The sequence below is a fragment of the Stackebrandtia albiflava genome, from assembly GCF_007994225.1.
GTDB lineage: Bacteria > Actinomycetota > Actinomycetes > Mycobacteriales > Micromonosporaceae > Stackebrandtia > Stackebrandtia albiflava.
This window is the reverse complement of the sequence record NZ_VLLL01000007.1, coordinates 115,344-170,624: the sequence shown is the minus strand read 5'-3', so window position 1 is coordinate 170,624 and position 55,281 is coordinate 115,344. Positions and strand designations below refer to the sequence as shown.

Here is a 55,281-nt window from a genome sequence, read left to right as displayed (position 1 = left end):
GAGGATCACCCGGGCGAGCGGTTCCCGGGACAGCTCCACGATGACCGGTGCCAGCCGCACCCCGATCAACGCCGCGCCGAAGAAACCCGCGAACGACAACGCGCCCACGATGAACCCCTGCCGGTGGCCGTTGATCGCGAACAGCAACGCCAGCAGGACGATCAGGACGTCGACGACGATGCCACCGTTCACCATGCCTCCCAAGCTGCCACCGCGCGCCGTCCGACCGGAGCCGATTACCCGGCGCGCCGCGAGGGGTAAACGCGCGAACCGGAACGAACGGACCGCCCTCCTCGAAGCCTACGGGGCCGCCGCCGCCCGGTCACGCGGCCGTCATTCGAGTTCCACGATCCGGCCCGGTTCCCACGGCCGTTCCCAACCGCCCAGCCGCAACACCGTCGCGAGGACCCCGGCGGTGAAACCCCACACCAACAGGCCGTCCATGTCGAAGGCCGGTCCGATGTATCCGGTGGGATGCCGTGCCCGGACCCGGTTGGCGGGGTCGGCGAGATCCCGCAACGGGACCCGGACCGCCATCGCGACCTCCGCCGGGTCGATGGCCAGGATCGGATGGGCGGTGTGCCACCACGCCAACACCGGCGTCACCCGGTAGTTCGTCACGTTGATCCACAACTCCGGCAACGTCGTCACCACCGTGACACTCGCCGGGTCCAGGCCGACCTCCTCATTGGCCTCCCGCAGCGCCGTCGCCACCGCGTCGGCGTCCTCCGGTTCCGTGACACCACCGGGGAAACTCGGCTGGCCCGCGTGGTGCCGCAGCGTCGCGGCCCGCTGCATCAGCAGCACGTCCGGGCCCTCACCGCCTTCGCCCAACAGGATCAACACCGCCGAAGCCCTCGCCCGCGACCCCGGGGGCGGCAGGAACCGGGTGATCTCGCGTCCCTCCACGGCCGCCGCCCGCTGCGCGAGCGGGTGCCACCACGCGGGAAGCACGACGTCGGTGACCGGTCGCGTCATGGAGTGATACCGAAGTGTTCGTCCGCGGCGGCCAACAGGTCGTCGGTGGTCAGGTCGGAGTCCATCAGGGTGCCCTGGGTGGCGCCCTCGGCGTCGATGAAGAAGATCACCGGGAGGGTCACCAGCCCCTGGCTGCGCAACACCTCACCGCGTTCGTCGTACACCGACGGGAACGTCCAACCGAACTCCTCCGCGAAGTACAGCGCCTTGTCGTGGTCGTCCTGGTTGTTGACGCCCACCACCGACACCCGGTCACCGAGCAGTTCGTGGAACTCCTGCACGGCGGGCGCCTCGGCGGCACACGGTGCGCACCACGACGCCCACAGGGTCAACACCAGCGGTTTGCCGCCGGTCAGGCCCACGGTGTAGTCGTTGCCGGTGCCCAGGCAGGGCAGGTTGATGTCGGTGAAGTCCTCCGCCTCCACCGACTCGGAGTTGACCGGGCAGGGGACCGCCCATTCCGGTACGGGATCGGTCTGGGTGGCGGCGTCGGCGTCGCCACCGCAGGCGGTCAGGGTGAGGGCGGCCACCATCGCGGTGACCAGGAACTTGAATCTCATGGTGCGGGGACTCCTGCGGCTGCCGCCAGTTCGGCGACTCGGGGACCTTTCAGCAGTCGGGCCGCCTGTACCGGGTCGGCGGGACCGGTGCCGAAAGAGGGACATAGCCGGGCCAGGGTGCAGGCACCGCAGGCCGGTTTTCGCGCGTGGCAGACCCGTCGGCCGTGGAAGATGACCCGGTGGGAGAACATCGTCCAGTCCTTGCGCGGTATGAGGTCGTCGACGACCCGTTCGATCTTCACGGGATCGGTATGGGTGGTCCAGCCGAACCGCCCGACCAGCCGGGCCAGGTGGGTGTCGACGGTGACGCCCGGGACGCCGAACGCGTTGCCGAGGATCACGTTGGCCGTCTTGCGGCCGATTCCCGGCAACTCCACGAGCTCGGCCATGGTGCGGGGCAGTTCACCGTCGTACCGGGTGACGACGGCGGTCGCGAGGCCGAGCAGGGATTTCGCCTTGTTGCGGAAGAAACCGGTGGAGCGGATCATCTCCTCCAGGTCCGCGATCTCCGCCCCGGCCATGGCCCGGGCGTCGGGGTAGCGGTCGAACAAGGCGGGTGTCGTCAGGTTGACGCGGACATCGGTCGACTGCGCCGACAGGATCGTGGCGACGGCCAACTCGAATGGGTTCCGGAAGTCCAGTTCGCAGTGCGCGTCGGGGTGGGTCTCGGCGAGGATCCGTGCCATCTTGCGTGCCCGCCTGGTCAACGCCAGCGGAGTCTCGCCCGACCGCCGGCCCGGTCTGGTCGCCTCGGTTGTCACGGGCCTAGGTTACGTCGGGGTCGCATCCCGGCTCAACACCACTCCGGGCAGCGTCGCGGTCGCTCGCGGTGACGACCGGGTCGGCGGTGTCGGTTCGCCGCCGGGTGGGCGCGCGCCTACTTCCCGCAGCCGGGTGCCTGCGCCGCCCCACGCCCTGCCCCATGTCTTCAGGGCCACCGGCCTCCGCCCCACTTGGCTTGGAGCCTATCGGACGCCACGCGTGACGGGTCCAGCGTGAAACGGGTGGCCTGTGGATAACCCGCCGGTTGTGGATACCGTTCCGCCGGGGGCGACCGCCCCGGCCGGTGCGAAGCCGGGTGCCAGTCTTGCGAGCCGACGGCCGGGTGGATACCGTAGGCGGACCGTGCCGTTTGTCCGTCGAGTGAGAGAGGCACTGCGCTTCCTCACCGTGATGTCCGCTGGTGGATCACCAGGTTCGCCGACCCCCGTCGCCGTTTCCAAGCTGTTATCCAACCCGATCCGCCGATGCGGTGACGCACCGTTCGGGTTACGGTTCGGTCTACGAATTCGTCATGGGGTCCTTGAGAAAGGTCGTGTACGCCGATGTGGGAGCCCGCCACCGACATCGAGCAGCGAATGCGCGAAGCGTTGCGCGCCGGACGCAGGGAGGACTACTTCCGACTGCTGGCCCGGCTCGAACTGCTGCTGCCCGTTTCCGGTGATGGCGTCAACGCCCCGGGAGGTCCCGGGAGTTGGGCCACGTGGTCCACCCAGGACCGCACCCACGTGCTCGCGTTCACATCGGAGGCGGCGTTGCGCGCCTGCCTGCGCATCCACGCCGGACCGTTCCGTACGGTGCGGTTCACCGCGTTGGCCGACAGCTGGCCTGACGAGGACTGGTGGCTCGCGGTGAACCCGGGGCTGCCGATCGAGGGTTACCTGCCGTCGTGGTTCGTCGCCCAGGTCGCCACGGGTGACACGACCCTGCCGGAGCAGGACATGCCTCCGGCCGAGACCGACCCGGCCGCCGCCGTACCCATGGACAGCCCGTCGTGGCCGCAGGCCGCGCCGGAACCCGCCCGCCGGGAATCCGCCGAGTCGGGATGGCCGTCGTACCCGCCGGAGGACCGTCCGGCGTCGGATGGGTTCGCCCGTTTCGATCCGCCCGCGGAGCCGCCGCGTTACGGCGAACGGGAGACGGTCTATCCGCCCGAGCCGTCCGCGTTCCCGGCCGAGCCGCCCGCCTACCCGGCGGGTCCCTCTGGGTTCTCCGCCGAGCCGCCGGGCTACGCGCCGGAGCCGCCGCCCCCGGCCGCCGCGCCGCAGGGATGGCCGGAGCCGCCGCGCGCGCCCGCCGAGCCGCCGCCGTTGACGACCGTGGTCGCGTTGAGCGAGACCGAGGTGGAGGACCGGTTGGCGCAGGCCGCCAGTTCCGGTGACACCGAGACCTTCCTCGGTGTGCTCATGCAGGGCTGGGCGTACCTGCCGGTCCCGGAGGGGGTTCCCGAGAGCGCCCGGCCGGGCGATCCGGGTTTCCACTGGTACACCGATCTCATCGACGGCGCGTACAGCGCGACGGCGTTCACGACGCAGGTGCGGCTGGCCGCGCGTTACGGCGACCGCCCGTACGTGCGGACGACCTTCGCGCGGGTGGCCGAGCACTGGCCCGGCCTGGAGTATTCGCTGTACGTCAACCCGGGCACAGAGGTGGGCGCGAACATGCCCGGCCCGCAGGTGGCGACCCTCGTCACCTGGGCGCGCAGTAAGGGCCTCATCGAGGCGGCGTACGAGATGGAGGAACGCGCGGCCGGTGCCGAGCGGGCTCCGGAGCGCGCCGTGGTGCCGAAGATGATGCAGAAGGTGGTGCCGCACCACCAGGTGCCGTTGATCCTGGAACGCGGCTACGACCGGGTGGCGGGGTTCGTGCACCACCACGAGGACGTCGAGAACCTGATCACGCCGCACCAGTTGTACTGGGCGCTGGGGTTGCTGCGGGAGGGCGGCGGTTTCTCCTCGGCGGACGAGTCGGTGCACGTGTTGCGCTGGGTCGGGCATCGCGGTGACCTGTACCGGCAGGCGGTCGGCGGCAACGACCCGGAGGCCGCCGCGTCGCGTCCGGGTGGTTGGGTCGTCGAGCCGGAGCCGTTCCGGGGGGACGGGTTCGCGCCCGATCCCGACGGCCGGCGCATTCCGGAGTACAAGGTGGACAGTGTGCGGCTTCCGCACGGTGCGACGATGACCCGGATCCACGCCGACGGTTCCAGTGACGAGGTGGCGTACTTCGACGCCGACCGGCGGGAATGGGTGCAGGTGGGCCGTGGTGAGTCGACCGCTCACGCGTACCGACAGGAGCAGCAGCATGCGTGACGGTTATGTGGCGCGGTGGCGGGGCGTCGAGTACGACGCCAGTCCCGACGGCGGGCACGTCCGGCTCTATTCGCCCGAACCCGGGGAGGGGTTCGTGGAGGTCGCCGACGGCCGGTACCGGCGCGGCGTGCTGTTCGGTGAGCTGGAGGACTTCCACTACGTGCGCACCGTGTGCGAGTGGCGGGGCGAGCAGTTCATGGTGTTGGGCGAGTTCGGGAGTTGGCTGCGCCTGGAGTACGTCGGTGGGGATTCGCACACCGCGCACCGTCTCGGCCTGGAGCCGTACGACATCGGCGTCTACCAGATCTGGGTTCCGCGCGGTGAGGCCGAGGCGGTCAGGGAGATCCGGGTCTGACCCGGCGCGACGCCTCCGGTTGCGCGGAGGAAGAGGTGCGCATCGCCGCCTGTCTCTACCACTACTCGCCGTAGAGCGGTATCCGAATCGTTCGGGCGGCACGCGATCCCTCGCGTGCCGCCTTCTGTCGTCGGGTGACCGGGTGGTCGCGGGTTCCCCATGAGGCGAGTGGATGCGGTAACATGGGAGCTCGTTTGGCAAGCGCTTGCCATATCCGTTCCCCGAAAGAGACCGATATGACCACCCGAATCCCCGTCGGCATCGCCGTCAACGGCGTGACCGGCCGCATGGGCTACCGCCAGCACCTGGTGCGTTCCCTGCTCGCGATCCGTGACCAGGGCGGCCTGCCGAGGCCGGACGGGACGGTCATCTGGCCGGAACCCGTCCTGGTGGGCCGCAACGCCGCCAAACTCGCCGACATCGCGGCCCGCCACGGCATCGACCGGTACACCACCGACCTGGCCGAGGTGCTGTCCGACGACACCGTCCAGATCTACTTCGACGCACTCACCACCCGGCAGCGGGTTCCCGCCGTCACGCAGGCGATCAAGGCCGGCAAGCACGTGTACTGCGAGAAACCCATCGCCACCTCGGTCTCCGAGGCACTCGACCTCGCCCGACTCGCCCGCGACGCGGGAGTCAAGAACGGTGCGGTCGCCGACAAGCTCTACCTGCCGGGCCTCATCAAACTCAAACGGCTCGTCGACAGTGGATTCTTCGGCCGCATCCTGTCGGTACGCGGCGACTTCGGTTACTGGGTCTTCGAAGGAGACTGGCAGCCCGCGCAGCGTCCCTCCTGGAACTACCGCGCCGAGGACGGCGGCGGCATGGTCCTCGACATGTTCCCGCACTGGAGTTACCTGCTCGAAGGCGTCGTCGCACCCGTCGAATCGGTCGTCGCGCAGGTGCGCACCCACGTCCCGCAGCGGTACGACGAGGCGGGCGAACCCTATCGCGCCACCGCCGACGACGCCGCCTACGCGATCTTCGAACTCGCCGGCGGGATCGTGGCCACCATGAACTCGTCGTGGGTGACCCGGGTCTTCCGCGACGAACTCGTCGAGTTCCACGTCGACGGCACCGAGGGCAGCGCGGTCGCCGGACTGCGCCGTTGCCGTGCCCAGCACCGGAGCGTCACACCGAAGCCGGTGTGGAACCCCGACATCCCGCAACCCATCGACTTCCGCTCACAGTGGACCGAAGTGCCGGACAACGCCGAGTTCGACAACGGGTTCATGGCGCAGTGGGCCGACTTCCTGCGCCACGTGGTTGACGACGCCCCCTGGCACCACGACTTCCTCGCCGCCGCGAGGGGAGTGCAACTCGCCGAGGCCGGCTACGAGTCGGCCCGTACCGGTCGGCGAGTCGCGCTGACGGAGCTGGCGCTGTGACCGCCACGGTACGGCTGCCCGACGGCACCCGACACACGATGGGTGAGCCCGCGCCCGCCTCTCCGCAGGGTCCCGCCGGGTCACGGGTCGTCTACGCGGCCGCCCACGTGGTGGCCGACCCCTCGGCAGACACCGGCCCGGGCCGACCCGCGGCCCTGGACTGGGACGCCACGATGGAGTTCCGGAGACACCTGTGGTCACACGGACTCGGTGTCGCCGAGGCCATGGACACCGCCCAGCGCGGCATGGGGCTCGACTGGCCCACGGCCCGGGAACTCATCCGCCGGTCGGCGTCCGAGGCCGGCAGGGGACTGCTCGCCTGCGGCGCGGGCACCGACCAGCTCACCACCCCGGCGTCCCTCGCCGAGATCACCGGCGCCTACGAGGAGCAGTTGGCGCACGTCGAGGACGTCGGCGCGGTACCGATCCTGATGTGCTCACGGGCGTTGGCCGCCACCGCCTCGGGGCCACAGGACTACCGCGACGTCTACGGGCGACTGCTGACGCAGGTGAGGACCCCGGTCATCCTGCACTGGCTGGGACCGATGTTCGACCCGGCGTTGACCGGCTACTGGGGATCCACCGACCTGCGTGCGGCCGCGGACGTGCTGCTGGACCTCATCGCGGCACACCCCGACGCGGTGGACGGCGTCAAGATCTCCCTGTTGGACGCCGCCGCCGAGGTGGCATTCCGGCGGCGACTGCCCGACGGCGTCAAGTGCTACACCGGCGACGACTTCCACTATCCGGAGTTGATCGCCGGAGACGACCGGGGTTACAGCCACGCACTGCTGGGCGTGTTCGATCCGTTGGCGGCCAAGGCGTCTCAGGCGGTGCACCGGCTCGACGCCGGAGACGTCGCCGGATTCCACGACGTCCTGGACCCGACGGTGCCGCTGGCGCGGCGGTTGTTCGAGGCGCCGACCTTCCACTACAAGACCGGTGTGGTGTTCCTGGCGTGGCTGTCGGGGCGGCAACGGCACTTCAGGATGGTCGGTGGCAGCGAGTCGGCGCGGTCGGTGCCGCACCTGGTGTCGGTGTTCACCCTCGCCGACCGGGTGGGCCTGTTCCCGGATCCGGAGTCGGCGGCGGCCAGGATGCGCGCGTGGCTGACCGTGATGGGGGTGGACCAGTGAACCGGTTCGCGCTCAACCACGCGACGACGAAGTTCTGGGACCAGCGTGAGGCCGTGGAGGCGTGCGCCCGGATCGGCGCCGGAATCGGCCTGTGGCGGGAACCGGTGGCGGCGGCCGGCCTGGCGGCGACCGCCGCGCTGGTGCGGGACGCCGGGGTCGCGGTCACCTCGCTGTGCCGGGGAGGGTTCTTCACCGGTGGTGACCGGGCGGCCATCGAGGACAACCGCCGGGCGATCGAGGAGGCGGCGGTGCTCGGCGCACCGGAACTGGTCCTGGTGTGCGGTGGCCTTCCCGACCGCGACACCGGGATCGACACCGCGCGTGCCAGGGTCGCCGAGGCGTTGGCGGAACTGGCGCCGTACGCCGGTGAGGCCGGTGTGCGGCTCGCGATCGAACCGCTGCACCCGATGTTCGCCTCGGACCGCTGCGTGGTGTCCACTCTGGAGCAGGCGGTGGAGTTGGCGGCGCCGTTCCCGGCCGAGACGGTGGGCGTGGTCGTCGACACCTATCACGTGTGGTGGGATCCCCGCGTCTTCGACGCGATAGCCTCCGCCGCCGGCAGGATCAGCAGCTTCCAGGTGGCCGACTGGGTGACGCCGTTGCCGGCCGGGGTCTTGACCGGCAGAGGCCAGTTGGGTGACGGCTGTGTCGACTTCCGCCGCTTCAAGACGGCCGTGGACGCGGCGGGCTACACCGGCCCCATCGAGGTGGAACTCTTCAACGACGTCCTGTGGAGCCGGCCGGGACCGGAGGTCTTCGCCGAGACCGTGGAACGCTTCGCCCGGCACGTCGCCTGATCCGGATCACGTCAGACCCAGGACGAGGCGGAGTCCGTCATCGAGTTGAGGCAGGAGGTATTCCGGTACGGCACCGATCGGTCCGTCCAGATCGGTCTTGTTCAACGTGACCAGTTGGCTGACGTTGATCGTGGAGTCCCGTGACAGTCCGCTCACGGCGGCGGGTAGGAACACATTGCCGGGCGCGGACGACAAAGCGGTGTTCGACGTTATCGCGGCGACGATGACGGTCGCGATGCGACTGTTGTTGAAGGGAGCGGCCTGTATCACCACGACCGGCCGGTGTTTGGCGGGTCGGCTGCCGGTGGTGGGCCCGAGGTCGGCCCAGTAGACGGATCCGCGGTGGATCACCAGTCTTCGTCCTCGTCCGCCAACCGGCGTTTGCCGGCCGAGACGACTTCCTCGGTGATCTCATCGGGGACGCTGAATGCCAGTGCCGCATTCAACCGGTGGGTCAGCGTATGGTTTCGCACGTACGCGACATACCTCTCGGCTGCGGACGTGATGAACTCGGAGCGGCTGACTCCCAGCTCGTCGGCGCATTCCTGCACCTTTCGGAATACCTCGTCGGGCATCGAGATGGCGGTTTTCATGCGGCAAGTATAACCCGGTTATACCGACGCCGCCGAGTACCGGTGGAAACGTGGAACGCTTCGCCCGGCACGTCGCCTGACCCGGGGGCGCTGCCGGAGCGCGACGGCCCGGTGTCGCCTCGCCGCGTCCACGCGGATCGCCTCCGGAGCGCGGAAGATCACAGGACGACGGCCCCTGCGGCTGGGCATCATGGGGCGATGACTGACGACCGGTTCGCGATCCGCCGTGGCCGTACCGGTGACGCCCGGGTGATCCTCGCGCTCCTCGACGGTGCGATGGAATGGCTGGTGTCGCTGGGACGCACCGACCAGTGGGGTAGCAACCCCGCGTCCGCCGAACCCGCGAGGGTGGCGAGGGCGCAGGAGTGGGAACGGGACGAGGGCCTGTACATCGCCACCCTCGACGGTGAACCGGTCGGTGCGCTGGTGGTCGGCGAGGCGATGCCCTACGTGCCACCGGCGACCGTGCCGGAACTGTACGTGCGTTTCCTCGCCAGCGACCGCACCCGGAAGGGATCCCGGATCGGCGCGCGCCTGCTGGAACACGCCGAGACGCTGGCGAGGCGCGCGGGGGTGGAGCGGCTGCGCGTCGACTGTTTCCGGGGACCGGACCTGGCACTGGTGAACTACTACCGGGCGCAGGGGTTCACGCCGACGGAGACGTTCACGGTGCCGCGGCCGGAGGCCGACGACTGGCCCGGCCAGATCCTGGTCCGCGAACTGGCCCCTACCGTTTGATCCACGGCTGAATGAGTGCCGCCGAAGTGTTGCCCGGCACGCTCCACTCCCGGTTGCTCTTGTTGTACATGGCTCCGGGTATGCGGCTGATTATGTTGCGTTCATAGAAGTCTCGGGGCCTCCGGAGAGTGATCCTTGGTGGCGTGACGATCTCCGAGGGGCGGTGTTGCTCGGTACGCCGGCCGTTGGTTCCTCGACGAGGCGGTTGCCTGTCGGCCGACTGGGGGAGCTGCGTCTTCTGCGCGTGGGTCGCAGGAGGCGAAGCGGCGTCTCTCGTCCGAGTCGCCTTCCGGCGGGCACTCTTAGGTTCCAGTGGTCGTGGCTTGGTGGTGCGGGCGGGCTTCTGCGGTGGGATTCGACGTCGATCCGTCGGTGTTCGATATGCCCGGATGTCCTGGCCTAGTTGAACGGTGTCGGTGATCCATACGTCGTTTCGGGCCTCAAGCAGGCTCGCGGCCATATGACGGTACTTCCGAGCCCGGTCGCGCGTCGCCGACTTACCACCGCTTTGAAGGTATGTTGCGATGGCAACCAGTTCACTTGCGAAGCGCTTGGTGGGAAACCGTCCGAAACCCACCACGTGTACATACGGACCCATCTGGCGCTGCCTGGGAACGCTTGGTATGGATGAGCGTTCCGAACCGACCTTGTCCGTGTCCGGTGGTGCCGTCTTGGCTTCACCATGCGGTCGGCTGTCCGTAGCGGACGTGGTGATGTGTGTTCCGGCGGGTTCTGGAATGGAACCGAGCGGGGTGCGGACTCCCTCATTCCGGTACTGACACTCCCCGAGCCCGAAACGCCTGGTGGGTAGACCGGGCCGTTCCATTCCGATCGTGTAGCTGTCGTAGTCGTCGACCTCGTCGAATCTCAGTTGAAGAATCTGATCACGCCGGTACCGGGCGATGTTCGGAGGCAACCGTACTCCGCCGATCGATATGAGGGTCGTTTTGTCACTCCACCGCTGCTGCACGCGGTTGAGCCAGTTGTTCACATCGGTCCCCGACAGGATCACCTCGATGACGCCATGGTCACCGACACGGATGCGCATATCCGTACAGTGGCCGTCCTTCTCCCTCATTCCGAAATCCACCGCTGCCACGGAGTGCCCGAGCTTCTGCAGCCAGGTGTCGAGCGCGGTGGCGATGTGCAGATGGTTCGCGCTCTGTCGGCCCCGATGCCGCGAGGACGACATCCGCCGGCAGGCGAGTGGCGCGGTGGCGTCATGCGGCCGGTGCGAGAAGTGCGGTGCCCGGATCTCGCCTGCTTTCAGCAGGAGCCGTTCTCCGCAGCCGCCCAGGAGCAGGCCACAGTAGAACTGACCGGCGTGTTCCCTCCGTAGTCGCAGCGCGTGGTGGCGTTCCGCTGGTGCGATGACCGGCCGTCGGGACCGTGGGAAATCCAGTACGGCGGTATAGATGCCGAGGTCGTTGGGAGAGGTCATAAGCCCACTATGGAGAAGGTAGCGCCTTGATCACAAGACGTGAGTCGGTGATTCGACATCCGACGGAGACGTTCACGGTGCCGCGGCCGGAGGCCGACGACTGGCCCGGCCAGATCCTGGTCCGCGAACTGGCCTGATCCGCGCCCTCCCGTCCGGCCCCGTGCGGCCGGACGGGAGGTGAGTCGCGTCACTGACATTCGACGCGCACCCGGCGCGCGGCTATAATGGTCGACGTCCTTGTCCCCGACGTCAGGATTCCGATGGAGCGCTAGATCGCCGACACCGCCTCAGGGCACGCCACGACGGCAGACCGTCGTACCGTGTCCGGCGCACGCGATCTGGCTTACCGGACCTCGTCGGGTTTTCTCATGCCCCGGGTATCCCCGCCTCCTTCGCATACCGCGTGACGCGGTGTCGCTTCTCTCATGCCGACATCCGCGATCGCGAGTATTGAGGAGGACACCCGTATGTCTACTTCCATCGTCGTCAACAATCTGAGCTTCCGCTGGCCCGACGGCGCCGAGGTGTTCGACGGACTGGAGTTCGTCGCCAGCGACGGCCGGACCGGTTTCATCGGCGACAACGGCACCGGCAAGTCGACGCTGCTGCGTCTGGTCGCCGGTGTCCTGCGGCCGTCCGGTGGCACCGTCGACGTGGTGGGCGAACTCGAATGGCTGCCGCAGGAGCTGCCGTTGACGCTGCACACCACCGTGGACGAACTGCTCGGCATCGCGGACGTCCGCCGGGCGTTGCGGGCCATCGAGGCCGGTGACGCCGACGAACGCCACTTCACGGTCGTCGGGGACGCCTGGGACGTCGAGGAGATCGCCCGCGCCGAACTCGACCGGCTCGGCCTGGACCACGTGGACCTCGACCGTCCGGTGGCGGGACTGTCCGGTGGGGAGTCCATGCTGGTCGGACTGGCGGGGAAGCTGTTGCGCAAACCCGACATCCTCGTGCTGGACGAGCCCACCAACAACCTGGACATCGTCGCCCGGGAACGGCTCTACCAGGCGGTGGAGGCGTTCGGAGGGACGCTGCTGGTGGTCAGCCACGATCGCGCCCTGCTGGAGAGGATGGACGCCATCGCCGAACTGCGCGACGGGGACATCCGGACCTTCGAGGGGCCGTACTCCGCCTACGAGGCCGCCGTGGAGATCGAGCAGGAGGCGGCTCGCCGGATGGTGCGGGTCGCCAAGGCCGACATGAAACGGCAGAAACAGGAGCTCATCGACACGCAGGTCAAATTGGCCCGCCGGGAACGCTACGGCCGCAAGATGTTCGAGAACACCCGCGAGCCGAAGATCGTCATGAACGCGCGTAAGCGCCAGGCGCAGGTCAGTGCCGCCAAGCTCAAGGGCGACAAGCAGACCGACCTGTCCGACGCCAGGCAGCGGCTGGACGAGGCCGAGGAGGCGGTCAGGGACGACGCGGCGATCCGCGTCGACTTGCCCGAGACGGAGGTACCGGCTGGCCGTGACGTGTGCGTCGTACGGGGCGCGAACCTGGCGCCCGGCGGCGGTGACGGTCCCGACCTGTTCGGGCCGGCGGGTGTCGATCTGCACCTGCGCGGCCCCGAACGGATCGGATTGTTGGGCGCCAACGGGTCCGGCAAGACGACACTGCTGCGGCTGCTGGCCGGGGACCTCGGTCCCCGCTCCGGCACCGTGAAGGTCTCGGTCGCGGCGCACTACCTGCCGCAACGGCTGGAACTGCTCGACGACGACCTGAGCGTCATCGACAACATGCGCCGGTTCGCGCCCTCGGCGTCGAACACGCTGCTCCGTACCAGGCTGGCGAGGTTCCTGTTCCGGACCTCGCGCGCCGACCAGCGGGTCGCCACCCTGTCGGGCGGCGAACGGCTCCGGGCGGCACTCGCGTGCGTGCTGTCGGCCGAGCCGGCCCCGGGACTGCTGATGCTCGACGAACCGACCAACAACCTCGACATGTCGAGTGTCCGGCAGCTCCAGCAGGCGTTGAACGCCTACCGGGGTGCGCTGATACTGGTCAGCCACGACGTGGACTTCCTGCGGGCGGTCGGCGTCAACCGGTGGTACCGGCTCTCGCGCGGTGAGGCGCCGGCCGAGGTCACCGACCCGGCCGACCCGTTCCCCGCCGAGACGACCGCCTGAACGAGGCCGCGGCCGGTCGCGTCCCCGCCGACGCGACCGGCCGCACGGCACGGTGGAGCGGTCGCCCCCGGGCCCGGTTCATGCCAGGATGATGACATGAACATTCCGGGCAGCGGACTGGCCAAGGGGCTCGCGGTCACCCTCAAGACCATGACCAGACCCGTCACCACGCGGCAGTACCCCGACGAGGCCCCGGCGTTGCCGCCCCGGTCGCGCGGCGTCATCGCGTTGCTGGAGGCCAACTGCACGGTGTGCATGCTGTGCGCCAGGGAGTGCCCGGACTGGTGCATCTACATCGACTCCCACAAGGAGACGGTGGAGACGCCCGGAGCGGCCCGCGCCCGGCAGCGCAACGTCCTCGACCGGTTCGACATCGACTTCTCGTTGTGCATGTACTGCGGTATCTGCGTCGAGGTGTGCCCCTTCGACGCGCTGTACTGGTCGCCGGAGTTCGAGTACGCCGAGACCGACATCCGCGACCTCCTGCACGAGAAGGACAGGCTCGGCGAGTGGATGCCCACCGTCCCCGCCCCGCCCGCGCACGACCCGCGCGGTGAGCTGTCCAAAGAGGAGACGACGGCGGAGAAGAAGGGCTGACATGACCGTCACCGACGTCCTGTTGTGCGTGTTCGGCGCGGTGACCCTCGCCGCCGCCGTCCGGGTCGTCACCACCGCCCATCTGGTGCGCGCCGGATTGTGGCTCGTGGTGGCGCTCGGTGGACTCGCCGCGTGCTTCCTGGTGCTGACCGCCGAGCTGGTCGCCTGGGTCCAGGTGCTGATCTACGTCGGCGCGGTCGTAGTGCTGCTGCTGTTCGCGGTGATGCTGACCCGCGCGCCCATCGGCGCGCACGACCGGATGGACCGGCGCCGCTGGCCCGCCGCGCTGGTGGGCGCCGCCGCGGGCGCGGGCCTGGCGGCCGTCCTGATCGAGGCGTTCCGGTGGCGGTGGGTGGACATGGCGGAGGTGGAACCCGGTGGCGCCGAACGGATGGGCGCGGAGGTGTTCGGCTCGTGGGTCCTGCCGTTCGAGCTGCTGTCGGTGCTGTTGCTGTCGGCGCTGATCGGTGCGATCGTGATCTCGGTGCGCCGCCGGGCCGAGGCGGAACCGGACGGGTGAGTCCCGCCCGGTCACGCGCACCGGGACGGACGTGGATCGTCCACATCGGTCCCGGCGCGGTGGTGTCCGACTAGACCTGGCAGTTGAGGCTGCCGCAGCTCGTCGAGCAGTTCGGCAGGATGCGGCAACGACGCCAGCAGCGCATGCCGGCGTGCGACTCCCAACGGATGAAGGTCTCCTCGGCGCAGCCGGCGCCGGCGGTGGTGCCGCCGACCAGTCGGCCGAGCACGCGGTCGGCGATGGAGTTCACAAAGGACATGTTGACGATCCCTTCCCTTGAGGTACAAGACCGGAACCGGGGACGTCCAGGTCCTCATCGGATGTCCGCCGGTTCCGTTCGGGACCCTAGGCGGCTCAAGGGGACGCGACGACCGCCGCCGCCGGTTTTGTGATCTTCACCCGAGAGGTCACCCGTGTCACGCGTTGCGCGCCACCATGTAGTCGCAGATGCCCGCGAGGGCGTCACGGGCCGGACAGGCCGGCAGTTCCGCGGTGATCGCCTTGGCCCGGTCGCCGTACTCGTGGAGGGTCTGCCGCGCCCGGTCCATCGCCGGGGACGCCCGGAGCAGTTCCAGCGTCTCGGGCAGGTCCTCCTCCGCGACCGGCCCCGACACCAGTTCCCGCAGCCGGGGGGAGGTGTCCTCGCCGATCTTCGCGTACAGGACGGGCAGCGTCGGGACGCCCTCCATCAGGTCGGTGCCCTGCGTCTTCCCGGAGGTGTCGTCGTCGGAGGCGATGTCGAGCAGGTCGTCCGAGAGCTGGAACGCCACACCGATGGTCTCGCCGAAGTCGGCGACCGCGTCCACCACGTCGGTCGACGCGCCCGCGAACTGGGCGCCGAGCCGGGCCGCGGTGGCGATGAGCGAACCGGTCTTCTCCGCCAGCACGTGCAGGTACCACTTCACCGGGTCGACCCCGTCGGGCGGTCCCACGGTCTCGGCGATCTGGCCGTGGACCAGCCGCGAGAACGTCCGCGCCTGCGTCGACACGGTCTCGGAACCGAGTTCGGCGACCAGTTCCGACGCCACCGCGAACAGGTAGTCGCCGGTGAGGATGGCGATCGAGTTCGACCAGCGCGAGTTGGCGCTGGGCGCGCCCCGGCGCTTGGACGCCTCGTCCATGACGTCGTCGTGGTACAGCGTCGCCAGGTGGGTCAGCTCCATGACCAGGGCCGACTCGATCACACCCCGGGCCGTCGGGTCACCGAAGTGCGCGGCGGTGATCGCGAGCATCGGACGGAACCGTTTACCGCCCGCCTTGAACAGGTGCGAGGCGGCCTCCGTCAGGAACGGGTCGCCGGATTCCACCACCTCGTGCAGCCGCCGCTCCACGACCTCCAGTCCCGAGGAGACCGAGGCTTCCAGCCGCGGGTCCACGAACTCCAACGGCGTCGCTCGTTGCGCCAAACTCACCACGCCACCACGATACTTTCCCCGTCATCGATGGGCGCCGTCCCGCCCTGTGGCCCAGTCGACAATTAGGCGGCGACGCTGGTCGCGCTCACCGGAGGGCCAACAGCATGCGGCGGCCGATCACCATGAGCACCGCACCGACGACCATGAGTACCGCCATCGCGGACCAGGCGACCGGGTAGCCCGACAGGTCCACCAGGGCACCGAAGCCGAGCGGGCCGATCGCCCCGCCGAGGTACACGCCGGTCTGGGTGACACCGGTCGCGGCGGCGGGCGCGTCGGGGTGGGTGCGGGTGACGGCGAAGTTGAGCAGTCCCGGCCACGCCCAGCCGAGCGCGAACCCGACGGCGGTACCGACCGGGATGATCCACGCCACCGGGGTCGCCAGCATCGCGAGCCCGGCCGCGCCGGTGGCGAGCATGACCGCGATCATGGTCAACCGGCCGCCGTCGCGGCGGTCGGCGAGCCACCCGACACCGATGCGGGCGGACACGCCCGCGAGCCCGCCGAGCGTGACGGTCAGGCCCGCCGCGGCCTCGGACACGCCGCGGAACACCGCGTAGTCGGCGATGAACGACCCGAGCGGGTTGGCGGCGGTGGCGCCGAACGCCCCGGCGACGGTGATGACGACGAGTGCCCGGCTCGGTCTGCGCCGGACGGGCGGCCGGGTCGCCGGTGCGGCGACCCGCTTCGGCAGCACGGTCAGCGCCGCCGCCGCCAGCAACGCCGCCAGTACGAACGCCCACCGCCAGCCGACGGTCAACGCGACGACCGGTACCGAGATCCCGGCGAGGGTGGTCGAGGCGGGGACGGCGGCCTGTTTCACCCCGAACAGGAGTCCCTGTCGGTGAGCCGGGACCCGTTTGGCGAGCAGGGCGTTCGACGACAGTTGGCCGAGGCTGTTGGCGGGGCCGGCCAGCACCAGGACCGCCACCAGCATCAGGTAGTGGACCGACGCGGCGATTCCGGCGAGGGACACCGCCGACAGCAGGATCGCGGCCACCGCCGTGCCGCGCACGCCCACCCGTTCGACGAGCCGACCCGTCCAGACGCTCACGAGGGCGCTGGAGGAGAAGTACAGGGCGACGGCGAGGCCGAGGCCGGCCGCGGAGAACCCCAGTTCGTCCGCCATCTGCACGCTGAGTCCGCCTACCAGGAAGACGGGGCAGACGGTGGCGACGGTGGTGCTCACCGCCGCCGCGGCGGCACGTTGTGGAGAGGTCACCGCCGACACGGTACCGGTGCGCGGCGGAGAAGTCACCGGATCGGCAAGCGGTTGTCGCCACAGTCGGCGCGTGGCGCGGGTCCGCGCGGAACCCGGGACGACGGGGAGACGGTGGTGGGGTCGTTGTCCCCCCGTCGCCGCGGATACGGCGGACCGTTGGTGGGGAACGGTCCGCCGGAGGCCCGCGTCCACACAGGTGGGGGTGGAACACGAGCCGTACTTTGAGTCCGCATCACATGGACTCGTCAACTATCCCCCGTGTCGGGCACCGTCGCCACTCGACGTTTTTCATATTGTGAAACCGTGACGCCGTAGACACAGTTGTCACCAATAAGGTATGACAGAAGCGCCCGATCCGATGCAGGCGACGGGGATTGTGACGACGAAGGTGGGAATGACGAATGGCTGGGGGCCAGAGACCCGGCGCGGCGGCACCGAATCCACGACCGAACCGGAAACCTGAACCTACTGATCTGATCCGTAGTGTCCAGCGCGCGTTGCGGGTCATGGAGGCGATCGGTGCCTCGCCCGACGGTCTGACCGCGAAACAGATCGCGCGAAGGTGCGGCCTGACACTGCCGACGGCGTACCACCTGGTGCGCACACTGACCTATGAGGAGTATCTGATCCGTGTCGAGGGCGGCCGGTTCCAGGTGGGGCTGGCCGTGTCCGACCGGTTCGCCGACCTGGCCGCCACGATGCGCGGCCCGTCGACGGTCGCGGAGGTGTTGCGCCGCACGGTCGGCGACACCGGTTACAGCCACTACCTGGGCCGCATGGTCGACGGCCGGGTCGCCATCACCGCGGTCAACGAGGGCGCGAGATCGCCGCACCTGGAGGACCTGATACTCGGTTTCGACGAGGGTGCCCACGCCACCGCCCTGGGCAAGGCGCTGTTGTCGACCATGTCCACCCAGGAACGGCGCTACTACCTCAGCGAGGCGGGGATGCGCAGGTACACCGAGTACACCGTCACCGAACCCCGGGAACTCGAATACGACCTGGCGAAGCTCGCGGCCGAGGGCGTCTACACCGAGATCAACCAGTTCCGGGACGGCGTGGGCTGTGTGGCCTCGGTGGTGCGGGACGATCCCGACCCCCGGTGCCGCACCGTGATCGCCTGCACGATGCCGTTGACGGAGCTGCGTCTCTACGGCACCAGGGTGAAGAACCGGTTGCGACGGGCCGCCGACGAACTGGAGCCGCTGCTGTAGGCCGCTCACGACGAGGGCCGGGCGCCCGGCCACCGACGTCGCCCGTCGAGTGACCCTTCGCCCGGCCCGTCGCTCTCGAGTCAGCGGCGCTTGCGCTTCTTGGACTCCTTCTTGTCCGGAATCACCAGGTTCACGATCCAACTCACGACGGCGACCACCAGCGCGCCCAGCATCGCCCACCAGAAGTTCTCCACATTGAACGGAAGATCGAACCAGCCCGCGATCAGGTCGACGAGTAGGAACAACGCGGCGTTGACCACGAGTGCGAACAGTCCCAGGCTGGCCGCATAGAGCGCGCAACCGAGCACCTTGACCACCGGTTTGACGATCCCGTTGACGAGTCCGAAGATCAACGCCACCGCCAGGAGCGTTCCGATGTGGCCCAGGGTGGTGTCGGCGGTGGACTCGATGTGGGGGGCGAAGATGAGAGTCGTGATCCACAGCGCGAACGCGGTCACGACGAGATTGAGGAGGTATCTCATCTGGCACATGGTGCCAGATGAGTACAAAACCGCACGGTGTGCCGGATCGGCGCGCGACGCCGTCCGGGCACGACCCGGCGCGTCCGCCGGGCCGGCCGAGCTCTTACAGGAGGCCGGCGCCGAGCATGCTGATGCAGCAGAGGATGACCACCAGCACGAACGGGACCACCATGAGTCCGATGAGGACTCCGACGCCGTTGAACTTCTGCGGCGGCGGGCCGATCGAACCCGGCACGAACAGGTTGACGAGGGGACTGCGGTACTCGATGGGGACGTTCTGGCCCGCGGGGACGTTGATCTGGGTCTCTGCCGCACCGAAGTCCCACAGCCAGGGGCTGACGACCTTCACGGTGTGGTAGCCGGCGGTGACGGGGAAGGTGTTCTGGTTCCACTGGGCGTTGGGCATCTGCTGCCCGTCGATGAAGATCTTCGGCTTCAACAGGAAGAGGATCCAGTTGAGGACGAAGAACTTCGCGTCGACGGTGATCCAGCCCTGGCCGCCGCCCCCGGCGGGCGGGCCGTATCCGGGTTGTTGACCGTAGCCCGGCTGCTGCTGCCCGTATCCGGGCTGCTGACCGTAGCCCGGCTGCTGCTGCCCGTAACCCGGCTGCTGCCCGTAACCGGGCTGCTGGCCGTAGCCCGGCTGTTGTCCGTAGCCGGGTTGCTGTGGGTATGTCATGTGATTCCAGCTCGTAGCGCGTCGGATGTATAAGTGAGGTGACGCCCCGGCCCTTCGACCCGTGAACGCGTGCGGCGAGGACCGGGAACCGGTACCTCACGATGCGGCGACACGTGTGTGGTCGATGGGGTGGGGCCGCGCCGTGGCGCGGGGGTCGTCTCCTGCGGGAGCGTACCGTGACCGCGCACCCCCTGGAGGAACGCGGTGACGCCCCGACCGTGAAGAGACGCATCTCACCCCCGGCCCGCGGCCCGGGGGGTGGGTCCGGCGCGGCGTTCCGCACGCAACCGGATCATGCGTTGGGGCGTGTCCCTAGACAGATCAGCCGCGTTGAGAAGACCGTGAGGAGACGTCGATGGCAAGCACACTGGCGCTGGGCGGCGCCGTGCCTCTTGACATCGGTCACCCCCCGGGGTGTGTGGTGAACCGGCCGCCAGGAAAAATGGCCTCTACCGTCGGAGTGACGATCATCTCCGACGGCGTCCAGGCGTCGGAACTTGACGGAGTGCGCGTGCGGTCGGAAAGCGAGTTCATCGCGCTCTACGAGACGCGATTCGGAGAACTCGCTGCCCAGGTGTACGCGTACACCTCCGACGCGAGTGAGGCCCAGGACCTCGTCCAGGAGGCGTTCCTGCGGGCCTGGCAGCGGTGGGACACCGTCGGCGGCTACGACGAGCCGTTGGCGTGGATCCGGCGCGTCGCCTGGAACCTGGCCACCTCACGGCATCGCCGCGTCGCGGTCGCCCGCCGCTTCCTGCAGCGGTCGTCCCCACCCGAACCCCACCCCGGTATGAGCCCCGACCACGTCGCCCTGGTGGCGGCGCTGCGGAAGCTCCCCGAGAAGCAGCGGCGCGCCGTCGTGCTGCACTACCTCGGTGACCTGTCGGTGGCCGAGATCGCCGCCCAGACCGGCGCCAAGGAGGGCACGGTGAAGTCGTGGCTTCATCGCGGCCGTAGTGAACTCGCCCGCTACCTCAACGAGTTCGAGGCCACCGGCGAGCTCCGCCGACCCGGTGAGGTGAGCAGACGTGGCTGAACCCCGTGGCCCCGAGGTGGTGACCGATGACGGCGAGGACATCGTCGCGGCCGCGTTCGCGTCGTACCGGTCCGCCGCTCCCGAGCACTTCTCGCCCGCACCCGCCGGCGCCCTGATGAGCCGGTCCGCCCGTTCCCGGCAGCCGCGCCGCAGGGCGTTGAGCCTGTCGATGGCGGGCCTGGCGTTCACGGGCCTGATGGTGGCCGGCGTGTCGGTGGCGCAGAACGTCGCCTCCCCGGACGTGGAGGAGCCCTCCGTGCTCGGCGCGGGTTCCGAGACGGCCGACGGTGACGCGGACGTCTCGGTCGACTCGTCCATCCCGGGAGCCAGTCCCAGTCTTCCGCCGAGCAGTCCCGACCCGGTCGAGGCGCAGTTGTTGGCGCTGTCGATCACCCTGCCGGCGTGGCCCGGCGAACTCGGTGAACGCTGTCCGGCCGGTGAGTACGCCTTCGCGCCGCACGACGGCCCGGACGGCACGACCTCCAACAAGCCGAAGGGGTCTCCCAGCCCCGAGGAGGACTCCGACTCGTGGGTCCTGCTGCCCGGTGACACGCACGCGATGCGCACCGACCTCGACGGCAAGGCCGCCGAGGAGGTCATCGTGCCCGTCGCCTGCGGCGACGTCCCCGGCGTGATCGCGCTGTACCACCAACCGGACTCCTTCGACGCGGTCGAGTTCGTCTACACCTCCCCGAAGGAGGAGGAGCCGATCGCGGTGGCCGCCGTCGACAGCTCCACGGTCACGCTCAGCATCCCGTCGAAGGACTCCACGACGTTGCGGCAGTTCACCTTCGACGGTGAACAATTCACTGAAACGACCGGGACGCCGCCCGCGGACGAGCCGTCGACGGGACCGTCCGGTTCACCGGGACCCAGCGGCGAACCGTCCCCCACTCCCAGCGGGTCGCAGGACCCGCCCGGTGGTGAGGACCCCGGCAACAACGGCACCGGCGACACGGGAGGATCCGGCACCGCCAAACCCGACGGCACCGGGGACTCCTCCCGTAGCCTTGAAAGCTCACAATCGCCCGGCTGACCGGCGAGTGAGGCTACGGCGACATCGGTGTCGTCCGTCGCACACCGCGATATCCCCGAACCCGCGACGTACGATCGCGAGTGTAAGAGTTTTGCGGTGGTGGATGGTCCATGGCGAGAGAGTGTGGCAACGGGCATGGTGACGTACGGGTCCCGGCGGCGGCCGGAACCGGGTGTCGCCACGCCGGGACCACACCCGCTCGTGGAGGGCCGCCATCCGACCCCGGGAGCCTGCAACCGGGACGGGATCCCGATCGCCACCTGGCTTCGGTCAGCCCGCCAAGGAGAGTGCTTAAAGGTGAATACCGTCCGACAACTGGACCGGGTTGTCATTCGTTTCGCGGGAGACTCCGGCGACGGAATGCAGCTCACCGGTGATCGGTTTACCGCCGAGACCGCCAAACTCGGCAACGACTTGTCCACCCTGCCGAACTTCCCGGCCGAGATCCGAGCCCCCGCCGGTACCCTGCCCGGCGTGTCGAGCTTCCAGATCCACTTCGCCGACACCGACATCCTCACACCCGGCGACGCGCCGGGGGTCCTGGTGGCGATGAACCCGGCGGCGCTGAAGGCGAACCTGCCCGACCTGCCCGGCGGCGCGACCATCGTCGTCAACTCCGACGAGTTCACCGCCCGCAACCTGAAGAAGGTCGGCTACCAGGCCAACCCGCTCGAAGACGACAGCCTGGAGCCCTACCAGGTTCACGCGGTGCCGTTGACGTCGTTGACGATCGAGGCGCTGTCGAACTTCGACATCGGCAAGAACGAGGCCGCCCGCGCCAAGAACATGTTCGCCCTCGGCCTGATCTCCTGGCTCTACTCGCGTCCCACCGACACGACCGAGGCGTTCATCTCCAAGAAGTTCGCCGCCCGCCCCGAACTGGCGCAGGCGAACATCGCGGCGCTTCGCGCCGGTCACGCCTACGGTGAGACCACCGAGAGCTTCGCGGTTCGGTACGAGGTGCCGCCCGCGTCCCTCCAGCCGGGTACCTACCGCAACATCACCGGGAACCTGGCGCTCGCGTACGGGATCGTCGCCGCCGGTGTGCGGGCGAAGCTGCCGGTGTTCCTCGGCGCCTACCCGATCACGCCGGCGTCGGACATCCTGCACGAACTCAGCCGGCACAAGCGGTTCGGCGTCACCACGTTCCAGGCGGAGGACGAGATCGCGGCGGTCGGCGCGGCGCTCGGCGCCTCCTACGGCGGCGCCCTCGGCGTCACGACCAGTTCCGGCCCCGGTATCGCCCTGAAGTCGGAGACGATCAGCCTCGCCGTGTCGTTGGAGCTTCCGCTGGTCATCGTCGACGTGCAGCGCGCCGGGCCTTCGACGGGCCTGCCCACCAAGACCGAACAGGCCGACCTGATGATGGCCCTGTACGGCAGGCACGGTGAGGCGCCGATAGCCGTCGTCGCGCCCTGCACGCCCGCCGACTGCTTCGACGCGGCGATCGAGGCGTGCCGTATCGCGGTGACGTACCGGACGCCGGTCATGCTGCTGTCGGACGGCTACCTGGCCAACGGTTCCGAACCGTGGCGGCTGCCGGACGTGTCCGCGTTGCCGGACCTGACCGTGGAGTTCGCGTCCGGACCCAACCACATCCTCGACGACGGCACGGAGGTGTTCTGGCCGTACAAGCGGGACCCGGAGACCCTCGCCCGGCCGTGGGCGGTCCCCGGCACGCCCGGGCTCCAACACCGCATCGGTGGACTGGAGAAACGCGACGGCACCGGTGACATCTCCTACGACCCGGCCAACCACGACTTCATGGTCCGCACCCGTGCCGCCCGGATCGACCGCATCGAGGTCCCGGACGTCGTGGTGGAGGATCCCGAAGGCGAGGCCGACGTCCTCGTGCTCGGTTGGGGTTCCACGTACGGGCCGATCGGTGCGGCCTGCCGGGCGCTGCGGCAACGCGGCTTGCACATCGCGCAGGCGCACCTGCGTCACCTCAACCCGATGCCGGCCAACCTCGCCGAGGTGCTCGCCGGGTACAAGCGGGTCGTCGTGCCCGAGATGAACCTCGGCCAGTTGTCCGCCGTGTTGCGTGCCCGCTTCGGCGTCGACGTGGTCGCGTACAACCAGGTGCGCGGCCTGCCGTTCACCTCCCAGGAGTTGGAGACCGTGCTGGAAGAGGTCGTCAAGAATGTCTGACAAGCTGAGCCTTCCGATACAGCCGTTGAAGGCCAAGGACTTCAAGAGCGACCAGGAGGTCCGGTGGTGCCCGGGTTGCGGTGACTACGCGATCCTGGCGGCCGTGCAGTCGTTCCTTCCGGAACTGGGCATGGAGCGGGAACGGATCTGCTTCGTCTCCGGAATCGGCTGCTCGTCCCGGTTCCCGTACTACCTCAACACCTACGGGATGCACTCGATCCACGGCCGGGCGCCCGCCATCGCGACCGGGTTGGCGACCAGCCGCCCCGACCTGTCGGTGTGGGTGGTCACCGGTGACGGCGACGCCCTCTCGATCGGCGGCAACCACCTGATCCACGCGTTGCGGCGCAACGTCAACCTGAAGATCCTGTTGTTCAACAACCGGATCTACGGCCTGACCAAGGGCCAGTACTCGCCGACGTCGGAGACCGGCAAGATCACCAAGTCGACGCCGTACGGTTCGGCCGACGCGCCGTTCAACCCGTTGTCGCTGGTGCTGGGAGCCGAGGCGTCCTTCGTGGCACGCACCCTCGACTCCGACCGCAAGCACCTCCAGGAGGTGCTGCGGGCGGCGGCGGTCCACCAGGGCAGCGCGTTCGTGGAGATCTACCAGAACTGCCCGATCTTCAACGACGACGCCTTCGAGGTGTTGAAGTCGCCGGAGTCGCGTGACGAGGCGCTGATCCGGCTCGTCCACGGCGAACCGATCGTGTTCGGACCGGAGGGGCGGCACTGTGTCGTCCGGAACGGCTGGGGTCTGGCGGTGGCCGAGACCGCCGACGTGGCCGAGTCCGACATCGTCGTCCACGACTCCACGGCCGCCGATCCCTCCTACGCGTTCGCGTTGAGCCGGTTGTCCGGTGACTCGCTCGACCACACGCCGATCGGCGTGTTCCGTTCGGTGCGGCGCGACACCTACGACTCGATCGTGCGGCAGCAGGTCAGCGACGCGCAGTCGGACGGTGCGGCAGAGGCGGAGCTGGCGGGGCTCCTGACGGGTTCCGACACCTGGACCATCCTGTAACGACGGAGACACACGGCGGCCCGGTTCCCTTACCGGGCCGCCGTTGTCGTGCCCGGGGCGGCTCGGGTGCTCGCGGGGTGTCGTACGGGCGTGGTGCGATCATCCACTATGGCGAGACGTGTGGCGGGGCGGCGCGTCGCGGCACCGCCGTGTGAATCGATTCGTACCACCCGCCGGGACGTGTAGTCGCAGGTCGGGAGGCGATGACCGTCCGGATCCGGGCCGCCGGGACCGTCTGTGGGGCTTGACTTTCCGTCACCACGTGTGAAAATGACGCCGGACGAAGTTTCGAGAGGCCGACCGGCACGGCCCCGACATCCTCCATCCAGGAGGGATCGACCGTGCCCACGTCGACCCGTCCCATGCCCACCCCGACCACAGGAAAGCCCCCACCCCGTATCCCCTGCCCCGCTCGCGTCCCGGTGATGCCCACTTCCCCGAGGCGGACCGCACCGGCGGCGAGCCCGCCCCGGCAGGGCCTGTCGCGAAAGACGACCACATGCGAACCGCCCGACTCTCCCTCACCCTCGTCGCCGCGCTCGCGGTGACGTTCGTGTTCCCGTCCGTCGCCTCCGCCAACGAATCGATCGAGTACGTCGCCATGGGCGACTCCTTCGCCTCCGGCAGCGGTGCCGGAAACTACGCCGAAATCTCCACCGACAGCTGGAAGGGCGGCGACTGCCTCCAGTCCCAGAACGCCTACAGCCCGCTGTTGGCGGACCAACTCGGCGCCACCCTCGACTTCCAGTCCTGCAGCGGCGCCAAGGTCGCCGACATCCACTCCGACCAACTGCCCGCCCTGTCGGCCGGCACCGACCTGGTGACCCTGTCGGTCGGTGGCAACGACGTCGGCTTCTCCAGCGTCATCATCACCTGCACCACCAGCAGCACGGCCGGCTGCACCGACAAGGTCGAGGCCGCCGAGGCCGACGCGCAGCAGCGGCTCCCCGGCCTGCTGAGCGACCTGTACGCCGAGATCGGCAGCCGCGCGCCCAACGCGCAGGTGCTGATCCTCGGATATCCGAAGCTGTTCAGCGGCCGGAGCTGCTTCGGCAACACCGGCATCAACCTGGACGAGCAGGCCCGCATCAACGAGGCCAACTACGTGCTCAACGGTGTCATCAGTACCGCGGCGCAGAACGCCGGATTCACCTATGTGGACCCGATCCCGGCATTCGAGGGACACGGCGTGTGCACCTCCGGCGCCTACGTCAACGGTCTCAGGTTCAACATCCCCGAGTCGTACCACCCGAACCGGAACGGTCACGGCATCGGGTACATGGAGGCGCTGAACGCGCACCTGTAGCCACGACACACCACCCGCGGCCCGGCCCGACCCGCCGGGCCGCGGTCAGTTCCACCCCATGGTGAGCCCGAGATACCGGTGGAGGGTGTAGTCCAGTTGCGCCATCTCGGTGCGATCGAGGTAGTCCATCGGATCGCCGAGGACGTACCTGATGTCGATACTGCGGATCTGATCGACGAGCAGTCGGGTCTCCCGTCCCAGCAAGACGAGTTCAGGCCGGAACGACGACGGCTGAGCACTGGTCGAGGTGGGCACCACGGTCACGGTGCTCCACGTGTCCTGGGTCACGCTGACCATGACGCCGAAACGCCTTCCACGTTGTTCGTGGCCGCGTTTGTGATCCCCGAGGTCGATGGGATACACGGCACCCCTGATCAACCTCCGCCTCCGACGATGCGCACCTCACCGGTCTCGGTGTACTCCCATTCATCGGGCTCCTGCGAAAGATCTTCATCTCGCAGCCGGTACATGTCTTCGCGGGCGCGGTCCTCCCACGCGGCACGGTCGAGGAGTCGAAGCCCACGACGAAGCACTTCGGTGGTGCTTTCGCCCTCGCGGCGCTGCTCCTCGATGATTCTCACGTCTTCTTCGGTGGCCCGGAATCCCACAGTCATCCGACCAGTGTACAACAGTCGTTAAACACGTGCTCCGTGGTTCCCGCTGACCGGTCGCGGCGCCTCTTCGCAGGCACATGCGGCGATGGTGGCACAGGACTAGTCTGTGAAACCATGGGCACCACTTACCTGGCCTCGTACTCCACCCTGGGATTCCTCCTGGTGCTCGGAGTGCTGGTGTCGATCGCCGCGTTCGCGGCGAACCGGCTGCTGCGCACCCAGGCCCCCTCACCGGCCAAACAGACCACCTACGAATGCGGGCTCGACCCGGTCGGCGACGGCTGGGCACAGATGCAGATCAGGTACTACGTCTACGCTTTCCTCTACGCGCTGTTCGCGGTCGAGAGCGTCTTCCTGTTCCCCTGGGCGGTCGTGTACGACCGGCCCGGCTTCGGGGTGACCGCGGCGGCCGAGATGGGAGTGTTCGTGGCGGTGCTGGCGCTCGGCCTGGCATACGCGTGGCGCAAAGGAGTGTTGCGGTGGCTGTGAACCTCGGCATGCCCGGTCGCGGAGTCGGCGGAGTCCTCGGCGAACCGATCCGGTTCCTGCTGAACTGGGGCCGCCGCTACTCCCTCTGGGTGTTCAACTTCGGGCTGGCCTGCTGCGCGATCGAGTTCATCGCCACCTCCATGGGCAGGCACGACTTCATGCGACTGGGCGTCATCCCGTTCGCGCACGGCCCCCGGCAGGCCGACCTCATGGTCGTCTCCGGCACCGTCACCGACAAGATGGCCCCCGCGATCAAACGCCTCTACGACCAGATGCCCGAACCGAAGTACGTCATCTCCTTCGGGGCCTGCAGCAACACCGGTGGTCCCTACTGGGACTCGTACAGCGTCACCAAGGGCGTCGACCAGATCATCCCCGTGGACGTGTACGTGCCCGGCTGCCCACCCCGTCCCGAGGCGCTGTTGCACGGCATCATGCGGCTTCAGGAGAAGATCGCCGCGGAACCGGCCGGTATCGGCGGCCTGCCCCGCGACGCCGCGTCGCTGACCGCCGGGATGGTGCGCCCCCCGGACCGGTAACCACCCCGCACCGTGAAAGGACCACACCCCTTGACCTCCTCCGCACGCACCGCACACATCATCGAGGTGCTGACCACCGAGTTCGGTGACGGCATGGCCGCCGACCCCCACGCGTTCCACCGGAAGTTCCGGAAGATGGCCGCGTCGCCGTTCGCGTTCTACCGGGGCAGCGCGTGCCTGTTCTACTCCGACGTCCAGTCCGACAAGCCGGACTACTGCGACGAACGCACGTCCCGGGTCTGGATACACGGCGACCTGCACGCCGAGAACTTCGGCACCTACATGAACGCCAACGGCCTGCTGGTCTTCAACGTCAACGACTTCGACGAGGCGTACGTGGGACCGTTCATCTGGGACCTGAAGCGGTTCGTGGCCTCGGTCGCGCTCATCGGATACGCCAAGGCGCTCTCCGACGACGACATCACCGACCTGGTCAACGGTTTCGCCTCGGCGTACCTGGCGGAGCTGCGGCTGCTGGCCGCCGCCGGGGACGACGCGATCGGGGAACTCACCCTCGACACCACCGACGGCGCGCTCCACGCGGTGCTGCAGAAGGCCCGGCTCGGGTCCCGACTCCACCTGCTGGACTCGCAGACCCACGTCGTCGACTACGACCGCCGCTTCACCATGGGCGAGGGTGTCTACGAGGTCTCCGCCGAACAACGCGACCGCGTCCACGCCGCCTTCGAGCGATACCTGACGACACTGCCGCCGGGCCGGATCACCCGCCCCACCGCGCTGCACATCAAGGACATCGTGTTGCGCAAGGGCGTCGGCATCGGATCGGCCGGGCTGCCGTCGTACAACCTGCTGCTGGAGGGCAACAGCCAGGCGTTGGAGAACGACGTCCTGCTCTACATGAAACAGGCCCAGGTGCCCGCCGTCAGCCGCGTCATCGACGACCCGCAGATCCGCGGCTACTTCGCGCACCAGGGACACCGGACCGTCGAGTCGCAACGCGCGTTGCAGTCCTACGCCGACCCGTGGTGCGGCTACACCGAGCTCGGCGGGATCGGTCAGCTCGTCGCCGAGGTCTCACCGTACGCGGCCGACCTCGACTGGTCCGACCTGGACGAACCGGCGGAGATCCGTCCCGTCCTCGGCTACCTGGGACGCGCCGTCGCCCGGATGCACTCGGTCGCCGACGACGAGTCGGACCACGGACTGGTGGATTACTCCACCGAGGAGGCGATCGTCGCCGCCGTCGGGGATGATGACACCGGGTTCACCGAGCTCCTGGTCGACTTCGCGCACCGGTACGGCAGCCGGGCGCGCGCCGACCACCAACTGTTCGTGGACCTGTTCCGCAACGACCGGCTTCCGATCGGAGTGTGACGTGTGGGCTGAGGGCATCGCCGCGGCCGTGGAGGGACAGGTGACGCCTGGCGACACCCGCCCGGTCGTCGACGTGCCACCGCAGCGGTGGCGGGAGGCGGCCGAGGCGGCCAGGGACGCCGGTTGCGACTTCTTCGACTGGCTGTCGGCCGTCGACGAGGCGGAGGACGGCATCCGGATCGTGGCGCACCTGTGGTCGCTGGCGGACCGGCGCGGCCTGCTATTGCGCACCCTGCCCGGTGACCCGGTGGTGGAATCGATCGTGCCGGTGTACCCGGGGGCGGCCTGGCACGAACGGGAGACGCACGAGATGTTCGGCGTCGGCTTCACCGGCAACCCGGACCTGTCCCCGTTGCTGCTGGCGCCCGAGTTCGAGGGGCATCCACTGCGGAAGGACTTCGTGCTGGCGTCGCGGGTCGCGAAGCCGTGGCCGGGCGCGAAGGAGCCCGGCGGCGAGCACGGCCGCAAACGGCAGCCGATGCGACCACCGGGGGTGCCCGCCGACGGCGAATGGCGGCCCGCCGGTGCGTGAGCCCGCCGGTCGTGCCAGTGGGGTGACCGGGCCGAGCCCACCGCGCAGTGTGGGAGTTGAACGGGAGCGGTGTGACGTAATAGCGTTACCGCATGCCCTTCTGGCTTGAGCTCGTCATCCGTCTCGTGGCGGTACTGGCCGCCTTCATGGTGCTACCGCTGGTGGTCGGACAGACCGAGCACAAGGTCATGGCGCACATGCAGGGCCGGCTCGGTCCGATGTACGCGGGCGCCTACCGCGGCTGGGCGCAGTTGCTCGCCGACGGCGTCAAGTTCGTGCAGAAGGAGGACATCACACCGGCGCGCGCCGACCGGCCGGTGTTCCAGCTCGCGCCCATGATCGCGCTGCTGCCGTACCTGTTGGCGCTGCTGGTGATTCCGCTCGGTCCGAACGACCTGGTCGCGCAGCCGCTCGACATCGGACTGTTCATGGTGCTCGCCGTGGTGGGCATCGGGATCCTGGCCGTACTGATGGCCGGGTGGGCCAGCGCCAACAAGTACACCCTGCTGGGTGCCATGCGGGCCGCCGCGCAGCTGTTGGGCTACGAGCTGCCGTTCGTGCTGGCGGCGGCGAGTGTCGCGATGGCGGCGGGCACCCTGTCGCTGTCGGGCATCGTGGAGGCGTGGAGCCCGTGGTGGCTGCTGTGGCAGTTGCCGGCGCTGTGCGTGTTCTTCATCGCCGGTCTGGCCGAGATCCGGCGGCCGCCGTTCGACGCGCCGATAGCGGACTCGGAACTGGTGTTCGGCTACATGACGGAGTACTCGGGGCTGCGCTTCGCGTTGTTCCTGCTCGCCGAGTACGCGGGGATCGTGGTGATCGCGGCACTGACCACCGTGCTGTTCCTGGGTGGGTGGCGTGGGCCGTTCGCCTCGGAGGAGCTGGGCTGGCTGTGGACGCTGCTGAAGGTGGGCGCGGTGTCGTTCGTGGTCATCTGGCTGCGGGTGTCCTATCCGAGGTTGCGGGTCGACCAGCTGCAGCGGTTGTGCTGGAAGGTGCTGGTGCCGGTCGCGCTGGGACAGCTCGTCCTGACGGCGACGGTCACCCTGCTGACCTGACCCCATCCGATCCTTCCCTCCCCGAACCGCTTGGTCCTCGCCGTGTTGCGCTTGGTCCCCGTCCGGTTGACGAAATGGCGAGGTTCCGCCCGATTCATGCCCGTATGTCTGATATGGCGAGGACCGAGCGCGCAACGGCGGGGACCAAGCCGAAATCCGGGGTGCGGAGTTTGCCCGGGTTTGTCACGCTTCGGGTATGAAACAGCTACTGCCGTTCACCTTCGCTCAGGCCCGCCGGGCCGGATTCGCGCCGGACCGGATTCGAGGGCTCTGCCGATCCGGTACTTGGCGCCGCCTGCGCCGGAACGCCTACCTTCCCGCCGAAGCGGTGCAGGACGGGCATCCGCTGCTGATCCGCGCCGGGGCGGTCCTGCCCCAGTTGATCGGGGATCCCGTTCTGAGTCACGAGACCGCTGCCAGGCTTTGGGGTGTCGCGCATCTTCGTGCCCCGACCGATCACATCCAGTTGGTGCGGAGCAGACGCGGTCAAGGCCGGCGGGATCCGGCCGACGCCATCATCCGCCAGGCGGCGATGTGGCCGGAACATCGTTCGTCCGTGCACGGTCTACCGCTGACGACGGTCGCCAGGACCGTCCTCGACATCGCGCGGTTGCGCGGGGTGCGTGCCGGGGTCGTGGCGATGGATTCCGCGCTGCAGCACGGGCTCTGCACTCCGCGCGATATCGCTCGGACGGTCGAACACATGGCGGGCTGGCCCTTCGTGCGGCGGGCGCGATACGTGGCCGGGATATCCGACGGCCGGAGCGAATCCCCGCTGGAGAGCCTGTCGCGCCTGTGCTTCCTCCGATTCGGAGTGCCACGGCCGCGAATTCAGGTGGACGATCTGGTGAGCGGAGTCCGAGTGGACTTCTTCTGGGAGGCGGCCGGTGTCGTGGGGGAGGCGGACGGCGAGGAGAAGTACCTTCGGGATCCGTCGGAGTTCGTCCGTGAGAAGCAGCGCGAACAGCGGTTGGTCGCGAGTGGCTTCAGCGTGGTCCGATGGGGCTGGGACGAGTGCTTCCGCACGCCGGCGGCTCTGGCGAAGCGGGTGAACGAGGCGATCACCGCACGTACCCGGTACTCGACGGCTCGCATGTCCCCGGTGTGGTGACACGGGGAGCCCGATCGCCGCCGGGCTCCCCGTTCCTCCCCTGTCCACCGCTTGGTCCTCGCCGTGTTGCGCTTGGTCCCCGGCCGGTTAAAGAAACGACGACATTCCGCCCGATTCATGCCCATGTGTCGCATATGGCGGGGACCAAGAGCGCAACGGCGGGGACCAAGCGGTCCATAACGGTTACCGGGACGACGACACCGCCCGGGACCTCCGGCGAACCGGACGTCCCGGGCGGTGTGGCGGTGGCCCTCAGGAGTCGCCGGCGAGGGTCAGCGACCGCAGGCGTTGCGTGGCGAACCACGCCGCCATGCCGGTCACCAGGACCGCCAGTGTCGTGGCCACCGGAAGCGACAGGGACGCGGTGATCGCGTCGGGCGCGAGCTCCGCCGCGATCGACTGTCCCCAGTGCTGGATGCTGAGCGCACGCGCGCCGTCGACGAGGCCCGTCACCAGCATCTCCCAAAGCATCACGTACATCAGGCCGATGATGACGGCGCGGCGGGACAGCACTCCCAGCAGCAGAAACACGGCACAGTAGACGATGCCGCTGACGGTCGCCGCCACGGTGTACGCCCAGGTCACCGTACCGGCGGCGCCGGTGACGACGATGGCGGCGATCAGGGTCGGGACGGCGGCGAACAGCAGGGTCACCGTGATCGCCACCAGCAGCTTGGTCACGATGATCCGGCCCCGCGCCACCGGCTTGGTCAGCAGGTACACGATGGCGCCGTCGTCGATCTCGGTGGCGATGGCCCCGGTGCCGACGATGAGCGCGATCAACGGCACGACGGTGTCGAGGTTGAACGTGTCGAGCAGCCCCGAGGTGATCTCCGGGTCGATGCCGAACGCCATGCGCACCAGCAGCGCCAACGCCAACATCACGAAGGGCAGCAGCGCGAGTAGCAGGCCGCGCCAGCCGCGCAGTAGACCGGTCGCGGTCAACCGGGCGATTGTCGAGTTCATGGTCTCATTCCTCAGCTTTGCACCAGGTAACCGAAGACGCTTTCCAGCGACTCGTCGGCGGGCGTGACGTCGTACAGCCGGATGCCGTGGTCGGCGGCGAGCCGGGGCAGCCGCACGGTGAACCGGCCGAAGTCGCTGGTCTGTACGTGCAGCGCCTCCTCCTCGGAGTCCACCTCGACCGACACCACGGAGTCGTCGGAGACGAGTGCGGCGGCGAGGCGGCGGTCGTCGTCGCTGCGCAACAGGTAGCGGTGCGGCCGGTCGGTCATGAGCCGCCGGATCGCCCGGAAGTCACCGGACGCGGCGTGCCGTCCGGCGACCATGACCTCGATGTGGCTGGCCAGTTGTTCGACCTCTTCGAGGATGTGGGAGCTGAACAGGACGGTGCGTCCGTCCGATCCCATCTGGCGCAACAGTTCCATCAGGTGCATCCGCTGCCGCGGATCCATGCCGTTGAACGGTTCGTCCAGCAGCAGTACCGAGGGCCGGTGCACGAGGGCGGCGGCCATCTTCATGCGCTGCCGCATGCCCTTGGAGTAGGTGGCGATGGGCCGGTCGGCGGCGGCCTGCATGTCGACGGTGTCGATGGCGGCCTTGGCGGCGGCCCCGGGGTCGGACAGTCCGTGGAGTTCGGCGTTGGCGAGTACGAACTTGGCGCCGGTGAGGAAGTCGTACATCGCCTCGCGTTCGGGCACCATGCCGATGTGGCGGTAGATCTGCTCGTTGCGCCAGGTGGGGTCGCCGTCGAGGGTGACGGTGCCCGCGGACGGCGCCGCGAATCCGGCCATCATGGACAGCAGCGTGGTCTTCCCGGCGCCGTTGGGGCCGAGCAGGCCGGTGATGCCGGGCCCGATCGTCATGCTGACGTCGTTGACGGCCACGACGTGACCGAACCATTTGGACACACGGTCGATGTGGATGGAGGTCATGACCGGGAAACCTTTCGGTAACGCAGCAGCAGGAGCCGGTAGCACAGGGCGGTGATCGCCACGGCGGCCGCCAGCAGGGTGAGGCCCGCGGCGGCGCCGGGGGCGACGGCGGGGGTGCTGGGCGCCGCGTCGACGGGTGACCAGCCGAACAGGAACGCCTGGATGCCGTCGTAGATCGTGATGGGCGACAGCAGCCCGCCCCACGCGGAGGCCGGCTCGCTCACGAACGACCCCAGCAGCGCCTGCAGGAACGTCGCCGCCATGTAGCTGCCGCTCAGGACCGCGATGATCGCGGCGACACCGAGGCCGCGGCGCGGTGTCACCGACGCGATGAGTGTGCCGATCATGGTGAACATGGCGACGAGGAACACCAGGGACACCAGGGCCGCCAGCAGTTTCAACGTCATGTCCCCGATCGGGAACTCCAGCAGGAGGGCGCCGATGTACATGACCAGCAGCGGTGCGGCGACCAGGATGCCGAGGCCGGTGGCGATTCCGGCGACCCGGGCGCGCACGTAGTCGACGTAGCTCAGCGGTCGTGAGAAGTACAGCGGGAGGGTGTGGAACCGTAGGTCCCGGGACACCGCCTGTGGTGCCTGCGACGCCAGGAACAGTGACGGCACGGCCTGCACCATCACCGTGTACGCGCCGAACTCGACGAGTAGTTGCGGCCCTTCGGGTCCCGGCGGGATCTGGGTCTGCACGGCCACCAGGATGAACGCGGGCAGCACGGTGGACCCGAACAGCAGCCACGGGAAGATCTTGGCGCCGAGTCCGCGCCCGATCCCGAACGTGCCCTTGAGGGTCTGCCCGTACAGGGCCAGGAAGATGTCGCGGCGGCCCAGGCGGGGGCCGTCGTACCGGCGGTATCCGATGTTGTGGATCGCGCCGGTCTTGCCGGGTTCAGTGGTCGTCGCCATCGCCGGCGCTCCCCTCTCGCGCGGCCGGTTCGCCGAAGATCTCGGCGATCCGGTGCCGGTCGCGTTGCAGTCGCACCAGTCCGAGCCCTTGGGCGCTGACGGTGTCACGGATCAGGTCGAAGGTGTCGGGGCCGGTCACCGGCACGTACAGCAGGTCACCGGAGGCCCGCGGCGACAGGTCGCGTTCGGCGAGGGCCTTGCGGGCGGTCTCGGTGGCGTCGGTGCCCCCGGCGGGGTCCAGCACCTCCAGGACGAGCGTGTGGGTCTGCGAGGTGAGGTTGCCGGTGGACTCCGAGCGCAGCAGGCGGCCGCCGTCGATGACGACGACGTGGTCGCTGGTGCGTTCGAGCTCACCGAGCAGGTGGGAGGTGACCAGGACGGAGATGCCGAACCGGGTGTGGACCTTCCGGATCAGGTCGAGCATCTCGTCGCGACCGGTGGGGTCGAGGCCGTTGGTGGGTTCGTCGAGGAACACCATCCTCGGGTCGTGGACCAGGGCCTGCGCGAGTTTGACGCGCTGCTTCATGCCGGTGGAGTAGCCGCCCATGGGGCGGTACCGCTCCTCGTACATTCCGACGTGCCGCAGCGTGTCGGCGGTGCGTTGCCGCGCCGCGTCGACCGGCAGGCCGGACATGCGGGCGAGGTGCATGACGAACTCCGCCGCGGACGCGTCCGGCGGCAGGCAGTCGTGTTCGGGCATGTAGCCGATGTTGCGGCGGATGGCGGTCGCGGCGGTGTGGATGTCGTCACCGAGCACGGTGGCGGTTCCCGACGTCGCCGGGGTCAGTCCCAGCAGGATCTTTATGAGGGTGGACTTGCCGGCGCCGTTCGCCCCGACGAGGCCGCACACCCCCTCAGGAACCTCGACGCTGAGCCCTTCCAGCGCCGTCACCCGCGGGTAGCGTTTGGTGAGGCCTTGAATGGATATCGTGGACACGTGTCGACGGTACGGGCAGTGTCACACCGCCGCGTCATTCACGCGGGTGAGCGACCCCCGGTACCTTCGTCAGGGGCGCCCCCATGCGGTGGTCAGGGACACCCCCGGGACGGTCCCGGCCCGTCGGCCACCCGGTCAACCGCGCAACCGTACCGGAAGCCGGTCGAGGGTCGCGACGGTCTCGTCGGGCCGGTCGGGGTCGGCGAGTTCGACCAGCTGCGTCAACCGGTACACCTCACCCTGCGGCGGGAACTGTCCCAGTCGGCCCACGAGCTCGGCGGGGGACCGGCTGATCAGCGTGACCGGTTCCATCCCCGTCCTGGTGAGTGTCACGCGCAGCGTCACCCGCCAGGTGTGCTCGAACAGCGGTGGCCGTTGGTCGATACGGACGATCCGGCTGTGGGAGTCCACGTCGGCGTCGGCCTGTTCCACCGTCAGGCGCGGCCCGGGGGCGTGTGGGTACTTCGGGTCGAGACGGAATCCGGTGGTGGCCACGGGTATGCCCGTGGCGTCGCGGCCGGCCGGGTCGGGCAGGACCTCCATCCGCATGCCGCCGGTCAGTTTCCCGGAACGCAGCCGTTCCCCGTCGACGGTGACGGTGGCGTCCTGCACCGTCGCGGTCAACGGCAGCTTCACGCCGGTGGCGGGTGTCTCCAGCGCGTGCCCGGTACCGGCCGCCGACAGCGCGGCGGCGGCCAGGGCGGCGGTGGCCACGGCGCTGGCCAGCAGCGGCGGCCGGGTGCGGTGTGCCCGTGTGATGGTCATGGGTGTTCCCCCCGTACGTGGTGACGAATCGGCGGCGGACGGCACGCGCCGTCCGCCGCCGGATGCACCGACCATAACCAGCGGACCGTCCGATCCGGCCGGTTTGGCGTCCTTCGGCAGGTCGTGCCGTGTCGGAGGACGCCGACACGGGGGTCAGCCCTTCACGGCGCCACCGGTGAGGCCGTGAACGATGTAACGCTGCAGGAACATGAAGACGCCGACGGTGGGGATCGCGGTCAGCAGGGTCCCCACGCAGAACATGCCGAACTGGGCGTCGCGGTTGTTGGCGGCGACCATCCCGGTCAGCCCGACCGCCAGGGTCTTGTCGGAGGAGCTGGTCAGGAACACCGACGCCATGATGAACTCGTTCATCATCCCGATGAAGGCCAGCAGCCCGGTGATCGCGATGATCGGAGTGACCAGCGGCAGGATGATCCGGAAGAAGATCTGGCCGTGACTGGCACCGTCCATGGTGGCGGATTCGTCGAGTTCCTTGGGCAGGGTGTCGAAGAAGCCCTTCATGAGCCAGGTGTTGACGCCCATCGCGCCGCCCAGGTACACCAGGATCAGGCCGGTCCAGGTGTTGAAACCCAGTGCCGGCCAGTATTCGCCGACCTGTGTGAAGATCAGGAAGATCGCCACGATCGCGAGGAACTGCGGGAACATCTGGATCAGCAGCAGCGACAGCAGTGAGATCCGCCGCCCCCTGAACCGGAACCGGCTGAACGCGTACGCCGCCAACGCCGAGATGAAGATGGACGCCACGGAGGCCGTCCCCGCGATGACGAGCGTGTTGAGGTACCACTGGCCGAAGTCGGTGCCGCCGAACAGTTCGGTGACGTTGTCCAGTGTGAACCCGTGGACCGGGAGCAGCGACGTCGACGACAGCGTGCCCAGCGGGTTGAGGGCGCTCGACACGACGAAGACGATCGGGATGAGCGAGAACGCGACCGCGAGCAGGCCCACGGCGTGCCGCCATCCCATGGTGGTCAACCAGTTGCCTCTCATCGGTAGACCTCCTCCTGCTTGCGGGTCCGGGCGAAGCTGATGCCGGAGATGACCGCGACGATGGTGAAGATGAACATACTGACCGCCGCCGCGTAGCCGTAGTCGACGCCGGAACCGTTGAACGCCAGCCGGAAGGTGTACGTGATCAGCAGGTCGGTGTCACCGGTCTGCGGGCTGGCGTCGGGGAAGGGATGCCCTCCGGAGGTCAGTTGGATCGCGTTGAAGTTGTTGAAGTTGAACGCGAACGACGAGATCAACAGCGGTGTCAGCGCCACCAGCAGCAACGGCAGCGTGATCTTCCGGAACGCCTGGAAGCCGGTGGCGCCGTCGATGCGGGCCGCCTCCAGGGTGTCGCGCGGTAGTGCCTGGAGAGCGCCGGTGCAGATGAGGAACATGTACGGGTAGCCCAGCCAGGTGTTGACCAGCAGCACGGCGGCCCGGGAGGTCCAGGTCTCGCCGAACCAGTCGAGTTCGAGTCCGAGGAGTTGGTTCAGCAGGCCGTAGTCGGCGTTGAACATGTCCCGCCAGACCAGCAGCATCGCGAACGACGGCATCGCGTAGGGCAGCACCATCAGGACCCGGTACAGGGTCTTGCCTCGGATGCGGTCGTGGTTCATCGCCATGGCGCACAACAGGCCCAGTACGAACGTGAACAGCACCGAGCAGACCGCGAACATCATGTTCCACAGGAAGATCGACGTGAACGGGCCGCGCACGTCGGGGTCGGTGAAGAACCGGGTGAAGTTGTCGAGCCCGACGTTGACCTGCCAGCCCTGCCGGATGCGGTCTCCGGTCTCGGTGACGAAGTAGCCGTTCTCGTTGTCGGCGACGAAGACGTCGCCGGTCTCGCTGTCGGTGATGCAGTCGCAGGACTCGTCGTAGGTGCGGGTGGAGACGCCCTCGTAGGCGTCGAAGCCGGTGGAACGGATGCCGCCGTCCTCGGTGGGTACGGCGAACCCGGTGATCCGTTCACTGTGGGCGTTGAACTCGGCGGGGGTCATCACCGTGTAGCCCTCGGCCGCGACGATCCGGCCCTCCGGGTCGACGGTGAGGCCGCCGGGGTCGAGCGGTTCGAGACCTTCGGCGTCGCCGACGAGGTACTCGCCGGAGCCGGGTTCGGTCAGCAGGAACACCAGTTCCCCGTCGGTGGCGTTCTCGCCCCGCCACGCCGCCGACAGCAGGTACCGGGGTGACCCGGGCACCTCCTTCACGGCGGCGGCCTGGATGGCGGCGATGGCGTCGGCCTTGTCGCCGCGGTGCCCGTCGCCGTAGTTGGTGACGGAGGTGGTGATGGTCAGCAGGACCGGCAGGATCTGGAACGTGATCAGCAGCAGGGTGCCGGGCAGCAGGTACTTGGCGGGTAGCCGCCGGGGGCTCAGGTAGACGTAGAAGACGAGCGCGGTGACGGCGACGACCACCCCGAGGCCCACCCACGCCCCGGCGTGGACGAGTGGTGTGGCCGCCCAGATCGCCAGGGCGGCGACCACGCTCAGCACGAGGATCTTGACGAGCTGACCGGATACGCCGGACAGCGGTGGCCGGGTGGACATGGGGCTCCTCACGGTCGCGGCATCGGGCACGGGCCGGAACCGGCGCCGGGGCGCCGCACCGGATGAGACCGGTGCGGCGCCCCGGCACGGTTCACGCGCCGATGGCTTCCTGGATGGCGTCGGCGGCGCCCTTGACCGCGGCCTCGACGTCGTCGCCGGAGATCACGGCCGCGTGCGCACGACCGAACGGCTCCCACACCGCCTGCATCTCGGGGATGGCGGGCAGGATGTAGCCGCCCTCACCGGCGGCGAGGAACTTCGCCATGTCGGGGTCGCTCTCGGCGGCGGCGCTGGCCGCCTCGATGTTCACCGGGGGACGGGGGTCGGACTCGTAGAGCTTGGTGGCCAGGTCGGCGCCGGTGATGAAGTCGGCGACGAACTCCTGGGCGAACGCCTTGTTCTCGCCCTTGCTGGCGACGAAGAAGGTCTGGGTGCCGATGAACGGCGTGGCGGGGTCGCCGCCCTCGAAGGAGGGGATGGGGGTGATGTCGTAGGAGATCCCGGCTTCGCGGATCTGGTTCATCGCCCACGGTCCGGTGACCAGGAAGGCGGTCTTGCCCTCGGCGAACATCGGGATGGCGTGCTCGGGCCCCATGGTGGTCTTCATGGCGCCCTCCTCGCCGAGCCAGGCGAGTTTCTCGAAGGCGTCGACGGCCTCGGGCTTGGCCAGGCCGAGGTCGGCCGGGTCGTAGTTGCCCTCGGCGTCCTGCCCGAACAGGTATCCGCCGGCGGAGGCGTAGAAGGGGTAGGCGTTGTACGGGTTGCCGTCCTTGCCGACCTCGATGGACAGCACGTCCTCGACGTCACCGGCGTCCTTGAGTTCGTTGCCGGTGGCGACCATCTCCTCGATGGTGGCGGGTGCCTCGGGGGCGAGGTCGGTGTTGCGGATCAGCGCCAGGTTCTCCATGGCGTAGGGGGTGCCGTAGATCTGGCCGTCGTAGGTGACCGCGCGCAGGGCGTCGGGGTTCATCGCGGCCTGTTGTTCCTCGGTCAACGGGATCGGTTCGATGGCGCCGTTCTGCACCAGGTTGCCGATCCAGTCGTGTGCCTGCACCAGGATGTCGGGGCCCTCGCCCTGTTCGGACGCGGTGACGAACTGGTCCTGGAGGTTCTCGGCGATTCCCTGGACCTCGATCTCGATGCCGTTGGCGTCGGCGAACTCCTGGACGACGGGCTTGAGGGACTCGGCCCGTTCCTCGTCGGTCCAGATGACCAGGGTTCCTTGGAAGTCGATGCCGGACTCGTCGGTGGTCTGCGGTTCCGCGTCGCCACCGCAGGCGGCCAGCGCCATGGTGAGGGCGGCGCCAACCGCGAGGGTCGCGGTCTTGGTACGCATGGGTCTTCTCCTAGGGGTGGTGCCGGCCGGCCGGCCTGGCCCGGTGGGGGTGCCGGCCGGGGGAACCGGGGGCGGGCCGGGGTGAGCGAAACCACGTGTCGGGTTCCATGGGCCGCAGATTAGCAAGAGATTTCAGGGATTGGAAGTCCTTGCAACGATATTGTGTCCTCTTTTCGCATGGGTTACAGTCACCCCATGCGTCCACGACTATCCGACATCGCCAGGCAGGCCGGTGTCAGCGAGGCGACCGTCTCCCGGGTGCTCAACGACAAGCCCGGTGTCGGTGCCGCCACGAAGCAGGCGGTGCTGACGGCGTTGGACGTGCTGGGATACGAACGGCCCGCACTGCTGCGCCAGCACAGCGCCGGACTCGTCGGCCTGGTCGTACCCGAACTGGAGAACCCGATCTTCCCGTTGTTCGCGCAGGTGATCAGCACCGAGCTCGCCGCGGCGGGATACACCCCCGTGCTGTGCACCCAGAACCCCGGTGGCGTCACCGAGGACGAGTACGTCGACATGCTGCGGGAACGCCACGTGTCGGGGATCGTGTTCGTCTCCGGCCTCCACGCCGACACCGCCGCCGACCCCAAGCGCTACCACGACCTCGTCGACTCGGGTCTGCCCCTGGTCTTCGTCACCGGCTACGTCGACGGGCTCCCCGCGCCCTGCTTCTCCTGCGACGACACCACCGCCGCGACCCTCGCCGTCGAACACCTCGCCGCACTCGGACACCGGCGCATCGGCCTGATATCCGGCCCGGAACGCTTCATCCCGGTGCGCCGCAAGCTCGCCGGGTACACCGCGGCCATGGCCGACGTCGGCGATCCCATGGTGGAGCTGACGCTGTTCGGTGTGGAGGGCGGTGCCGCCGCGGCCGGGCGGCTGTTCGACGCCGGGGCGACGGCGGTGCTGTGCGGCTCCGACCTGATGGCGCTGGGCGCCGTGCAGGCGGCCCGTTCCCGTGGGCTGTCGGTCCCCAAGGACGTCTCGGTCGTCGGCTACGACGACTCGCCGCTGATCGCCTACACCGACCCGCCGTTGACGACGCTGCGGCAACCGGTCCGGGCGATGGCCACGGCGGCGGTCCGGGCGCTGCTCGACGAGATCGGCGGCCAGCCGGCGCCGACCTCCGAGTACCTGTTCCGGCCGGAACTGGTGGTGCGCGGTTCCACCGCGCCCTGCGCCGGTTGACCGGCGGGGACGCGGGTATGCGACCGGGTGGACGGCGGAGCCGGCGGGCGGTCCGCGTCCCTGCGCCGAGCCCCGGAGGACCGGCGCCGCCCGGTGACGCGTCCACCCGAACACGCCGCGGAGCCCGGGCTGCGCGGCGAGCACCGAAGTGTCCGGGACGCGCTGGGTGACCAGGCGTCCCGCACCCCCGACCCGAAAGGAAACGACATGCCGAAATGGTGGCAGGACGCCGTCATCTACCAGGTCTATCCGCGCAGCTTCGCCGACGGCGACGGCGACGGGATGGGGGACATGGCCGGCATCCGGAGTCGCATCCCCTACCTGGCGGCGCTGGGCGTGGACGCGATCTGGATGTCGCCGTTCTACACCTCGCCGCAGCGCGACGGCGGTTACGACGTCGCCGACTTCCGCGACGTCGATCCGCTGTTCGGCGACCTGGCGAGCTTCGACGCGGTGGTCGCCGCCGCCCACGAGGCGGGCATCAAGGTGATCGTGGACATCGTCCCGAACCACTCCTCCAGCGAGCACGCCTGGTTCCGCGCCGCCCTGGCCGCCGGACCGGGCTCGCCCGAGCGCGAGCGCTACCACTTCCGGGACGACGTGGACGGCAACCCGCCTAACGACTGGCGGTCGGTGTTCGGCGGTCCCGCGTGGACCCGCACCGAGGACGGCCAGTGGTACCTGCACCTGTTCGACTCCAGTCAACCGGACTTCAACTGGGACCACCCCGAGGTGCGGTCGGAGTTCCACGACGTCCTCACGTTCTGGCTCGACCGGGGAGTCGACGGCTTCCGGGTCGACGTCGCCCACGGACTCATCAAGGAACCCGGCCTGCCCAGTGTCGGGGAGAGCCTGGACATCGAGATGCTGGGCACCACCCGCTCGCCGTACTTCGACGTCGACCAGGTCCACGACGTGTACCGGGAGTGGCGCCGGATCCTGGACTCCTACCCGGGTGACCGGATGGCGGTCGCCGAGGCGTGGGTGGAGAGCCCCGAACGCCGGGTCCGGTACGTGCGGCCCGACGAGCTGCACCAGGCGTTCAACTTCGACCTGCTGCTGGCCGACTTCGACGCCGGTGACTACCGCAAGGTGATCGACGCCGAGATCGCGACCGCCGCCTCGGTCGGGTCCCCTCCCACCTGGGTACTGTCCAATCACGACCGTCACCGGCACGTGACGCGGTACGGCGACGGGGAGACCGGTCTGGCCCGTGCCCGGGCCGCGAGCCTCGCGATGTTGGCGCTGCCCGGATCGGCCTACGTCTACCAGGGTGAGGAACTGGGGCTGCCGGAGGTCCTGGACCTTCCCGAGGAGCTGCTGCAGGACCCCACCTGGCACCGCAGCGGCCACACCGACCGTGGACGCGACGGCTGCCGGGTCCCCCTGCCGTGGGAGGCCACCGGGCCGTCGTTCGGGTTCGGTTCCGCGCCCGGTTGGCTTCCGCAGCCGGCCGACTGGGGCACGCTGAGTGTCCAGGCGCAGGACGGTGTGCCGGGTTCGACCCTGGAGATGTACCGGGCCGCGTTGCGGGTCCGGCGGGAACGCACCCCCCGGGGCCTCACCTGGCTGCCGGAGCGGGAGGCCACCGCCGACGTCCTCGCGTTCGACAACGGCGCGTTGCGGTGCGTCGTGAACTTCGGTGCCACGCCGGTCGAGGTGTCCGGTGAGGTGCTGGTGTCCTCGGCTCCCGTGGTCGACGGCATGCTGCCCGCCACCGCCACGGTCTGGCTCGCCTGAGGCGGGTTCCGGCGGGTACGCCACGCCCCGATCCCGGGCTGCCGGGGATTGTCGTACCCGCCGGGCACACTGGAGGCATCCTGCCAAGGAGGAACCGGATCCGGTTCATGGTGCGGCCGCGACGATCCACGCGGCCGCACTCGGCGTTTCCGGGCCGATACCCGACTCCGGGCGGCGTGAACCGGTACGCTGACCGGCATGGAACCACCGGCCGACCTCGCCGAGTTGTCCCGTCGCCTCGCGGCGGACATCGACAGATTCGAGCGGCTGGAACTCCCCGCGACACCCGAGTCCCTGGAACGGCTTCGCAGGCTCCGGCGCAAGGTGCAGCGGCAACGCCTGCAGCACAAGGAGTTGTACGCGGCGTTCTGCCGGCGGATGGACGAGGCGCTGGAGGCCGTCGACGACAAGCTGTCCCGGTTGGAGTCCCGGATCGGGGAGTCGCCGCCGGAACACTGACGCGGCCCCCGCCCGGTGGACGGAGGCCGCGTCGTCACGTCGTGCCGGTCAGTTCCCGGGCCACGGTTCGTTGATCCATCGTTCGTAGATGGCGGCGAACTCGCCGCTCTCCTTCGCCTCGGTCAGCACGTCGTTGATGGTGCCCATCAGGTCGTCGTTGCCCTTGGCGACGGCGAACCCGTACTGCTCACCGGTGTCGAAGCGGTCCACGACGCCGAGGCGGTCGGGGTTCCTGGCCGCCTCAGAGTTCCATAGTGGAATATCGCCGATCGCGCCGTCGATGACCCCGAACACCAGGGCCTCCTGCAGTTCACCGAGGTCGGAGTACGGCTTGATCTCGTAGCCGTACTCGCCCTGCTTCTCCAGGGCGTACGCCTCACCCGTCGTCTCGGTCTGTACGCCCAGCAGCTTCCCGTCCATGTCGCCCAGTCCGGAGACACCGGTGCCCGGCACGGCGGCCAGGCCCTGGTCGGCGTTGTAGTACGGCTGGGAGAAGTCCATGACCTTGGAACGTTCCTGGGTGATGGTCAGCGCCGCCGCCGCGACGTCGCACTCACCGGCGTCCAGGGCCTGGCCCGAGGTGATCGGTCCGAAACCCATGTCGACGATCTGGAGTTCCTGGCCGAGTTCGTCGGCGACGAGGTTCATCAGGTCGACGTCGAAGCCGACGACCTTGTTGTCCTGCCAGGAGTCCTTGTACTCGAAGGGTTCATAGGGTATGGAGGTGCAGACGGCGAGGGTGTCCTGACTCGTACAGGCGACCGCACCCCCGGCCACGGTCAATGCCGCCAAGGCCACGGCCAGCGGCCGGGTGAATCGTCTTGCTCGTGCGATCAAGGGGAGTCTCCTGGGGGAGGAACAACGCACACCGGGTCACGTACGGTGGTGAAGGGGCCGGTGGGGAGGTCGCACGGGCGTCGCCGCGCGCCGGAACGGGCGATCGACCGCGTAGAGGCGTACCGCGCACCACGACGGCCTCCTGCCGCGTGCCGGCTCCGCCGCCATTCGTCTCACCTCACCGTTGCATGCCACCGGAGACCGGTGCGTCCACGTCGAAACGACACGCCCTACATATGGACATGCCTGAAGGGGCGAGACCATGGTGCCAGATCCATTGAACGCTAGCAAGAACACGCATTGTCGCGATTCAATACATTGATGGGCTGAATTGTGGATCGAAAACGCCCGCCACGTGCCCTCTCGTCCGATCCGCCGATGACGGGGGTGGCTACCGCCGGTTATGGTGGCTGGCAGTCCCTTGATCTGTGAGGTGCCGCCCGACATGTTCTCCGACATCCTGCTCGGTCTGCTGTGCGTCGCGCTCGTCGTCGTCGCACTGGCGGTCGGGGCGTTCGTGGTGTACAAGATCCGCCGTGACCGGCGAGAGGCCGACCGCCGTGCCCGGCAGGCCGCCGCCCCCAAGGACCCGTTCGCCGACTTCGACACCGACGTACTGCGCGGCGACCCCCGCGCGTTGAAGGCGGGCGACATCCTCGACACGCACGGGGAGACCCTGACCGTCCGGGGCAGCCTGCGCCTCAAGGAGGGCGGCTACCACTGGAGCGAACACCTCATCGACACCGGAGGCGGCGTCAAACGCTGGCTCTCCGTCGAGGAGGACCCCGACCTGGAGCTCGTCCTGTGGACCGAGGTGTCCGGCGCCCCCGCCCCCGGCGGCCGGGAACTCCAGTACGACGGCAAGACCTTCCACCTGGAGGAGTCCGGCAGGGCCGACTACGTCAGCGAGGCCACCACGGGCCTGCAACCCCGCGGCGACGTCCGCTACCACGACTACCGCGCCTCCGACGACACCCGCCTGTCGTACGAGGACTTCGGCACCGGCCGTCACGAGGCCGCGATCGGACTCGTCATCCGCCGCGAAGAGATCACCATCTACCCGCAGTCGCCGTGATCGTCCCACTCGCCGTCCCCTACACCGACTCCAGCGTCGCGGACCTGCGCTTCCTCTCCGAGGCACCGCCGCTGCCGGTGCTCGACGCCTTCACCGTCGAATACCCCGGCCTCGGCGCCAGCCTCACACTGCGGCTGCTCGGCGCCAGCCACCAGGCACTACTGCACACCCCCGGCGGCCGTTACGCCGAGACCCTCGCCTGCCTGCCCGACACCGGCGATCCACCCCCCGTCCGGCACCGCGAGGACCTCGGCGACTGGGACGTCCGGTTCCGGTACCGCCACCGCCAGCTCGACCCCGCCCGGTTCCACCGCCTGGCCGCCGCCCTGCGCCGCCACGCCGAAGGCCGGCCGCACACGCTGCTGGGCCGCTTCCCCGGACACCCCGACGCGATGACGTGCCTGAGTGCCCACCCCGCCCGGCCCGGCTGGGCCACCGTCCACGCCTACCCCGAGACCGGCGACTGGGTCCACACCCGCACCGTCGTCACCGGCCCCGGTTTGCCCGATCCCACTACTCTCCCCCACGAAATCCACCACGAACTCACGGGAAACACACATGAAGACATCCGATGACAACAAGAAGACCGGCTGGATAGTCTTCGCCGTGATCGCGGGCGTCGGCCTTCTCATCGCCGTCATCGCGATCGCCAACTCCTCCTCCAGCCCACGTGCCTTCATCGGCGACCGGTACGACTGCGACTACAACCCCGACGACGTCGACAGCGTCCGCTGCGAATCCGGCGACTCGCCCGGAGTCGTCGCGTCCAGCATCGCCGCTGACACCTCGCCGATCGACCGCCGGACCGCCGACGACGGCACCGTCTTCCTCCAGTACTCCGACGACATCGTCGCCATCAGCGCCGCCGCCGCCGGATCCGTCATCCTGCTCGACGACTACGACACCGGCTACCGACGCCACTCCACCTACGTCTCCGTGTTCGGATGGACGGCCACCAGGCCGTCGTCGAGCAGCGGCGGCTGGGGATCCGGCGGCAAGTAAACCCGAACACACTTAGGAAAGTGCCTTCAATGCTTCTCGACCTCGCCACCGAATCACTCGCCGTACTCGCCTACTGCGGCGTCGGCATCGTCCTGATGGCGCTCGGTTTCGTCACCGTCGACATCGTCACGCCCGGCAACCTGCGCCGGCAGATCTGGACCGAGCGCAACCGCAACGCCGCGATCCTGCTGGCCAGCAACCTGCTCGCCGTCGGGGTCATCGTCACCGCCGCCATCTGGGCGTCGGAGGGCGACCTCGTCCAGGGCCTCGCCTACAGCTTCGTCTACGGCCTCATCGGCCTCATCGTGATGGCGCTCGCGTTCGTCCTGCTCGACGCCCTCACCCCCGGCAAGCTCGGTGAGATACTGGTCGGCAACGCCGACCACCCCGCCGTCTGGGTCTCCGCGGCCATGCACCTCGCCGTCGCCGGCGTCGTCGTCGCCGGACTCTCCTGACACACGCGGCTCCCGGACCACCCGGTCCGGGAGCCGCGACCGCCGTCGCAGGCGTCGCCCCACGCGGAACACGGACCGCACGGCACGCCGACGCCACCCGACTCGGGAGCACCACATGTCCACCCCACGGGGAACCACCCGCCACCGCCTCGCCCGCGCCGGGCTGCTCGCCACGGTGTTCGTCTGCGCCGCGTGCGGCCTCGTCTACGAACTCGCGCTCGTCGCGCTGGGCAGCTACCTCATCGGCGACACCGCCGGGCAGGCGTCCATCGTCCTGGGCGTCATGGTGTTCGCGATGGGACTGGGCGCCCTCGCCGCCAAACCGCTGCAGCGCAAGGCGGCCCGCAACTTCGCCGTCATCGAACTACTGCTCGCCCTGCTGGGCGGCCTGTCGGTCCTGGCGCTGTACGCCGCCTTCGCGTGGCTGCACATCTACACCACCGCGATGGTCGTCCTCGCCGTCGTCCTCGGCGGGCTGATCGGCGCGGAGATCCCGCTGCTCATGGTGATGCTGCAACGCATCCGGAAACAGGCCGCCGGCTCTGCCGTGGCCGACCTGTTCGCCGCCGACTACGTCGGTGCCCTGCTCGGCGGGCTCGCGTTCCCGTTCCTGCTGCTGCCCGTGTTCGGCCAGATCCGCGGCGCGCTCATCGTCGGCGCCCTCAACGCCGTCGCCGGACTCGTCCTGGTGTTCACGATCTTCCGGTCCGACCTCGGCAAGCGCGCCAAGTGGGGGCTGGGAGGCATCGCCGTGGTCGTGGCCGTGACTCTGGTCGGCGCGTACACCTACGCGGGACGGTTCGAGGTCGCCGCCCAGCAGGCCCTCTACGCCAGCCCCATCGTCTACAGCGAACAGACCCGGTACCAGCAGATAGTCATCACCCAGACCGTCAACCCGTTCCAGCCCTCCGACACCCGGCTGTACCTCAACGGCGACCTGCAGTTCGCGTCCGTCGACGAGTACCGGTACCACGAGGCCCTGGTCCACCCCGCGCTCGCCGGCGACCGCGCGGAGGTCCTGGTCCTCGGCGGCGGCGACGGACTCGCGCTGCGGGAGATCCTGCGTTATCCGGACGTCGAACACGTGACCCTGGTGGAACTCGACCCCGCCATGACCGACCTCGCCGCGAACCATCCCACCCTCGTGGCACTCAACGAGTCGTCGATGTCGGATCCGCGCGTGACCGTCGTCAACGCGGACGCCTTCTCGTGGCTGCGCGAGCGCGAGGAACGCTACGACGCCGTCATCGTGGACATGCCCGACCCCGACGAGACCGCCACCGCGAAGCTCTACTCCGTCGAGTTCTACGGGCTGGCGTCCCGGGTGCTCACCGACACCGGCCGCATGGTCGTCCAGGCGGGATCGCCGTACCACGCGCCGAAGTCGTTCTGGTGCGTCGCCACCACCGTCGGGCACGCCGGGCTGCGCACCACGCCGTACCACGTGCCGGTCCCCAGTTTCGGTGACTGGGGGTTCATCCTCGCGGCGAAGGACACCGAGCCGGTGCCCGCCCTGGACCCGGGTATGCCACTGCGTTCGCTGGACACCGCCACCCTCGACGCCGCCCAGGTGTTCCCGCCCGACCAGCAGCCGCTCACGGTCTCCGAGTCGACCCTGATGCACCCGGTCATCCTCGAGTACTCGCAGTCCGAGTGGACCGGTTACTGAACCGGCGGCGGCCCCGGGAGACCGCCGCCGCACGCGGTCAGCGGACCAGCCGTGCCTTCACCAGGCCGGCGACCAGCTTGCCGTCGGCGCGACCGGCGACCTTCGCCTGCACCGCCTTCATCGCCTGACCCATCTGCCGGGCCTCCGTGAAGCCGCCCTCGGTGAGGACCTGGTCGACCACGACCGTGACCTCCTCCTCCGAGAGCTGCTGCGGCAGGTACCCCGCCAGCACCGCCTCCTCGGCCCGCTCCCGGGCCGCCTGCTCCGGCCGGTCGCCGGCGTCGAACGCCTCGGCGGCCTCCTTGCGCTGCTTCGCCTGTTTGGCGATCACCTTCAAGACCTCGTCGTCGGACAGTTCCCGGGCCGTCTTACCGGCGACCTCGGCGTTGCGCACCGCCGTCAACGTCATCCGCAGCGTGTTCAACACCAGTTCGTCCCGGCTCTTCAACGCCGCGGTCATGTCCGATTCCAGCTGGGCCTTGAGAGTGCTCATGGGGTAACAAACTACCGTGGAAGCCATGAAGAAGCGAAGCGTTATCACCGCGACCGGCATCGTGGCGGCGGCCGGGGCCGCCGCGTTCGCCTACGGCACCCTCATCGAACGCCACCGTTACACGCTGCGCCGCTTCGACGTGCCGGTGCTCGCGCCCGAGGCCGAACCGCTGCGGGTGCTGCACGTCTCCGACCTGCACCTCACTCCACAACAGGACCGCAAGGTCGAATGGGTGGCGTCGCTGGCAGCCCTCGACCCGGACCTGGTGCTGCTCACCGGCGACAACATCGCCCACCCCGAGGCGGTGTCCGCGCTCGCCGCCGCCCTCGGCCCGCTGCTGGAACTGCCCGGCGCGTTCGTCTTCGGTTCCAACGACTACTACGGCCCGGTCGTGAAGAACCCGTTCACCTACTTCAACCCGAACCGGGAACACAAGTACGGCGACGAACTGCCCACCGAGGAACTGCGTGGCCTCCTCACCGGCGCCGGATGGGCCGACCTCAACAACGCCACCACCGTGCTCACCGCGGGCGGCCGCCGCGTCGCCCTCGCCGGCGTCGACGACCCCCACTTCGACCTCGACGACTACGACCTCATCGCCGGACCCGCCGACGAGGACGCCGACGTCACGATCGGCATGACCCACTCACCCGAACCCCGCGTCCTGGACCAGATGGCCGCCGACGGCTACCAGCTGCTGGTCGCCGGGCACACCCACGGCGGTCAGGTGTGCGTCCCCGGGTACGGGGCACTCGTCACCAACTGCGGCATCGACCGGCGCCGCGTGCGAGGCCTGCACCACTACGGGGGTTCCTGGCTCCACGTCTCCGCCGGGCTCGGCACCAGCCCGTACGCGCCGTTCCGGTTCGCCTGCCCGCCCGAGGCGAGCGTCCTGACACTCATCCCGGTGTCCTGACCGCCACCCGGTGGCCGCCGCCCCGATCGATTGGTTAGTATTGCCGGGCACCACTCGGGATGTGTCCCGAATGCGTGCTCAACTGAATACTCGGGATGTGGCGCAGCTTGGTAGCGCACCGCGGTGAGCGGAGCGACCGCGCGAAAGCACGGCGTTCGGGACGAAGCCCCGGACACCACGTGACGCGTCAGGTCCCGGGGCACCAATTGAATACATCGGGATGTGGCGCAGCTTGGTAGCGCACCGCGGTGAGCGGAGCGAACCGCGCGAAGGCGCGGCGTTCGGGACGAAGCCCCGGACACCACATGACGCGTCAGGTCCCGGGGCACCAATTGAATACATCGGGATGTGGCGCAGCTTGGTAGCGCGCTTCGTTCGGGACGAAGAGGTCGCAGGTTCAAATCCTGTCATCCCGACCCAGGTCAGAGGCCGGTTTCCAGATCTGGAAACCGGCCTCTGACGTATCCGGGTGGCCTGAAAGGTGGCCTATCACTCGGCGGTGGGGCGTGCGAGGGGGACGTAGGCTGGTCGCAGGTTCGCCCGGCCGGAGGCCGGTGGAGGCATCGCCTGTCATCCCGACCAACGTGAACCGCCGTACTCCTTCCGGGGTGCGGCGGTTCTCTCGTACACCCAGACGAAGGGGCACCCCCATGGCCTTGTTCCGCCGGACGCGGAAGTCACGTGACCGGACCCCGGCCGATCCGGCCGTCGCCCACGCCGCCGTGGACCGCGAGTTGCGGTTGAGCCTGGACCGGTTGGAGTCGTTGCGCGCCGAGCTGCGGGACGCGATCGGGGCGACGGCGTCGCCCACCGAGGAGCAGCGGCGGCGGCTCGCCCACGTGGAGTCGGAGTACGCGCGACTGCGCGCCCGCATCGAGGAGTCGGCGGCCCGTGCGCGCGCCCACATCGACGAGGCCGGCCGGGACCGCTGATTCCGGTGCGACGCAGACGGGACCGGGGCCGGGGGAGTGAACTATCCCACGCGCCGTACCCGGCCGGGAACGGCGTGCTGCCTGCTCGATACGCTGCCGGGATGGGATTTCGCACGTTCCGGACGCGGCCCGCGCGCCGGGGTGGGTCCCGTCAACGTTGACACGACTGGAGCGGACTTCAAACAGTGGACCTGTATGAATACCAGGGGCGCGCCCTGTTCGCCCGGCACGGTGTGCCGGTGCTGGACGGCGGTGTCGCCGAGACCGTGGACGAGGCCGTAGGCCTCGCGGAGCGGCTCAACGGACGAGTGGTCGTCAAGGCACAGGTGAAGGTCGGTGGCCGGGGTAAGGCCGGGGGCGTCAAGCTCGCCGACGACGTCGACGAGGCTCGCGAGCACGCCGGCAACATCCTCGGGATGGACATCAAGGGCCACACCGTCAAGAAGGTGATGCTCACCGTCACCGCCGACATCGACTCGGAGTACTACTTCTCCTTCCTGCTCGACCGCGCCAACCGCACGTTCCTGTGCATCGCCTCCACCGAGGGCGGTGTGGAGATCGAGCAGGTGGCGGAGGAGACCCCCGACAAGGTCCTGAAGCTGCCGATCGACGCCCTCACCGGTGTCGACGAGGCCAAGGCCGGGGAGATCGTCGACCGGGCGGGCTTCCCCGCCGACCTCAGGGACCAGCTCGTCGACATGATCGTCAAGCTGTGGGAGACGTTCGTCTCGGAGGACGCGACCCTGGTCGAGGTGAACCCGTTGGTGCGCACCCCGGAGGGCCGGGCGCTGGCGCTGGACGCGAAGGTGACGCTCGACGAGAACGCGGCGTTCCGGCACCCGGATCACGCCGAGCTGGAGGACGCCGCGGCGGTGGACCCGCTGGAGCAGCGTGCGAAGGCCGCCGACCTGAACTACGTCAAGCTCGACGGTGAGGTCGGCATCATCGGCAACGGTGCCGGTCTGGTCATGTCGACGCTCGACGTGGTGGCCTACGCCGGCGAGCGGTACGGCGACGTCAAGCCCGCCAACTTCCTCGACATCGGCGGCGGCGCGTCGGCCGCGGTGATGGCCGCGGGCCTGGAGGTCGTCCTGTCGGACCCGGCCGTCAAGAGCGTCTTCGTGAACGTGTTCGGTGGCATCACCGCGTGCGACGAGGTCGCCAACGGCATCGTGGGCGCCCTCGGCATGCTCGCCGAGCGTGGCGAGAAGGTCGAGAAACCGCTGGTGGTCCGCCTGGACGGCAACAACGCCGAGCTCGGCCGTTCCATCCTGGACGAGGCGGCGCACCCGCTGGTCATTCGCGTGGACACAATGGACGGCGCGGCGGACAGGGCCGCCGAGCTGGCAGCCAAGGGAGCATGACATGGCGATCTTCCTCAATGAGAACAGCAAGATCATCGTCCAGGGGATGACCGGTGCCGAGGGCACCAAGCACACCCGCCGGATGCTGGCCGCCGGAAGCAACGTCGTCGGAGGCGTCAACCCGCGCAAGGCCGGCACCAAGGCCGACTTCGACGGCAACTCGCTGCCGGTGTTCGCGACCGTCGCCGAGGCGATGGCCGAGACCGGCGCCGACACCACCGTCGTCTTCGTGCCCCCGAAGTTCGCCAAGGACGCCGTCCTGGAGGCCGTCGACGCCGAGATCGGACTCGTCGTCGCGATCACCGAGGGCATCCCGGTGCACGACTCCGTGGCGTTCTGGGCGCAGTCGCAGGCCAAGGGCGGCAAGACCCGGATCATCGGACCGAACTGCCCCGGCGTGATCAGTCCGGGCAAGTCCAACGCCGGCATCATCCCCGCCGACATCACCGGTGCGGGCCGGATCGGTCTCGTGTCGAAGTCCGGCACGCTGACCTACCAGTTGATGTACGAACTGCGCGACATCGGCTTCTCCACCTGCGTGGGCATCGGCGGCGACCCCGTCATCGGGACCACCCACATCGACTGCCTCGCGGCGTTCCAGGACGACCCGGAGACCGAGGCCATCGTGATGATCGGTGAGATCGGCGGCGACGCCGAGGAACGCGCCGCCGAGTTCATCAAGGCGAACGTGACCAAGCCGGTGGTGGGTTACATCGCGGGCTTCACCGCGCCGCCCGGCAAGACCATGGGCCACGCGGGGGCCATCATCTCCGGTTCCTCCGGCACCGCCGACGCCAAGGCGAAGGCGCTGGAGGCCGCCGGTGTCCGGGTGGGCAAGACGCCCTCGGAGACCGCCCGGTTGATGCGCGACGTCGTCAAGGCCGGCTGACCGGTCCGTACCTTCACCGAGGACCCCGGGTGTGCGTGACACCCCGGGGTCCTCGGTCGTGTGGAGACTCCGCGAACCCCTGTCCGGCATGGCGGGCGCTGGTTACCATCGCAGGATCAGCCGCCCCCGTGCCCGACCGGAGCCGCAAAGTGAACCCCAGGCCGTTCGAAGGCGCCCAGGTACTCGTCCTGGGAACCGGAAGCCGTGCCCAACAGGCTCGCGGACTGCTCACCGAGAGCGGCGCCACCGTGGTGTGGCGCTACCGGTCCGACCTGACCTACGTCGTCATCGACCGGACCGTCCCGGCCCACGACCCGGCGCTCGTCCGCGCGCAGGAACAGAAGGTCCCGGTCCTGACGACCTCCGAGTTGCGTGAACGCCTCGAAGGACCGAGGGAACCGCGCACCATGGTCTCGTCTCCGGTGCCGCCGGCATCGTCGGCCACCCGGTCGCCGCAGGTACTCGTGCCGCCGCCCCCGATGCCGCCGATGCAGGTCCCACCGCCGATGGTGCCGCTGCCGCCCCGCCCGGCCCCGCCACCGGAGGACGACGGCACCTACCCGGGGTGGGTGTGGGCGACCGCCGTGGTGTTCTCCGCCGGACTGCTGTCACCGGTCGCGGTCGGATACGCCGCGTGGCGCGTGAAGTCGCCGGCCGACGGGCTGGCCGCACTCGGGTACCTCGCGGTGTCCCTGCTCGCCCTGGTCGGATTCGCCGCGGGCGGCGGCCTCATGCTGGCGGCGCTGCTGATGATGGCGGCCCTGGCGATCGGCGGCGGGAGTCACGCCTTCTACCTGTGGCAGCGGATCGCCCGCGGTGAACGCGCCGCCAAGACGTCGATCCGGCCGTCCGACGTCCGCAACAGCGAGGCACTGGCCGCGGTGAACCACCGCCGGAAGCTGCGTGAGGACGCCAGGGAACTCGCCGCGAACGACCCGGTCGCCGCCCGTGAGCTGCGCATCGGCCGCCCCGACCTGCCGCGCCGATACGACGACGGCGGCCTGGTCGACTTCAACTCGGCCCCGGTGGCGATGCTGATGACCATCCCCGGCATGACCCGGGCGGTCGCCGAGGAGATCCGGGACTGGCGGGACCGGCACGGTCCCTTCTCCTCGATGGCGGAGGTCGTGATCCACACCGACATCGAGCCGAAGGCCGCCGAGCAGGTCGAGCAGTTCGCCTTGTTCATGCAGTGATCGCGGGGCCGCGCCCGTTCTGGGGTGCCGGGACGGTCGGCGCGTGTCAGACTGTGGAGCGATGAATGAGGAGCCCGATCCCCGGTTGACCGGTTCTCGTGGCGTTCAGCGGGAGACCGTGGCCATCTCCCGTGACGTGCCCCGGCAGCGTGGCGGTGCCCCCCGGTACCGTGCCGTCCAACGGGACACGGTCACGGTGACGCCCCGGGTGGGCGATCGGGCGCGCGGCGTGTTCACCGCCGCCTTCGTCACCGGCTTCTGGAACGGCCTGGTGGTGTTCCTGCCGATCCTGGTGTGTGTCATCGCCGTCTGGTGGCTGGCCGGACGTGTCGAACCGGTCAACGTGGTCGTCCGGTTCGCCGGGGCAGCCTGGCTCCTGGGTCACGACGTCCCACTGGGGATCGGCACCGGGGGTCTGGGCCTGCCGCCGCTGCTGTTGACCGGCGCCGTGTGTTGGCGGCTCACCAGGGCCGGCGCCCACACCGTCCGCGCCATCGGCGGACGAGACTTCGCCGCCGTCAGGGCGGTCACGCTCGCCGTGACCCTGGCCTACACCTCGGTGGTCACCACCGCGGCCTTCCTGGTCGACAGTGACGTCATCTCGGTCCCGGTGTGGCGGGCGGCGGTACACGCCGCCGTACTGGCGGCCGTGTTCGGCAGTCTCGGCGCGTTGAGCGAATCGGGCACCGGAACCGTGTGGTGGCACCGGATGCCGGTGTGGACGCGGCGTGGCCTGCGTGCCGGTGCACTCGCGACGGTGCTGCTGCTGTCGGTGGGTGCGTTGACCGCGGGCGTCGGCATCGCGGTGCGGGGCGCGACCGTCGCCGAGATCACCGACGGATTCGGTGCCGCCGGCATCGGCGTCGGCCTGTTGTGCCTGCTGTACGTGCCGACCATGGCGGTGTGGTCGGTGGCCTACCTGGTCGGCCCGGGATTCGCGATCGGGGCGGGCACCTCGGTGCGTCTGGTCGAGGTGGAACTCGGGGCGGTCCTGCCGCCGTTCCCGCTGCTGGGAGCCGTCCCGACCGGGCCACTCGACGCCTGGGGGACGCTGCTGTTGGGGGTGCCCGCCGCCGTCGGGATGT

At 69.2% G+C, this 55,281-nt stretch carries 58 protein-coding genes, 1 tRNA gene and 2 pseudogenes (2 of these 61 running past the window's edge); 37 read left to right on the top strand and 24 right to left on the bottom strand.

Features of this window, described 5'->3' with window-relative positions:
• The 4 genes from LX16_RS19720 to nth all read right to left on the bottom strand — a co-directional run.
• Window positions 1-195: the start of a MarP family serine protease gene (locus LX16_RS19720; protein WP_147141261.1), read on the bottom strand. Its footprint begins 996 nt before the window's first position; only the first 195 of its 1,191 coding nucleotides appear in the window; its start codon is at window positions 193-195; the stop codon falls past the left edge of the window.
• 138 nt (window positions 196-333) lie between these two features.
• On the bottom strand, window positions 334-978 hold the full coding sequence (locus LX16_RS19715; RefSeq protein WP_147141258.1) for an NUDIX hydrolase: 645 nt from the start codon (window positions 976-978) through the stop codon (window positions 334-336).
• Window positions 975-1,538 (bottom strand): TlpA family protein disulfide reductase, encoded by a 564-nt coding sequence (locus LX16_RS19710; RefSeq protein WP_158645661.1) that lies wholly within the window; start codon window positions 1,536-1,538, stop codon window positions 975-977. Before LX16_RS19710 ends, LX16_RS19715 begins: the two co-directional genes overlap by 4 nt.
• Complete coding sequence (gene nth / locus LX16_RS19705; protein WP_147142047.1) at window positions 1,535-2,224, bottom strand: endonuclease III; 690 nt, start codon at window positions 2,222-2,224, stop codon at window positions 1,535-1,537. The genes LX16_RS19710 and nth overlap by 4 nt, the downstream gene beginning before the upstream one ends.
• A gap of 639 nt (window positions 2,225-2,863) precedes the next feature.
• Here nth and LX16_RS28360 point away from each other — a divergent pair.
• From LX16_RS28360 to LX16_RS19680, 6 genes and pseudogenes are all read left to right on the top strand, one after another.
• Window positions 2,864-3,262, top strand: a pseudogene (locus LX16_RS28360) (SseB family protein); the annotation flags it as partial.
• A complete protein-coding gene (locus LX16_RS19700; protein WP_483263574.1) occupies window positions 3,260-4,627 on the top strand; it encodes an SseB family protein in 1,368 nt (455 codons plus the stop codon). The pseudogene LX16_RS28360 and the gene LX16_RS19700, both read left to right, overlap by 3 nt.
• Window positions 4,620-4,982, top strand: coding sequence for a hypothetical protein (locus LX16_RS19695; protein ID WP_147141252.1), 363 nt, complete (start codon window positions 4,620-4,622; stop codon window positions 4,980-4,982). Before LX16_RS19700 ends, LX16_RS19695 begins: the two co-directional genes overlap by 8 nt.
• A 236-nt stretch (window positions 4,983-5,218) precedes the next feature.
• Window positions 5,219-6,373, top strand: coding sequence for a Gfo/Idh/MocA family protein (locus tag LX16_RS19690; protein WP_147141249.1), 1,155 nt, complete (start codon window positions 5,219-5,221; stop codon window positions 6,371-6,373).
• A gap of 38 nt (window positions 6,374-6,411) precedes the next feature.
• Complete coding sequence (locus LX16_RS19685; protein WP_147142040.1) at window positions 6,412-7,509, top strand: DUF993 family protein; 1,098 nt, start codon at window positions 6,412-6,414, stop codon at window positions 7,507-7,509.
• Entirely contained in the window at window positions 7,506-8,306 is an 801-nt protein-coding gene (locus tag LX16_RS19680) for a sugar phosphate isomerase/epimerase family protein (protein WP_147142043.1), read from the top strand. Before LX16_RS19685 ends, LX16_RS19680 begins: the two co-directional genes overlap by 4 nt.
• Window positions 8,307-8,312: 6 nt before the next feature.
• On the opposite strand, the gene LX16_RS19675 is transcribed toward LX16_RS19680, so the two are convergent.
• Window positions 8,313-8,660 carry a type II toxin-antitoxin system PemK/MazF family toxin gene (locus tag LX16_RS19675; RefSeq protein ID WP_147141246.1) on the bottom strand — a complete coding sequence of 116 codons (348 nt, stop codon included), beginning with the start codon at window positions 8,658-8,660 and terminating at the stop codon, window positions 8,313-8,315.
• The gene (locus tag LX16_RS19670; protein WP_147141243.1) at window positions 8,654-8,899 is read right to left on the bottom strand and encodes a ribbon-helix-helix protein, CopG family; all 246 of its coding nucleotides are present in this window, start codon (window positions 8,897-8,899) and stop codon (window positions 8,654-8,656) included. Before LX16_RS19670 ends, LX16_RS19675 begins: the two co-directional genes overlap by 7 nt.
• 198 nt (window positions 8,900-9,097) lie before the next feature.
• Here LX16_RS19670 and LX16_RS19665 point away from each other — a divergent pair, with 198 nt between their 5' ends.
• A complete protein-coding gene (locus LX16_RS19665; protein WP_147141241.1) occupies window positions 9,098-9,637 on the top strand; it encodes a GNAT family N-acetyltransferase in 540 nt (179 codons plus the stop codon).
• Here LX16_RS19665 and LX16_RS19660 read toward each other — a convergent pair.
• Window positions 9,627-11,078: a competence protein CoiA family protein gene (locus LX16_RS19660; protein ID WP_147141237.1), complete on the bottom strand. Its 1,452-nt coding sequence runs from the start codon at window positions 11,076-11,078 to the stop codon at window positions 9,627-9,629. The genes LX16_RS19665 and LX16_RS19660 overlap by 11 nt on opposite strands.
• 467 nt (window positions 11,079-11,545) lie before the next feature.
• Between LX16_RS19660 and LX16_RS19655 the strand changes: the two genes are divergently transcribed.
• From LX16_RS19655 to LX16_RS19645, 3 genes and pseudogenes are all read left to right on the top strand, one after another.
• Complete coding sequence (locus tag LX16_RS19655; RefSeq protein WP_147141234.1) at window positions 11,546-13,210, top strand: ABC-F family ATP-binding cassette domain-containing protein; 1,665 nt, start codon at window positions 11,546-11,548, stop codon at window positions 13,208-13,210.
• Between the two features lie 96 nt (window positions 13,211-13,306).
• Window positions 13,307-13,801 (top strand): annotated as a pseudogene (locus LX16_RS19650) (NuoI/complex I 23 kDa subunit family protein); the annotation flags it as partial.
• 7 nt (window positions 13,802-13,808) lie between these two features.
• Window positions 13,809-14,327, top strand: a complete 519-nt coding sequence (locus LX16_RS19645) for an NADH-quinone oxidoreductase subunit J family protein (protein WP_147141229.1) — start codon at window positions 13,809-13,811, stop codon at window positions 14,325-14,327.
• Between the two features lie 70 nt (window positions 14,328-14,397).
• Here LX16_RS19645 and LX16_RS19640 read toward each other — a convergent pair whose 3' ends face one another.
• The 3 genes from LX16_RS19640 to LX16_RS19630 form a co-directional block, all read right to left on the bottom strand.
• Window positions 14,398-14,586 (bottom strand): hypothetical protein, encoded by a 189-nt coding sequence (locus tag LX16_RS19640; RefSeq protein ID WP_147141226.1) that lies wholly within the window; start codon window positions 14,584-14,586, stop codon window positions 14,398-14,400.
• Window positions 14,587-14,743: 157 nt separating this feature from the next.
• Window positions 14,744-15,742 carry a polyprenyl synthetase family protein gene (locus tag LX16_RS19635; protein ID WP_170283880.1) on the bottom strand — a complete coding sequence of 333 codons (999 nt, stop codon included), beginning with the start codon at window positions 15,740-15,742 and terminating at the stop codon, window positions 14,744-14,746.
• A gap of 85 nt (window positions 15,743-15,827) precedes the next feature.
• Window positions 15,828-16,964, bottom strand: a complete 1,137-nt coding sequence (locus LX16_RS19630) for an MFS transporter (RefSeq protein WP_244615902.1) — start codon at window positions 16,962-16,964, stop codon at window positions 15,828-15,830.
• Between the two features lie 401 nt (window positions 16,965-17,365).
• Between LX16_RS19630 and LX16_RS19625 the strand changes: the two genes are divergently transcribed.
• Complete coding sequence (locus LX16_RS19625; protein WP_147141223.1) at window positions 17,366-18,178, top strand: IclR family transcriptional regulator; 813 nt, start codon at window positions 17,366-17,368, stop codon at window positions 18,176-18,178.
• Between the two features lie 80 nt (window positions 18,179-18,258).
• Here LX16_RS19625 and LX16_RS19620 read toward each other — a convergent pair whose 3' ends face one another.
• Both LX16_RS19620 and LX16_RS19615 read right to left on the bottom strand, forming a co-directional pair.
• Complete coding sequence (locus LX16_RS19620) at window positions 18,259-18,660, bottom strand: phage holin family protein (protein WP_147141220.1); 402 nt, start codon at window positions 18,658-18,660, stop codon at window positions 18,259-18,261.
• Window positions 18,661-18,763: 103 nt separating this feature from the next.
• Window positions 18,764-19,339 carry a hypothetical protein gene (locus tag LX16_RS19615; RefSeq protein ID WP_147141217.1) on the bottom strand — a complete coding sequence of 192 codons (576 nt, stop codon included), beginning with the start codon at window positions 19,337-19,339 and terminating at the stop codon, window positions 18,764-18,766.
• Window positions 19,340-19,850: 511 nt separating this feature from the next.
• On the opposite strand from LX16_RS19615, the gene LX16_RS19610 reads away from it, so the two are divergent.
• The 5 genes from LX16_RS19610 (at window position 19,851) to LX16_RS19590 (ending at window position 25,892) form a co-directional block, all read left to right on the top strand.
• Window positions 19,851-20,375: a SigE family RNA polymerase sigma factor gene (locus tag LX16_RS19610; protein ID WP_211354632.1), complete on the top strand. Its 525-nt coding sequence runs from the start codon at window positions 19,851-19,853 to the stop codon at window positions 20,373-20,375.
• A complete protein-coding gene (locus tag LX16_RS19605) occupies window positions 20,368-21,411 on the top strand; it encodes a hypothetical protein (protein ID WP_147141210.1) in 1,044 nt (347 codons plus the stop codon). Before LX16_RS19610 ends, LX16_RS19605 begins: the two co-directional genes overlap by 8 nt.
• A 297-nt stretch (window positions 21,412-21,708) precedes the next feature.
• A complete protein-coding gene (locus tag LX16_RS19600) occupies window positions 21,709-23,562 on the top strand; it encodes a 2-oxoacid:acceptor oxidoreductase subunit alpha (protein ID WP_244615901.1) in 1,854 nt (617 codons plus the stop codon).
• On the top strand, window positions 23,555-24,586 hold the full coding sequence (locus LX16_RS19595) for a 2-oxoacid:ferredoxin oxidoreductase subunit beta (protein WP_147141208.1): 1,032 nt from the start codon (window positions 23,555-23,557) through the stop codon (window positions 24,584-24,586). The genes LX16_RS19600 and LX16_RS19595 overlap by 8 nt, the downstream gene beginning before the upstream one ends.
• Before the next feature lie 499 nt (window positions 24,587-25,085).
• Window positions 25,086-25,892: an SGNH/GDSL hydrolase family protein gene (locus LX16_RS19590; RefSeq protein ID WP_147141206.1), complete on the top strand. Its 807-nt coding sequence runs from the start codon at window positions 25,086-25,088 to the stop codon at window positions 25,890-25,892.
• 45 nt (window positions 25,893-25,937) lie between these two features.
• Here LX16_RS19590 and LX16_RS19585 read toward each other — a convergent pair whose 3' ends face one another.
• The gene (locus tag LX16_RS19585; protein WP_147141204.1) at window positions 25,938-26,270 is read right to left on the bottom strand and encodes a type II toxin-antitoxin system PemK/MazF family toxin; all 333 of its coding nucleotides are present in this window, start codon (window positions 26,268-26,270) and stop codon (window positions 25,938-25,940) included.
• Window positions 26,267-26,506, bottom strand: coding sequence for a hypothetical protein (locus LX16_RS19580; protein ID WP_147141201.1), 240 nt, complete (start codon window positions 26,504-26,506; stop codon window positions 26,267-26,269). The genes LX16_RS19585 and LX16_RS19580 overlap by 4 nt, the downstream gene beginning before the upstream one ends.
• Window positions 26,507-26,620: 114 nt before the next feature.
• Here LX16_RS19580 and LX16_RS19575 point away from each other — a divergent pair, with 114 nt between their 5' ends.
• The 6 genes from LX16_RS19575 (at window position 26,621) to LX16_RS19550 (ending at window position 31,567) form a co-directional block, all read left to right on the top strand.
• On the top strand, window positions 26,621-26,995 hold the full coding sequence (locus LX16_RS19575; protein WP_147141198.1) for an NADH-quinone oxidoreductase subunit A: 375 nt from the start codon (window positions 26,621-26,623) through the stop codon (window positions 26,993-26,995).
• An 8-nt stretch (window positions 26,996-27,003) separates the two neighbouring features.
• Window positions 27,004-27,534, top strand: a complete 531-nt coding sequence (locus LX16_RS19570; protein ID WP_147142031.1) for an NADH-quinone oxidoreductase subunit B — start codon at window positions 27,004-27,006, stop codon at window positions 27,532-27,534.
• A 93-nt stretch (window positions 27,535-27,627) separates the two neighbouring features.
• Complete coding sequence (locus tag LX16_RS19565; RefSeq protein ID WP_147142028.1) at window positions 27,628-28,869, top strand: DUF2252 domain-containing protein; 1,242 nt, start codon at window positions 27,628-27,630, stop codon at window positions 28,867-28,869.
• A gap of 1 nt (window position 28,870) precedes the next feature.
• Window positions 28,871-29,401 (top strand): NADH-quinone oxidoreductase subunit C, encoded by a 531-nt coding sequence (locus tag LX16_RS19560; protein ID WP_170283879.1) that lies wholly within the window; start codon window positions 28,871-28,873, stop codon window positions 29,399-29,401.
• Between the two features lie 92 nt (window positions 29,402-29,493).
• Window positions 29,494-30,456: an NADH-quinone oxidoreductase subunit NuoH gene (gene nuoH / locus LX16_RS19555; protein WP_147141192.1), complete on the top strand. Its 963-nt coding sequence runs from the start codon at window positions 29,494-29,496 to the stop codon at window positions 30,454-30,456.
• Between the two features lie 196 nt (window positions 30,457-30,652).
• Window positions 30,653-31,567 carry a hypothetical protein gene (locus LX16_RS19550; protein ID WP_147141189.1) on the top strand — a complete coding sequence of 305 codons (915 nt, stop codon included), beginning with the start codon at window positions 30,653-30,655 and terminating at the stop codon, window positions 31,565-31,567.
• A 252-nt stretch (window positions 31,568-31,819) separates the two neighbouring features.
• Here the strand turns inward: LX16_RS19550 and LX16_RS19545 are convergent, their stop codons facing one another.
• The 8 genes from LX16_RS19545 to LX16_RS19510 form a co-directional block, all read right to left on the bottom strand.
• The gene (locus LX16_RS19545; protein WP_147141186.1) at window positions 31,820-32,533 is read right to left on the bottom strand and encodes an ABC transporter permease; all 714 of its coding nucleotides are present in this window, start codon (window positions 32,531-32,533) and stop codon (window positions 31,820-31,822) included.
• A gap of 11 nt (window positions 32,534-32,544) precedes the next feature.
• Window positions 32,545-33,462, bottom strand: coding sequence for an ABC transporter ATP-binding protein (locus tag LX16_RS19540; protein WP_147141184.1), 918 nt, complete (start codon window positions 33,460-33,462; stop codon window positions 32,545-32,547).
• Window positions 33,459-34,382, bottom strand: a complete 924-nt coding sequence (locus LX16_RS19535; RefSeq protein ID WP_147141180.1) for an ABC transporter permease — start codon at window positions 34,380-34,382, stop codon at window positions 33,459-33,461. The genes LX16_RS19540 and LX16_RS19535 overlap by 4 nt, the downstream gene beginning before the upstream one ends.
• Window positions 34,366-35,319 (bottom strand): ABC transporter ATP-binding protein, encoded by a 954-nt coding sequence (locus LX16_RS19530; protein ID WP_147141177.1) that lies wholly within the window; start codon window positions 35,317-35,319, stop codon window positions 34,366-34,368. The genes LX16_RS19535 and LX16_RS19530 overlap by 17 nt, the downstream gene beginning before the upstream one ends.
• A gap of 135 nt (window positions 35,320-35,454) precedes the next feature.
• Window positions 35,455-36,084 (bottom strand): hypothetical protein, encoded by a 630-nt coding sequence (locus tag LX16_RS19525; RefSeq protein ID WP_147141174.1) that lies wholly within the window; start codon window positions 36,082-36,084, stop codon window positions 35,455-35,457.
• A 153-nt stretch (window positions 36,085-36,237) separates the two neighbouring features.
• Window positions 36,238-37,092, bottom strand: coding sequence for a sugar ABC transporter permease (locus LX16_RS19520; RefSeq protein ID WP_211354630.1), 855 nt, complete (start codon window positions 37,090-37,092; stop codon window positions 36,238-36,240).
• Window positions 37,089-38,642 carry an ABC transporter permease subunit gene (locus LX16_RS19515; protein ID WP_147141171.1) on the bottom strand — a complete coding sequence of 518 codons (1,554 nt, stop codon included), beginning with the start codon at window positions 38,640-38,642 and terminating at the stop codon, window positions 37,089-37,091. Before LX16_RS19515 ends, LX16_RS19520 begins: the two co-directional genes overlap by 4 nt.
• Before the next feature lie 91 nt (window positions 38,643-38,733).
• Window positions 38,734-39,978: a sugar ABC transporter substrate-binding protein gene (locus LX16_RS19510; protein WP_147141167.1), complete on the bottom strand. Its 1,245-nt coding sequence runs from the start codon at window positions 39,976-39,978 to the stop codon at window positions 38,734-38,736.
• A gap of 177 nt (window positions 39,979-40,155) precedes the next feature.
• Here LX16_RS19510 and LX16_RS19505 point away from each other — a divergent pair, with 177 nt between their 5' ends.
• The 3 genes from LX16_RS19505 to LX16_RS19495 all read left to right on the top strand — a co-directional run bounded on the left by LX16_RS19505 (window position 40,156) and on the right by LX16_RS19495 (window position 43,368).
• A complete protein-coding gene (locus LX16_RS19505) occupies window positions 40,156-41,169 on the top strand; it encodes a LacI family DNA-binding transcriptional regulator (protein WP_147141164.1) in 1,014 nt (337 codons plus the stop codon).
• Between the two features lie 207 nt (window positions 41,170-41,376).
• On the top strand, window positions 41,377-42,909 hold the full coding sequence (locus LX16_RS19500) for a glycoside hydrolase family 13 protein (protein ID WP_147141161.1): 1,533 nt from the start codon (window positions 41,377-41,379) through the stop codon (window positions 42,907-42,909).
• Between the two features lie 198 nt (window positions 42,910-43,107).
• A complete protein-coding gene (locus tag LX16_RS19495; protein WP_147141157.1) occupies window positions 43,108-43,368 on the top strand; it encodes a hypothetical protein in 261 nt (86 codons plus the stop codon).
• A gap of 48 nt (window positions 43,369-43,416) precedes the next feature.
• Here the strand turns inward: LX16_RS19495 and LX16_RS19490 are convergent, their stop codons facing one another.
• Window positions 43,417-44,205 carry a transporter substrate-binding domain-containing protein gene (locus LX16_RS19490; protein WP_158645660.1) on the bottom strand — a complete coding sequence of 263 codons (789 nt, stop codon included), beginning with the start codon at window positions 44,203-44,205 and terminating at the stop codon, window positions 43,417-43,419.
• Between the two features lie 445 nt (window positions 44,206-44,650).
• Between LX16_RS19490 and LX16_RS19485 the strand changes: the two genes are divergently transcribed.
• The 5 genes from LX16_RS19485 (at window position 44,651) to LX16_RS19465 (ending at window position 48,406) form a co-directional block, all read left to right on the top strand.
• Window positions 44,651-45,280 carry a DUF4178 domain-containing protein gene (locus LX16_RS19485; protein ID WP_147141151.1) on the top strand — a complete coding sequence of 210 codons (630 nt, stop codon included), beginning with the start codon at window positions 44,651-44,653 and terminating at the stop codon, window positions 45,278-45,280.
• Window positions 45,277-45,855: a DUF2617 family protein gene (locus LX16_RS19480; RefSeq protein WP_147141149.1), complete on the top strand. Its 579-nt coding sequence runs from the start codon at window positions 45,277-45,279 to the stop codon at window positions 45,853-45,855. The genes LX16_RS19485 and LX16_RS19480 overlap by 4 nt, the downstream gene beginning before the upstream one ends.
• A complete protein-coding gene (locus LX16_RS19475; protein ID WP_147141147.1) occupies window positions 45,839-46,282 on the top strand; it encodes a DUF4247 domain-containing protein in 444 nt (147 codons plus the stop codon). The genes LX16_RS19480 and LX16_RS19475 overlap by 17 nt, the downstream gene beginning before the upstream one ends.
• A 29-nt stretch (window positions 46,283-46,311) precedes the next feature.
• A complete protein-coding gene (locus LX16_RS19470; protein WP_147142022.1) occupies window positions 46,312-46,737 on the top strand; it encodes a DUF350 domain-containing protein in 426 nt (141 codons plus the stop codon).
• 115 nt (window positions 46,738-46,852) lie between these two features.
• Entirely contained in the window at window positions 46,853-48,406 is a 1,554-nt protein-coding gene (locus LX16_RS19465) for a polyamine aminopropyltransferase (protein ID WP_147141145.1), read from the top strand.
• Between the two features lie 37 nt (window positions 48,407-48,443).
• Here the strand turns inward: LX16_RS19465 and LX16_RS19460 are convergent, their stop codons facing one another.
• Window positions 48,444-48,899 carry a GatB/YqeY domain-containing protein gene (locus LX16_RS19460; protein WP_147141143.1) on the bottom strand — a complete coding sequence of 152 codons (456 nt, stop codon included), beginning with the start codon at window positions 48,897-48,899 and terminating at the stop codon, window positions 48,444-48,446.
• A 25-nt stretch (window positions 48,900-48,924) separates the two neighbouring features.
• Here LX16_RS19460 and LX16_RS19455 point away from each other — a divergent pair, with 25 nt between their 5' ends.
• The 7 genes from LX16_RS19455 to LX16_RS19425 all read left to right on the top strand — a co-directional run.
• Window positions 48,925-49,815, top strand: a complete 891-nt coding sequence (locus tag LX16_RS19455) for a metallophosphoesterase (protein ID WP_147141141.1) — start codon at window positions 48,925-48,927, stop codon at window positions 49,813-49,815.
• A gap of 342 nt (window positions 49,816-50,157) precedes the next feature.
• Window positions 50,158-50,231 (top strand) — tRNA-Pro (locus tag LX16_RS19450).
• A 234-nt stretch (window positions 50,232-50,465) separates the two neighbouring features.
• Entirely contained in the window at window positions 50,466-50,747 is a 282-nt protein-coding gene (locus tag LX16_RS19445; protein ID WP_147141138.1) for a hypothetical protein, read from the top strand.
• A 185-nt stretch (window positions 50,748-50,932) separates the two neighbouring features.
• Window positions 50,933-52,111, top strand: a complete 1,179-nt coding sequence (gene sucC, locus LX16_RS19440; RefSeq protein ID WP_147141136.1) for an ADP-forming succinate--CoA ligase subunit beta — start codon at window positions 50,933-50,935, stop codon at window positions 52,109-52,111.
• Between the two features lies 1 nt (window position 52,112).
• Window positions 52,113-53,000, top strand: coding sequence for a succinate--CoA ligase subunit alpha (sucD, locus tag LX16_RS19435; RefSeq protein WP_147141134.1), 888 nt, complete (start codon window positions 52,113-52,115; stop codon window positions 52,998-53,000).
• Window positions 53,001-53,149: 149 nt separating this feature from the next.
• Complete coding sequence (locus LX16_RS19430) at window positions 53,150-54,196, top strand: ComEA family DNA-binding protein (RefSeq protein WP_211354628.1); 1,047 nt, start codon at window positions 53,150-53,152, stop codon at window positions 54,194-54,196.
• 61 nt (window positions 54,197-54,257) lie between these two features.
• Window positions 54,258-55,281, top strand: the 5' portion of a protein-coding gene (locus LX16_RS19425; protein WP_147141132.1) for a cell division protein PerM. 257 nt of this gene lie beyond the right edge of the window; the window shows 1,024 of its 1,281 coding nt (coding positions 1-1,024); its start codon is at window positions 54,258-54,260; its stop codon lies off the right edge, out of view.

What these genes read in the sequence shown, in the direction of transcription:
- LX16_RS19715 (WP_147141258.1), bottom strand. Translation starts at nt 978, where the DNA reads ATGACGCGACCGGTCACCGACGTCGTGCTTCCCGCGTGGTGGCACCCG.
- LX16_RS19710 (WP_158645661.1), bottom strand. Translation starts at nt 1,538, where the DNA reads ATGAGATTCAAGTTCCTGGTCACCGCGATGGTGGCCGCCCTCACCCTG.
- nth (WP_147142047.1), bottom strand. Translation starts at nt 2,224, where the DNA reads ATGGCACGGATCCTCGCCGAGACCCACCCCGACGCGCACTGCGAACTG.
- LX16_RS19700 (WP_483263574.1), top strand. Translation starts at nt 3,260, where the DNA reads ATGCCTCCGGCCGAGACCGACCCGGCCGCCGCCGTACCCATGGACAGC.
- LX16_RS19695 (WP_147141252.1), top strand. Translation starts at nt 4,620, where the DNA reads ATGCGTGACGGTTATGTGGCGCGGTGGCGGGGCGTCGAGTACGACGCC.
- LX16_RS19690 (WP_147141249.1), top strand. Translation starts at nt 5,219, where the DNA reads ATGACCACCCGAATCCCCGTCGGCATCGCCGTCAACGGCGTGACCGGC.
- LX16_RS19685 (WP_147142040.1), top strand. Translation starts at nt 6,412, where the DNA reads ATGGGTGAGCCCGCGCCCGCCTCTCCGCAGGGTCCCGCCGGGTCACGG.
- LX16_RS19670 (WP_147141243.1), bottom strand. Translation starts at nt 8,899, where the DNA reads ATGAAAACCGCCATCTCGATGCCCGACGAGGTATTCCGAAAGGTGCAG.
- LX16_RS19665 (WP_147141241.1), top strand. Translation starts at nt 9,098, where the DNA reads ATGACTGACGACCGGTTCGCGATCCGCCGTGGCCGTACCGGTGACGCC.
- LX16_RS19660 (WP_147141237.1), bottom strand. Translation starts at nt 11,078, where the DNA reads ATGACCTCTCCCAACGACCTCGGCATCTATACCGCCGTACTGGATTTC.
- LX16_RS19655 (WP_147141234.1), top strand. Translation starts at nt 11,546, where the DNA reads ATGTCTACTTCCATCGTCGTCAACAATCTGAGCTTCCGCTGGCCCGAC.
- LX16_RS19645 (WP_147141229.1), top strand. Translation starts at nt 13,809, where the DNA reads ATGACCGTCACCGACGTCCTGTTGTGCGTGTTCGGCGCGGTGACCCTC.
- LX16_RS19640 (WP_147141226.1), bottom strand. Translation starts at nt 14,586, where the DNA reads ATGTCCTTTGTGAACTCCATCGCCGACCGCGTGCTCGGCCGACTGGTC.
- LX16_RS19625 (WP_147141223.1), top strand. Translation starts at nt 17,366, where the DNA reads ATGGCTGGGGGCCAGAGACCCGGCGCGGCGGCACCGAATCCACGACCG.
- LX16_RS19620 (WP_147141220.1), bottom strand. Translation starts at nt 18,660, where the DNA reads ATGAGATACCTCCTCAATCTCGTCGTGACCGCGTTCGCGCTGTGGATC.
- LX16_RS19615 (WP_147141217.1), bottom strand. Translation starts at nt 19,339, where the DNA reads ATGACATACCCACAGCAACCCGGCTACGGACAACAGCCGGGCTACGGC.
- LX16_RS19595 (WP_147141208.1), top strand. Translation starts at nt 23,555, where the DNA reads ATGTCTGACAAGCTGAGCCTTCCGATACAGCCGTTGAAGGCCAAGGAC.
- LX16_RS19590 (WP_147141206.1), top strand. Translation starts at nt 25,086, where the DNA reads ATGCGAACCGCCCGACTCTCCCTCACCCTCGTCGCCGCGCTCGCGGTG.
- LX16_RS19580 (WP_147141201.1), bottom strand. Translation starts at nt 26,506, where the DNA reads ATGACTGTGGGATTCCGGGCCACCGAAGAAGACGTGAGAATCATCGAG.
- LX16_RS19575 (WP_147141198.1), top strand. Translation starts at nt 26,621, where the DNA reads ATGGGCACCACTTACCTGGCCTCGTACTCCACCCTGGGATTCCTCCTG.
- LX16_RS19570 (WP_147142031.1), top strand. Translation starts at nt 27,004, where the DNA reads ATGCCCGGTCGCGGAGTCGGCGGAGTCCTCGGCGAACCGATCCGGTTC.
- LX16_RS19565 (WP_147142028.1), top strand. Translation starts at nt 27,628, where the DNA reads ATGGCCGCCGACCCCCACGCGTTCCACCGGAAGTTCCGGAAGATGGCC.
- nuoH (WP_147141192.1), top strand. Translation starts at nt 29,494, where the DNA reads ATGCCCTTCTGGCTTGAGCTCGTCATCCGTCTCGTGGCGGTACTGGCC.
- LX16_RS19550 (WP_147141189.1), top strand. Translation starts at nt 30,653, where the DNA reads ATGAAACAGCTACTGCCGTTCACCTTCGCTCAGGCCCGCCGGGCCGGA.
- LX16_RS19545 (WP_147141186.1), bottom strand. Translation starts at nt 32,533, where the DNA reads ATGAACTCGACAATCGCCCGGTTGACCGCGACCGGTCTACTGCGCGGC.
- LX16_RS19540 (WP_147141184.1), bottom strand. Translation starts at nt 33,462, where the DNA reads ATGACCTCCATCCACATCGACCGTGTGTCCAAATGGTTCGGTCACGTC.
- LX16_RS19535 (WP_147141180.1), bottom strand. Translation starts at nt 34,382, where the DNA reads ATGGCGACGACCACTGAACCCGGCAAGACCGGCGCGATCCACAACATC.
- LX16_RS19525 (WP_147141174.1), bottom strand. Translation starts at nt 36,084, where the DNA reads ATGACCATCACACGGGCACACCGCACCCGGCCGCCGCTGCTGGCCAGC.
- LX16_RS19520 (WP_211354630.1), bottom strand. Translation starts at nt 37,092, where the DNA reads ATGAGAGGCAACTGGTTGACCACCATGGGATGGCGGCACGCCGTGGGC.
- LX16_RS19515 (WP_147141171.1), bottom strand. Translation starts at nt 38,642, where the DNA reads ATGTCCACCCGGCCACCGCTGTCCGGCGTATCCGGTCAGCTCGTCAAG.
- LX16_RS19510 (WP_147141167.1), bottom strand. Translation starts at nt 39,978, where the DNA reads ATGCGTACCAAGACCGCGACCCTCGCGGTTGGCGCCGCCCTCACCATG.
- LX16_RS19505 (WP_147141164.1), top strand. Translation starts at nt 40,156, where the DNA reads ATGGGTTACAGTCACCCCATGCGTCCACGACTATCCGACATCGCCAGG.
- LX16_RS19500 (WP_147141161.1), top strand. Translation starts at nt 41,377, where the DNA reads ATGCCGAAATGGTGGCAGGACGCCGTCATCTACCAGGTCTATCCGCGC.
- LX16_RS19495 (WP_147141157.1), top strand. Translation starts at nt 43,108, where the DNA reads ATGGAACCACCGGCCGACCTCGCCGAGTTGTCCCGTCGCCTCGCGGCG.
- LX16_RS19485 (WP_147141151.1), top strand. Translation starts at nt 44,651, where the DNA reads ATGTTCTCCGACATCCTGCTCGGTCTGCTGTGCGTCGCGCTCGTCGTC.
- LX16_RS19475 (WP_147141147.1), top strand. Translation starts at nt 45,839, where the DNA reads ATGAAGACATCCGATGACAACAAGAAGACCGGCTGGATAGTCTTCGCC.
- LX16_RS19470 (WP_147142022.1), top strand. Translation starts at nt 46,312, where the DNA reads ATGCTTCTCGACCTCGCCACCGAATCACTCGCCGTACTCGCCTACTGC.
- LX16_RS19465 (WP_147141145.1), top strand. Translation starts at nt 46,853, where the DNA reads ATGTCCACCCCACGGGGAACCACCCGCCACCGCCTCGCCCGCGCCGGG.
- LX16_RS19460 (WP_147141143.1), bottom strand. Translation starts at nt 48,899, where the DNA reads ATGAGCACTCTCAAGGCCCAGCTGGAATCGGACATGACCGCGGCGTTG.
- LX16_RS19455 (WP_147141141.1), top strand. Translation starts at nt 48,925, where the DNA reads ATGAAGAAGCGAAGCGTTATCACCGCGACCGGCATCGTGGCGGCGGCC.
- LX16_RS19445 (WP_147141138.1), top strand. Translation starts at nt 50,466, where the DNA reads ATGGCCTTGTTCCGCCGGACGCGGAAGTCACGTGACCGGACCCCGGCC.
- sucD (WP_147141134.1), top strand. Translation starts at nt 52,113, where the DNA reads ATGGCGATCTTCCTCAATGAGAACAGCAAGATCATCGTCCAGGGGATG.